40 protein-coding genes and 2 pseudogenes are annotated in these 45194 nt (G+C 69.3%); 39 read left to right on the top strand and 3 right to left on the bottom strand.

Annotated elements, in window-relative coordinates:
- The first annotated feature begins 1359 nt into the window (after positions 1-1359).
- Complete coding sequence (locus KYY02_RS29765) at positions 1360-2070, top strand: response regulator transcription factor (RefSeq protein WP_371243362.1); 711 nt, start codon at positions 1360-1362, stop codon at positions 2068-2070.
- Between the two features lie 107 nt (positions 2071-2177).
- Here KYY02_RS29765 and KYY02_RS29760 read toward each other — a convergent pair whose 3' ends face one another.
- Positions 2178-2798, bottom strand: a complete 621-nt coding sequence (locus KYY02_RS29760) for a hypothetical protein (protein ID WP_371243360.1) — start codon at positions 2796-2798, stop codon at positions 2178-2180.
- A 646-nt stretch (positions 2799-3444) separates the two neighbouring features.
- Between KYY02_RS29760 and KYY02_RS29755 the strand changes: the two genes are divergently transcribed.
- The 31 genes and pseudogenes from KYY02_RS29755 (at position 3445) to KYY02_RS29605 (ending at position 34784) form a co-directional block, all read left to right on the top strand.
- A complete protein-coding gene (locus KYY02_RS29755; RefSeq protein ID WP_371243358.1) occupies positions 3445-4932 on the top strand; it encodes an FAD-dependent monooxygenase in 1488 nt (495 codons plus the stop codon).
- A gap of 10 nt (positions 4933-4942) precedes the next feature.
- Positions 4943-5251, top strand: a pseudogene (locus tag KYY02_RS29750) (TcmI family type II polyketide cyclase); the annotation flags it as partial.
- Positions 5234-5566 carry a TcmI family type II polyketide cyclase gene (locus KYY02_RS29745; RefSeq protein WP_371243372.1) on the top strand — a complete coding sequence of 111 codons (333 nt, stop codon included), beginning with the start codon at positions 5234-5236 and terminating at the stop codon, positions 5564-5566. The pseudogene KYY02_RS29750 and the gene KYY02_RS29745, both read left to right, overlap by 18 nt.
- Entirely contained in the window at positions 5563-6834 is a 1272-nt protein-coding gene (locus tag KYY02_RS29740; protein ID WP_371243356.1) for a beta-ketoacyl-[acyl-carrier-protein] synthase family protein, read from the top strand. The genes KYY02_RS29745 and KYY02_RS29740 overlap by 4 nt, the downstream gene beginning before the upstream one ends.
- Positions 6831-8048, top strand: a complete 1218-nt coding sequence (locus KYY02_RS29735; protein ID WP_371243355.1) for a ketosynthase chain-length factor — start codon at positions 6831-6833, stop codon at positions 8046-8048. Before KYY02_RS29740 ends, KYY02_RS29735 begins: the two co-directional genes overlap by 4 nt.
- Before the next feature lie 51 nt (positions 8049-8099).
- Complete coding sequence (locus KYY02_RS29730) at positions 8100-8372, top strand: acyl carrier protein (RefSeq protein WP_371243353.1); 273 nt, start codon at positions 8100-8102, stop codon at positions 8370-8372.
- Positions 8373-8402: 30 nt separating this feature from the next.
- A complete protein-coding gene (gene fabG, locus KYY02_RS29725) occupies positions 8403-9188 on the top strand; it encodes a 3-oxoacyl-ACP reductase FabG (protein ID WP_371243351.1) in 786 nt (261 codons plus the stop codon).
- A gap of 37 nt (positions 9189-9225) precedes the next feature.
- A complete protein-coding gene (locus tag KYY02_RS29720; protein ID WP_371243349.1) occupies positions 9226-10173 on the top strand; it encodes an aromatase/cyclase in 948 nt (315 codons plus the stop codon).
- A gap of 3 nt (positions 10174-10176) precedes the next feature.
- Entirely contained in the window at positions 10177-12144 is a 1968-nt protein-coding gene (locus KYY02_RS29715; RefSeq protein WP_371243347.1) for an SDR family oxidoreductase, read from the top strand.
- Positions 12145-12220: 76 nt separating this feature from the next.
- A complete protein-coding gene (locus KYY02_RS29710) occupies positions 12221-13540 on the top strand; it encodes an MFS transporter (RefSeq protein WP_371243345.1) in 1320 nt (439 codons plus the stop codon).
- A complete protein-coding gene (locus KYY02_RS29705; RefSeq protein ID WP_371243343.1) occupies positions 13482-13709 on the top strand; it encodes an acyl-CoA carboxylase subunit epsilon in 228 nt (75 codons plus the stop codon). The genes KYY02_RS29710 and KYY02_RS29705 overlap by 59 nt, the downstream gene beginning before the upstream one ends.
- Positions 13710-13752: 43 nt before the next feature.
- Positions 13753-14361: an NADPH-dependent FMN reductase gene (locus KYY02_RS29700; RefSeq protein WP_371243341.1), complete on the top strand. Its 609-nt coding sequence runs from the start codon at positions 13753-13755 to the stop codon at positions 14359-14361.
- A 52-nt stretch (positions 14362-14413) separates the two neighbouring features.
- A complete protein-coding gene (locus KYY02_RS29695; protein ID WP_371243339.1) occupies positions 14414-15475 on the top strand; it encodes a glucose-1-phosphate thymidylyltransferase in 1062 nt (353 codons plus the stop codon).
- Positions 15472-16446 (top strand): dTDP-glucose 4,6-dehydratase, encoded by a 975-nt coding sequence (rfbB, locus tag KYY02_RS29690; RefSeq protein ID WP_371243337.1) that lies wholly within the window; start codon positions 15472-15474, stop codon positions 16444-16446. Before KYY02_RS29695 ends, rfbB begins: the two co-directional genes overlap by 4 nt.
- A 28-nt stretch (positions 16447-16474) precedes the next feature.
- A complete protein-coding gene (gene rfbH / locus KYY02_RS29685) occupies positions 16475-17776 on the top strand; it encodes a lipopolysaccharide biosynthesis protein RfbH (RefSeq protein ID WP_371243335.1) in 1302 nt (433 codons plus the stop codon).
- 30 nt (positions 17777-17806) lie between these two features.
- Complete coding sequence (locus KYY02_RS29680; RefSeq protein WP_371243333.1) at positions 17807-19222, top strand: NDP-hexose 2,3-dehydratase family protein; 1416 nt, start codon at positions 17807-17809, stop codon at positions 19220-19222.
- A complete protein-coding gene (locus KYY02_RS29675) occupies positions 19219-20226 on the top strand; it encodes a Gfo/Idh/MocA family protein (protein ID WP_371243331.1) in 1008 nt (335 codons plus the stop codon). The genes KYY02_RS29680 and KYY02_RS29675 overlap by 4 nt, the downstream gene beginning before the upstream one ends.
- Before the next feature lie 40 nt (positions 20227-20266).
- On the top strand, positions 20267-21472 hold the full coding sequence (locus KYY02_RS29670; RefSeq protein WP_371243329.1) for a dTDP-4-dehydro-6-deoxyglucose aminotransferase: 1206 nt from the start codon (positions 20267-20269) through the stop codon (positions 21470-21472).
- Complete coding sequence (desII, locus tag KYY02_RS29665; protein ID WP_371243327.1) at positions 21469-22926, top strand: dTDP-4-amino-4,6-dideoxy-D-glucose ammonia-lyase; 1458 nt, start codon at positions 21469-21471, stop codon at positions 22924-22926. The genes KYY02_RS29670 and desII overlap by 4 nt, the downstream gene beginning before the upstream one ends.
- 54 nt (positions 22927-22980) lie before the next feature.
- The gene (locus tag KYY02_RS29660) at positions 22981-24102 is read left to right on the top strand and encodes a DegT/DnrJ/EryC1/StrS family aminotransferase (protein ID WP_371243325.1); all 1122 of its coding nucleotides are present in this window, start codon (positions 22981-22983) and stop codon (positions 24100-24102) included.
- Entirely contained in the window at positions 24099-24869 is a 771-nt protein-coding gene (locus tag KYY02_RS29655; protein WP_371243323.1) for a methyltransferase domain-containing protein, read from the top strand. The genes KYY02_RS29660 and KYY02_RS29655 overlap by 4 nt, the downstream gene beginning before the upstream one ends.
- Positions 24870-25128: 259 nt before the next feature.
- The gene (locus tag KYY02_RS29650; RefSeq protein ID WP_371243321.1) at positions 25129-25743 is read left to right on the top strand and encodes a hypothetical protein; all 615 of its coding nucleotides are present in this window, start codon (positions 25129-25131) and stop codon (positions 25741-25743) included.
- 94 nt (positions 25744-25837) lie between these two features.
- Positions 25838-27172, top strand: a complete 1335-nt coding sequence (locus tag KYY02_RS29645) for a nucleotide disphospho-sugar-binding domain-containing protein (RefSeq protein WP_371243370.1) — start codon at positions 25838-25840, stop codon at positions 27170-27172.
- Positions 27157-28377 (top strand): nucleotide disphospho-sugar-binding domain-containing protein, encoded by a 1221-nt coding sequence (locus KYY02_RS29640; protein WP_371243319.1) that lies wholly within the window; start codon positions 27157-27159, stop codon positions 28375-28377. The genes KYY02_RS29645 and KYY02_RS29640 overlap by 16 nt, the downstream gene beginning before the upstream one ends.
- A complete protein-coding gene (locus tag KYY02_RS29635; protein WP_371243366.1) occupies positions 28377-28991 on the top strand; it encodes a dTDP-4-dehydrorhamnose 3,5-epimerase family protein in 615 nt (204 codons plus the stop codon). Before KYY02_RS29640 ends, KYY02_RS29635 begins: the two co-directional genes overlap by 1 nt.
- Positions 28988-30208: a nucleotide disphospho-sugar-binding domain-containing protein gene (locus KYY02_RS29630; protein WP_371243317.1), complete on the top strand. Its 1221-nt coding sequence runs from the start codon at positions 28988-28990 to the stop codon at positions 30206-30208. The genes KYY02_RS29635 and KYY02_RS29630 overlap by 4 nt, the downstream gene beginning before the upstream one ends.
- Entirely contained in the window at positions 30205-31494 is a 1290-nt protein-coding gene (locus KYY02_RS29625; protein WP_371243315.1) for a nucleotide disphospho-sugar-binding domain-containing protein, read from the top strand. Before KYY02_RS29630 ends, KYY02_RS29625 begins: the two co-directional genes overlap by 4 nt.
- Positions 31495-31504: 10 nt before the next feature.
- Entirely contained in the window at positions 31505-32104 is a 600-nt protein-coding gene (locus KYY02_RS29620) for a dTDP-4-dehydrorhamnose 3,5-epimerase family protein (RefSeq protein WP_371243313.1), read from the top strand.
- Positions 32095-33165, top strand: a complete 1071-nt coding sequence (locus KYY02_RS29615; protein ID WP_371243311.1) for an NAD-dependent epimerase/dehydratase family protein — start codon at positions 32095-32097, stop codon at positions 33163-33165. The genes KYY02_RS29620 and KYY02_RS29615 overlap by 10 nt, the downstream gene beginning before the upstream one ends.
- A 7-nt stretch (positions 33166-33172) precedes the next feature.
- On the top strand, positions 33173-33838 hold the full coding sequence (locus tag KYY02_RS29610) for a dTDP-4-dehydrorhamnose 3,5-epimerase family protein (protein WP_371243309.1): 666 nt from the start codon (positions 33173-33175) through the stop codon (positions 33836-33838).
- A gap of 40 nt (positions 33839-33878) precedes the next feature.
- The gene (locus KYY02_RS29605) at positions 33879-34784 is read left to right on the top strand and encodes an NAD-dependent epimerase/dehydratase family protein (RefSeq protein WP_371243307.1); all 906 of its coding nucleotides are present in this window, start codon (positions 33879-33881) and stop codon (positions 34782-34784) included.
- Between the two features lie 9 nt (positions 34785-34793).
- Here the strand turns inward: KYY02_RS29605 and KYY02_RS29600 are convergent, their stop codons facing one another.
- Complete coding sequence (locus tag KYY02_RS29600; protein ID WP_371243305.1) at positions 34794-35531, bottom strand: TetR/AcrR family transcriptional regulator; 738 nt, start codon at positions 35529-35531, stop codon at positions 34794-34796.
- Between the two features lie 139 nt (positions 35532-35670).
- On the opposite strand from KYY02_RS29600, the gene KYY02_RS29595 reads away from it, so the two are divergent.
- The 7 genes from KYY02_RS29595 to KYY02_RS29565 all read left to right on the top strand — a co-directional run bounded on the left by KYY02_RS29595 (position 35671) and on the right by KYY02_RS29565 (position 44938).
- Entirely contained in the window at positions 35671-36528 is an 858-nt protein-coding gene (locus tag KYY02_RS29595) for an NAD(P)H-binding protein (protein ID WP_371243303.1), read from the top strand.
- Entirely contained in the window at positions 36525-37739 is a 1215-nt protein-coding gene (locus KYY02_RS29590) for a nucleotide disphospho-sugar-binding domain-containing protein (RefSeq protein WP_371243301.1), read from the top strand. Before KYY02_RS29595 ends, KYY02_RS29590 begins: the two co-directional genes overlap by 4 nt.
- Before the next feature lie 59 nt (positions 37740-37798).
- A complete protein-coding gene (locus tag KYY02_RS29585) occupies positions 37799-38827 on the top strand; it encodes an NAD-dependent epimerase/dehydratase family protein (protein ID WP_371243299.1) in 1029 nt (342 codons plus the stop codon).
- Between the two features lie 87 nt (positions 38828-38914).
- Entirely contained in the window at positions 38915-40183 is a 1269-nt protein-coding gene (locus KYY02_RS29580) for a nucleotide disphospho-sugar-binding domain-containing protein (RefSeq protein ID WP_371243297.1), read from the top strand.
- 120 nt (positions 40184-40303) lie between these two features.
- Positions 40304-41326: an NAD-dependent epimerase/dehydratase family protein gene (locus KYY02_RS29575; RefSeq protein ID WP_371243295.1), complete on the top strand. Its 1023-nt coding sequence runs from the start codon at positions 40304-40306 to the stop codon at positions 41324-41326.
- A 22-nt stretch (positions 41327-41348) separates the two neighbouring features.
- Positions 41349-43082 carry an ABC transporter ATP-binding protein gene (locus KYY02_RS29570; protein WP_371243293.1) on the top strand — a complete coding sequence of 578 codons (1734 nt, stop codon included), beginning with the start codon at positions 41349-41351 and terminating at the stop codon, positions 43080-43082.
- 53 nt (positions 43083-43135) lie between these two features.
- Positions 43136-44938: an ABC transporter ATP-binding protein gene (locus KYY02_RS29565; protein WP_371243364.1), complete on the top strand. Its 1803-nt coding sequence runs from the start codon at positions 43136-43138 to the stop codon at positions 44936-44938.
- 67 nt (positions 44939-45005) lie between these two features.
- Here KYY02_RS29565 and KYY02_RS29560 read toward each other — a convergent pair.
- Positions 45006-45194: pseudogene (locus KYY02_RS29560) on the bottom strand (hypothetical protein); the annotation flags it as partial.

The raw sequence follows: 45194 nt of genomic DNA, 5'->3' as shown, positions 1-45194 counted from the left end.
CGCAAGGACCCCTAACTCGCACGGGCGCTGGGACCGCGGTGGTGAGCCGGTTGCAGTTGTTGCGGAGGGCGGTCCTCTCGAGGGGACGACCCCTCATGCGTAGTCCCCCACCCCGGCAGCGGTCGGCAGAGACCACCTACGCATGTGCGGGGGACCACTTCGGCCGGGAACCCGACCCGGCCGAGTGGCTGGGACCGCGCCCGCAGGCGCGGGGACCACATGGGCAAGGCCACCCGCCAAGGTCATCGCCGAGGGGCCACCCCGCAGGCGCGGGGGCCGCAGCCAGCGGCCCGCCCATCTGCTGCCCCGTCGGGGACCACCCCCGCAGACGCGGGGAGCGACGATCCCTGAACACCTGCAGACAGAGCTACCCGGGAATCACCCCCGCGTGCGTGCGCGGGGACCATCACGAGCGGTACACCTCACTCACCAGGAAGCGGTACACCACCGGCTGTACTATGACAACAGTACGACCACGCCGAGCAAGGTGCGCAACATCGCAGACTCCTTTTCGCGGGTACAGGGACGACGGCGGAGACGCCACCGCCACCCCGAAGGACAAGGCCGTCCCCGCGCCCGCTGAGGGATAGACCAGCGGTGACAAGGCGGTTGTCTACGGCGAACTGGTCGGGGAACTGAAGTCGTTCAAGGACACGGCGGCTGGGTCACACCGTCTTGCATGACCACCTGCCAACCTCGCGCCAGTTCGGCCGCTCGTGGTGGGATGCCGAGGAGCAGGAGACCCGGGTGGCCATTGCGATCCTTTCGTGCGGTTCCCCGCCGTTCTCGACGCCCAGTTGCAGCGCGACGCCATCATCTCCGAGGTCGAACGCCAGATCCGTGTCGGCATGCCATGCCTCTCCGGCGCCCCCGAGGACGAGTGACCAGGTGGAGAGCGCCGCGTGCACTCCTCTCTCGTACCGCCAAGCGGCTGTAGGCCAACGGTTTGCTCCGCCGCATGTGACAGCGTGTGGACCTGGACACTACTGTCACGTAAGGGTTGAGTGGAGTTGCCAGCGGAGTACTATTCGAATGTGTGTCCTATCGATCTGGTCGAATCCTTCCTGAGGTGCAATAAGCGGACATTCGAAGCGATTGGCATCGAGTTGCACACCGGGGGTGACCGGTGTGGGCCGTGTTGTGTGCGGTGTCGGGCGTCCAGTGTGCCCATGGCTTGCCTGGGATTGGCGTGGATGTCTTATTCATCCGTGACGTTGATCACTATGCAGTGGATTGAAAGAGGTGTGATTTTATGAATACCATGGATAACGCTTTGGTAAACTGATCCCAGTGGGCTGATTGCATCAATACTTTTCTAGTGACTGAAATGCCCCTTCTCTGACCCAGGAGGGGTGTTGCATGGGGGATGTTATGCAGGTGCTTATCGTGGATGGTGACTTAGACGCGGCCAGCTCTCTCGCGCAGACCCTGCAGCGCAACGGGTACAACACCACGGAGGCTGCGACTGGAAGTCGTGCACTGGAGATTTACGGCGAAGCTGATCTGATACTCCTCGATCTTGAGCTACCAGACATTGATGGCCTTGAGGTGTGCCGGATCATACGCTCTGCCTGCGACACGGCCGTCATTGCGTTCGCTCAAGGGCGATCGGAACTCGACAGGGTTCTGGGGCTTCAAGCAGGGGCGGATGACTGTCTAGATAAACCTTACGGGGCCCGCGAGTTGCTCGCTCGCATCGAGGCGGTCACGCGGCGCGTCGGTTTCGGTGACAGTGATACCAAGTCGCGCAAGGGAACAAGGAGGCGATCCGTCTCTCTCGGGCCCCTACGAATCGACGGTGTTGCTAGGGAGGTACGCCTCAACGGCGAGTTGATAGAAATGACTCGCAAAGAGTTCGATCTTCTTCATCATCTGGCGAGTCGGCCAGGAAAGATAGCGACGCGAGAGGAGTTGATGGCGGAGGTGTGGGGCGTACGAAGTTCGCACGGAATGGATGCACGGGCGAGCCGCACCATAGACACTCATGTCAGCGCGCTTCGGGGGAAGCTGGGTTCGACTGGCTGGATCGTGGCCATCCGCGGGGTGGGTTTCCGCTTCGGGCACGGATAGCGAACGGCGCGAATGGATCGCGCTCCGGGGCCTTTCACGGAGTGGGCGCGCCACGCTTCGTGGTGCGCCCACGCGTTCCTGTCGCACTGAGGCAGGAACGTGACCGCTCAGGCTGGCGGTGCATCACGTTGGCGCATCGTCCGCAGCACGTCCGTGCCGTCGTACTCCACGCGCCCGCCATGGTTCCGGCGGCGCCAACGTTGTTTGCTCGCCAGGCGGTACACGCTGCCCGGCGAGATCTGCCACGCGGAGGTGATGTCCGAGGGGGACAGCCAGGCCGTTGCCCGGGCCTTCCCGCCCGGGACGTCGTGGTTCCTCGTGGCGAGTCGTTGTTTCAGGTGGAGCCATTCCTCTTGGGTCCACTGATGCTCTGCGGCCGCGTCGCACTGGATCTCGCTGATGTGGTCCAGGGCTCGCGCATGCACACGTGCGTGCAGCGTGCCGCCGCACGCTGCCTCCGGGCACCGGCCGACCTTGAACCGGCGGACCCGGACGGGCTCGGCGATCCGGAGTGCCGAGTGCACCAGTTGTGAGATCTCGCATGAGAGGTCCGCGGCGGCGACATGCCGTCCGAGCCAGCCGGAATGCGACAGCAGGAAGTCGGCGGTGTCCTTCGGAGCCCGTGACGGTGGGTGCACGCCCCTCCTCTCCCGGACCAGCCCGGCCCAGGACCCGAGTACCTGCTGGATGGTCGTGCGGACCTCCGCGGCCGCGGTGTTGAACGGCATCCCGGGGCGTGGCCGACTCGATGTCCCGACCGACGTCCGGTCTGTTGCCCTGCCGCCGCCCAGGACGTCTCCGCAGGCGTCATAGAGAGCTGGCAGCCGCTGCAGGTCGTCGATCAGTCTGGTCAGGCATCGGGCGCATAGCCGGTTCTTGCCCGACAACGGCCGTCCGATGCGCCCAGCTCTCTCGGCGGGTGAACACTCGACTCCTTTGCAAACCGCAGCCTCAGTTCCGGAGAAAACCCCTAACCGCGTCACGTCACGTGCCCCCGTAGAGTCGTCCCTGGTGTGTGCCCTTTTACTGTCAGCGAATCTAAGAGGCCGCAACCGAGGACCGCAAGCTATTAATGCTTCAACTTCACTTTGAGAGTCTCTGATGTATCTCTGTAAGAGCCCTTGAAAACTTTGCTTGACGTGCGAGGGTCCGGCGAAGAAGCTTGTTACTAGCTTCGATAAACCTGTCTGGACCGGGCGTTGATCTCCGTATCGGGCCGTGTCGTGTTCCGTTGTCCGGTAAGCCCTCAAAAATTGCGGCTACACAGGTTGCTGGTTCACTCTCGCCTCCTTGCCCCGCGTACGTGGGCTGTTCTCTGCGCGCATGTCTCTGTGCTCAATTGCAAGGTTTTCAGCTACCGCCCAGGAGAATCAGGTGGATTTTCCAGTACTTATTGTTGGGGCCGGTCCGGCCGGGCTTACGCTTGCGGGAGAACTGAGGCTCGCAGGTGTCGACGTCACGGTGATCGAGCGTCTTCCGGGAGCTACCGGAGAGTCGCGTGGGCTGGGATTCACGGCCCGGACGATGGAGGTCTTCGACCAGCGTGGCCTGTTGGCTCGCTTCGGTGAATTACAGACCAGTGACCAAGGGCATTTCGGGGGATTGCCGCTCGACTTCGGCGTTCTCCATGCAGGCGCACCCAAAATGATTCCACAGTCCACCACGGAAGCCGTTCTGGAGGGATGGGCCCGAGACCTCGGCGCCGACATACGGCGTGGTCACGAACTGGTATCCCTGGTGGACGGAGGAGACGCCGTCACGGTGGAGGTCCGGGGCCCTCGCGGTTCGGAAAGGCTACGAGTCGGCTATCTGGTGGGCTGCGACGGAGGCAGGAGTACGGTCCGGAAGGCCGCCGGATTCGACTTCCCCGGCACGGCCGCGACCATGGAGATGTACCTGGCGGACGTGCGCGGGGTCGACCTCGAGCCACGCATGATCGGTGAGACGGTCAGCGACGGCATGGTGATGGTGGGTCCGCTGGGGGACGGGGTGACCCGCATCATCGTCTGCGAGCGCGGGCAACCGCCTCGGCGCCGTACGGAACCGCCGCCGTTCACCGAGGTCGCGGACGCGTGGAAGCGATTGACCGGCATCGACATCTCGCATGCCGAGCCGGTATGGGTCAGCGCCTTCGGTGACGCCACACGTCAGGTCACCGAGTACCGTCGCGGCCGGGTCCTGCTGGCCGGCGACGCCGCCCACATTCATCTGCCGGCCGGTGGGCAGGGCATGAACACCAGTATCCAGGACTCCGTGAACCTGGGATGGAAGCTGGGCGCCGTGATCCGCGGTACGGCTCCCGAGGCCCTGCTCGACACCTATCACAGTGAGCGGCATCCCGTGGGGCAGCGACTGCTCACCAACACCCGGGCCCAGGGCATGCTCTTCCTCAGCGGCAACGAGGTTCAGCCCTTGCGGGACGTTCTGAGCGAACTGGTCGGCTACCCCGAGGTGGCACGCCACCTGGTCGGCATGGTGTCGGGACTGGAGATCCGCTACGACGTGGGAGCGGGCAGCCACCCGCTGCTCGGTCTGCGCATGCCGAGGCTGGAGTTGGTGCGCGACAGCGGGACGACGACCAACAGTACGGAGCTGCTGCGCAGCGGACGAGGCATCCTGCTCGACCTGGAGAACCGCGCTCAACTGCGCCGTAGGGCCGAGGCGTGGAACGACCGGGTGGACATCGTCACCGCGGCTCCAGCCAGCCTCGGAGAGACAAGTCCTCTGCGGGGCACCGCGGCTGTCCTGGTGCGCCCGGACGGGCACGTCGCCTGGGCGGCACCCGGCAGTCACCACGACCTGCCGATGGCCCTCGACCGCTGGTTCGGCGCAGCGCGGCGCGTCAGCACGGCCGGACGATGAAAGGGGAAGGGTGTACAGCACACTGATCATCGCGCGGATGAAACCCGGCGCGGAGCGGGACGTCGCACGTGTCTTCGCCGCCTTCGACGACACGGACATGCCCCACCGCATGGGAACCCGGCGTCGCGAGCTGTTCGTGCTCCAGGACCTCTACTTCCACCTGCAGGACTTCACCACCGACGACGGCGGACAGCGCATCGACGAGGTGAGGCTGGACCCCCGCTTCACGGCCATCAGCGAAGACCTCAAGCCGTACATCACCCCCTACGACCCGGCGACATGGCGAACTCCGGCCGACGCGATGGGGCGTAGCTTCTACCGCGGGCCCGTCCGACCCGCAACGGACGCCCACAGCGGTGTCACGGTTCACCGCATGCCGGACGGTGCGCGCGACGAAGTGGCGCGAGCCTGCGGCACGGCCGACTCCACGGGCGATGCCCGCAGCTGCCGACGGGAACTCTTCCAGTTCCACGAACTCTGCGTCGAGGTCGAAGAGTACGACTCCCCGGCCGCCGAGGCGCGATATGCCTCCAGGACCGGCACGTCCCTGAGCCCTCTGACCACGCCGTACGTGGCCGATCGCCCGATCCGGGAGTCCCGCGCCCACCGCTTCTACCGTTGGGCGGCCGCATGAGCACGCGACGTGTGGTGATCACCGGTATCGGGGTGACAGCCCCGGGCGGCGTGGGGACGAAGGAGTTCTGGACGCTGCTCATGGACGGGCGTACCGCCACACGGCGTATCACCTTCTTCGACCCGTCCCCGTACCGCTCCCAGATCGCGGCCGAGGCGGACTTCGACCCCGAGCTTCTGGGCCTCGGCCCTCAGGAGATCAGACGGATGGACAGGGCGGCTCAGTTCGCCGTCGTCACCGCACGTGAGGCGGTGGCGGACAGCGGTCTGGCCCTCGACGCGGTCGAGCCCCACCGCACCGGTGTCACGGTGGGCACGGCGGTCGGCGCCTCGACCTCCTTGGACCAGGAGTACCGCACCGTCAGCGACGGGGGCCGACTCGACCTGGTCGACCACACCTACGCGGTGCCGCATCTGTACGACGCCTTCGTTCCCAGCTCCTTCGCCGCCGAGGTCGCCTGGGCCGTGGGCGCGGAAGGACCGGTCTCCGCGATCTCCACGGGCTGTACGTCAGGGCTCGACGCCATCGGCCACGGCGCTGACCTGGTGCGCGACGGTATGGCCGACGTGGTCCTGGCGGGGGCCACGGACGCGCCCATCACACCGATCACCGTGGCCTGCTTCGACGCGATCAAGGCAACCTCGCCGCGCAACGACGATCCGGAGCACGCCTCGCGGCCGTTCGACGCCACCCGCAACGGGTTCGTGCTCGGCGAGGGCTGCGCGATGCTGGTGCTGGAGGAGCTGAACAGCGCCCTGCGGCGGGGAGCCCATATCTACGCCGAGATCGCCAGCCACGCCTCCCGATGCAACGCCTACCACATGACCGGACTGCGGCCCGACGGCAGGGAGATGGCAGAGGCCATCCGGGCGGCGCTCGACGAGGCGAGGGTCGCTCCCGCCGAGGTCGACTACGTCAACGCGCACGGATCGGGGACCCAGCAGAACGACCGCCACGAGACGGCGGCGATCAAGAGGGCTCTGGGCGAGCACGCCCACGGGACACCCGTCAGCTCCATCAAGTCCATGGTCGGCCACTCCCTCGGCGCCATCGGGTCCATCGAGATCGCCGCCTGCGCACTGGCGATGCGGCACAACGTCGTCCCACCGACCGCCAACCTGCACGAACCCGACCCCGAGTGCGACCTCGACTACGTGCCGTTGACGGCCCGTGAGTGGACCACGGACACCGTGCTCTCCGTTGGCAGCGGCTTCGGCGGATTCCAGAGCGCCCTCGTCCTGGTCCGGCCGGAGAGGAGAACGACATGACCGCGGCCGAGCAGCGGGTCCTCGTGACGGGACTGGGCATCGCGGCTCCCAACGGCTTCGGGCTGGGGGAGTACTGGGCAGCGGTGTGCGGCGGCTCCCACGGCATCGGGAGGATCTCGCGCTTCGATCCCGGGCAGTACCCGTCCACGTTGGCGGGCGAGATCAAGGACTTCACGGCCGCGGACCACCTGCCCGGCCGTCTGCTGGCGCAGACGGACCGCATGACCCAGCTCTCCCTGGTGGCGGCCGAGTTGGCCTTCGAGGACGCCGGGATCCGCCCCGAGGACATACCCGCGTTCGACATGGGGGTGGTCACCGCCGGCGCCTCGGGCGGGTTCGAGTTCGGCCAGCGTGAACTCCAGGCGCTGTGGAGCAGGGGAAGCCAGTACGTCAGCGCCTACCAGTCCTTCGCCTGGTTCTACGCGGTCAACACGGGGCAGATCTCCATCCGCAACGGAATGCGCGGTCCCGGCGGCGTGGTGGTCGCCGATCAGGCCGGCGGACTCGACGCTGTGGCTCGTGCCAGACGCCAGGTGCGCAGGGGCACACCGGTGATGATGACCGGAGCCGTCGACGCCTCACTCTGCCCCTGGGGATGGGTCGCCTGGATGGCGGGCGGCACCCTGAGCACCAGCGACGACCCGCAGCATGCCTACCTTCCCTTCGACGCCCGGGCGAACGGAGGAGTCCCGGGTGAGGGCGGGGCACTGCTCGTACTGGAGGACGCCGCGACGGCGTACGAGCGGGGCGCTCCCACGGTCTACGGCGAGATCCTCGGCTACGGTGCCACGTTCGACCCCCGGCCCGGCAGCGGGCGCGAACCGGGGCTGCGCCGCGCCGTGGAACTGGCTCTCCAGGACGCCGGAACAGAAGCCGACCAGATCGACGTCGTCTACGCCGACGCGGCCGCCGTCCCTGAACTCGACCGCGTCGAGGCCGAGGTGATCAGCAAGATCTTCGGGCCCAACGGCGTTCCTGTGACCGCGCCGAAGACGATGACCGGGCGGCTGAACTCCGGTGCCGGTCCTCTCGACGTGGCCACGGCTCTGCTGTCCCTGCGGTACGGAGTCATCCCGCCGACCGTCCACACCGTCCTGTCGTCCGCCTATGACATCGACCTCGTCGGGGAGCCCCGGGCCGCGACGCTGCGCACGGCCGTGATCCTCGCCCGGGGACGGGGCGGATTCAACTCCGCCATGGTCATCCGGTCCTGAGCCATAGCACGACCCGACAGCCACCTGACCGACGCCCAGGGAGAGGCTCCCATGCCCGAGCAGCAGTTCACCATCGACGACCTCAGGCGCATCCTGCGCGAAGGAGCCGGTGCGGACGACCAGGTCGACCTCGTTGGCGACCTTCTGGACAACGACTTTGAGACCCTCGGTTACGACTCGCTCAGCCGACTGGAGAGCGGCAATCGGATCGAGCGGGAGTACGGCATCGTCCTCGACGAATCCCAGCTCCCGGGCAGCCTGACGCCGCGCGAGTTGATCGGCATGGTCAACGAGAGGCTGCAGGCCGCCAGGAGCCGTGCCTGACCGCCGTCGACCGTTCACCAGGAGAGCCACATGAGCCAACAGGAAACGAAGGTCGCGCTCGTCACCGGAGCCACGAGCGGCATCGGGCTGGCCGTCACCCGACTGCTGGCGGGCCAGGGGCAGCGCGTGTTCATCTGCGCCCGGTCCGCGGACGCGGTCACCATGACCGTGAAAGAACTCCGTGACGAGGGACTCGATGTTGACGGCGCACCGTGCGACGTACGGAACCTCGACGACATCAGACGGTACGTGGGCGCGACGGTCGAACGGTACGGCACCGTCGACGTACTCGTGAACAACGCCGGCCGAAGCGGTGGCGGCGTGACGGCGAGCATCTCCGACGACCTCTGGTACGACGTCGTCAACACCAACCTCAACAGCGTCTTCCTCATGACCCGTGAGGTGCTGAACGCCGGCGGCATGCAGGCGAAGGGCCGCGGCAGGATCATCAACATCGCCTCTACGGCGGGCAAGCAGGGCGTCGTCTTGGGAGCGCCGTACTCCGCCTCCAAACACGGCGTGGTCGGTTTCACCAAAGCGCTGGGCAACGAACTCGCGCCCACCGGCATCACCGTCAACGCCGTGTGCCCCGGATACGTCGAGACCCCGATGGCCCAGCGGGTGCGACAGGGATACGCGGACGCCTACGGGACCACGGAGGCGGCGGTACTCGAGAAGTTCCAGGCCAAGATCCCGCTCGGGCGCTACTCGACGCCCGAGGAGGTGGCTGGCCTCGTCGGCTACCTGGTGTCCGACGCCGCGGGCTCGATCACCTCGCAGGCGCTCAACGTCTGCGGCGGCCTGGGCAACTTCTGACCTCGTCCGACCAGTCGCCGACGCCAAGGAGACCCCTATGTCCCAACCGGAGCCCCGTCACACCGAACACCGGATCACCGTGCGCGCCGCAGCCGCCGACGTGTACCGACTGATCGCCGAAGTCCAGAACTGGCCCGCCCTCTTCCCGCCCACCGTGCACGCGGAAGTCGTGGAACGCGGCGGCCGGGAGGAGCGCATTCGTATCTGGGCGACGGCGAACGGACAGATCAAGAACTGGACATCTCGCCGCTACCTCGACCAGGCGGCGCTGCGCATCGACTTCCGTCAGGAGGTGTCGTCGCCGCCGGTGGCCGCCATGGGCGGGAGCTGGATCATCGAACCGCTCACCGGCTCCGAGTGCGCGGTACGGCTGTTGCACGACTACCGGGCCGTCGACGACGATCCGGCGGGCCTCGACTGGATAGACCAGGCGGTGGACCGCAACAGCGGTTCCGAACTGAGCGCGCTGAAGGCCGGCGCGGAGCTGGCCGCGAACGCTGCCGACCGATCGCTGACCTTCGAGGACAGCGTGCGGGTGCGGGGCGGAGCGAAGGACCTCTACGACTTCGTCAACGAGGCCCAGCTGTGGGACGAGAGACTGCCCCATGTGGCCGCCGTCCGGCTGACGGAGGACACCCCGGGGATCCAGACCCTGCGCATGGACACCCAGGCCGTCGACGGCTCTGTGCACACCACCGAGTCGGTCCGGGTCTGCTTTCCCTACGACAGGATCGTCTACAAGCAGACCACGCTGCCAGCCCTGCTCGCCCTGCACACCGGAAGCTGGCACTTCCAGGACGACGGCACCGGCGGTGCCACCGCCGTCTCCCGGCACACCGTCGTGATCGAGACCGAGAACATCTCCCGCGTGCTGGGACCGGACGCAGGTCTGACCGAAGCCCGTGCGTTCGTCCGTGACGCCCTCGGGACCAACAGCCGCACCACGCTCGGCCACGCGCTGTCCTATGCCGAGAAGCGTCGCTGAGCGATGACTGGCGGACTCGACGCCGACGTCATCGTCGTCGGGGCGGGGCCCGTTGGCCTGCTCCTCGCCGGGGAACTGAGCAGATGGGGAGTGCAAGTCCTCGTGCTGGAGCGTCTGCCCTCTCCGGCGACCGCGTCGCGGGCCTCCACCCTGCATGCGCGCACCATGGAGATCCTCGACGACCTCGGGCTCCTGGCGGCGCTCGGCCCGCCACCGCGGGGAGCCGGCGGACACTTCGCGGGCATGCCGCTCGACCTGGCCGCTGCCGGCACGACCGTCCATCCGGGCACGTGGAAGGCGCCTCAAACCCGGCTCGAAGCCGTGCTCCAGGAGTGGGCGACCGGTCTGGGCGCGACCGTGCGTCGCGATCACGAGGCCGTCGGTCTGACCGAGCACCCCGATCGCGTGACGGTGACCGTGCTCCGCGGTGGGACCGACCGCCATCGGCTGAGCGCCGGCTATCTCGTCGGATGCGACGGCCAGGACAGCGTCGTACGGCGGTTGCACGGGTTCGAACTCTCCGGGACCGAGGCGCGCAGAGAACTGCTCCGGACGGATGTCGCGGGCATCGAGGTGCCCGTCCGGCGCTTCGAGCGGCACCCGCACGGGCTGGCCGTCTCCGCACGGGCCCCCGACGGCTCCACACGGATCATGGTCCACGAGTACGGACGCCGCCCCGTGCCCCGTGCCGGGGAACCGTCCTTCGACGAGGTCGTGCGCAGTTGGCAGCGGGTCACGGGCGAGGACATCTCCCACGGCATTCCCTTGTGGGTGAATGCCTTCGACGATGCCTGCGTGCAGGCCACCCGGTACCGTAAGGGCAGGGTCCTGCTGGCCGGCGACGCGGCTCACGTGCAGCTTCCCGTCGGCGGACAGGCGATCAATCTAGGGCTGCAGGACGCGGCCGACCTCGGCCCGAAACTGGCCGCCCACGTCAACGGCCTGGGGCCGCCCGACTGGCTGGACACCTACGACACCGAGCGCCGCCGGATCGGAGCGCGCACGCTCACCGGCATCCGGGCGCAGGCAGAGCTCCTGCTGGGCGGCTCCGAAGTGGAGACGCTGCGCACGGTCTTCGGTGAGCTGCTCCAGCTGAACCCCGTTCAACGGCATCTGGCCGCCGCGGTCAGCGGCCTCGACGCCCGACCCCCACACGATCCGCGGCCCGCTCCCGGCAGGCGCCGCGACTTTCCGGACAGGAGGACCAGCATGGGCCGACTCACCGACAAGACCGCCCTCGTCACCGGATCCAGCCGCGGTATCGGACGGGCGACCGCGGTGCGGCTGGCACGTGAAGGAGCGCTCGTCGCCGTGCACTACGCCACGGGCGCAGAGCAGGCCGAGGAGACCGTCGAGACGATCGAGAAGGAGGGCGGCCGGGCGTTCGCCGTACAGGCGGAACTGGGCATGCCCGGCGATGCGCACCAGCTCTTCCTGGGGCTTGAGCGAGGTCTCAAGGAACGCACCGGGGAAACCAGGCTGGACATCCTCGTCAACAACGCCGGAGTGATGGGTGGCATCGCACCGGAAGAGGTCACTCCCGAGCAGTTCGACCGCCTGATGGCGGTGAACGCCAGGGCTCCCTTCTTCGTCCTGCAACGAGCGCTGAAGAACATCCCCGACGGCGGCCGTGTCATCAACGTCTCCTCCGGCCTGACGAGGTTCGCCAACCCGCAGGAGGTGGCGTACGCCATGACCAAGGGGGCCGTCGAGCAGCTGGCGCTGCACTACGCCAAGCACCTCGGTCCGCGTCGCATCACCGTCAACAGCGTGGCGCCCGGGATCACCGACAACGGAAGCGCGGTCTTCGACATCCCGGAAGCCGTGCGGCAGATGGCGGGGCTGTCGGCGTTCAACCGGGTCGGCGAGACGGGTGACGTCGCGGACGTCATCACCTTCCTCGCCACCGATGAGGCCCGCTGGATCACGGGCGCCTTCATCGACGCCACAGGAGGCACGCTGCTCGGCTGACCCCGCCCGGGCCGACGCGTGCGCGCATCACCCGTGCCTCCGACCAGTTGAACGCGGACCCCGGAGGTAATCCGACATGACCACCCGCTCCAACGCCCTTCCTCCGGCGCCGGCCGACCGGCTGAGGCCCGGGTCGTGGGCCCTGCCGCTGGTTCTGGCCGGCAACATGCTCCTGGACGCCCTTGAGGTGTCGACCGTACTCGTCGCGCTTCCGACGATGGTCGATGCGCTGGGTATCTCGCTGTGGACGGCTCAGTGGCTGATGACCGGATTCGCACTGGGCTTCGCCCTTCTCCTGCTGTCAGGACGCAAGGTCACCGCGCGCTGGGGACGGCGCAGGGCGTATCTGACGGCTCTGGGCGTCTTCGCTCTGGCCTCGGTCATAGGCGGGCTGACCGACAGCGCCCTGCTCCTGATCGCCACGAGAGTGGTCAAGGGAGCGTGCGCGGCACTGACCGTGCCCATCGGCCTGGCCATCATCACCACCTCGTTGCGCGATGAGCACGAGCAGCGCCGCGCGGTTTCCCTGTACGCGTTCCTCGGCGCCGCCGGGTTCTCCACCGGAGTGCTGCTGGCGGGAGCACTGACGCCGGCGAGCTGGAGGTGGACCTTCCTGCTGCCCGCGCTGGCCGCCAGTGCCCTGCTGGTCCCCGCACACCGCCTCGTGCCGCGTGACATGCCCGAAGGCCCGGTCGGCGGCGCCGGGGGCACAATGCGCCCGCCGCTCCTGCGCAACGGCCCGTTCATCAGGTCGGCGCTGGCTGCCGCGACACTCAACGGCACGTATCTGAGCATGCTCCTCGTCGTGGTCCCGCACGGGCAGACACAGCTGGGCTGGAGCCCTTGGGAGTGCGCCCTGGCGTTGTTGCCGGCCTGTCTCCCACCGGTTGCGGCGACACCGTTCGCCGCCCGCATGGTGGCCGCCTGCGGCACCCGGCGCCTCGTCGCGCTGGGGGCCATGGCGGCGCTGGCCGGATACGGACTCCTGCTCCGCCACGACGCGCCCCGGTCCTACCTCACGGACGTCCTGCCGACGCTGGCCCTGCTGGGACTCGCCTTCGTGCTGTCCTTCGCCGCGCTCAACATGCAGGCGGTGTCGGAGGTCCCGGCGCGGGCGCGGCCCGTGGCCGTCCCGCTGTACCAGACGGCGGTCCAGGGCGGGGCCGCGTTGATGCTGCCCGCCGTGGCACTGCTCCTGAGCGGCGACGGCGGTACCCGGCCCGCCGTCGTACTCGTCGTGGCGGTCGGCGCTCTCGGTGCCGCGGTGGCCCTGCTGGGGCGCGGAGGCGGGGCACGGCCCGGGGAAGGTCCACGGTCCATGAGTGCGGGGGAGGCAGATGGCACACCCGAGCGAACCGCTGGAGACGCTGATCCAAGTGCACCGGGGACAGCCTGAATCTCACGAGCTGGCCGCGCTGGTCGCCGTCCTCATGAGCCGCGCCGACCCACGGCAGAGCGCGTCGGAGGAAGGCCATGACGGAGTACGGACCGCGGCACGCTGGCAACGGCCGGAACGGAACATCCGGTACGTGTCCCTGCACTCCTGGCGGACCGAACGAGGCTGAGCTGATCCGGCCGAAGACACCTGTAGGAAACGGGAGCTGTTGCATGGACACCCCACTGAGAGACGCCGTCCGGCTGGCGGCGGTCGTGGCAAGCGTGCGCGACGGCCGCTTCGCACCGCGGATCGTCGACTGGTTCACCCGGCAGATCGACGCGCACGGAGGCTTCGCACTGGACCTGGTGGACCTGCGTGACGAAGAACTGTCCCTGGTGATGCCGGCGGTCGGCAGCCAGCCGGATGCCGGGACGCGGCGGGTGCTGAAGACGCTCTCGCCGCGGCTGGCGGATGCCGAGGCGTTCATCGTCATCACGCCCGAGTACAACCGCAGTTTTCCCGCGGCGCTGAAGAACGTCATCGACTGGCACAGCGCCGAGTGGCGGGCGAAACCGGTCGCCTTCGTGAGCTACGGAGGTGTCTCCGGGGGACTGCGCGCGGTCGAGCAGCTGCGCCTGGTCTTCGCCGAGCTGCACGCGGTGACGATCAGGGACTCCGTCAGCTTCTCCCACCCCTGGGACCTGATACCCGACGACGGTGGTCTGGAAGAGACCGAGGCATCGGCACTCGCTGCCAAGACACTGCTCGACCACCTGGCGTGGTGGGCGGAGGCACTCAACGGAGCGCGCACCGCGCGCCCGTACCCCACTGCGGGGTGACAGCACACGCTCCGACCAGAACGTGCGGCACGACTGTGAGGAGAGCACTCAGATGAAGGCCCTGGTGCTGTCGGGGGGAGCGGGAACCCGCTTGCGTCCCTTCAGCTATTCGATGTCCAAACAGCTCATACCCATCGCCAACAAGCCGGTCCTCGAGCACGTCCTGGAGAACATCCGCGAGCTGGGTGTGAAGGACGTGGGCATCATCGTGGGGGATCGAGCGGCGGAGATATCTGCCGTGGTCGGGGACGGTGGCAGGTTCGGCATCCGCCTCACCTACATCCGTCAGGACCGTCCCAGAGGTCTCGCCCACTGCGTGGCGATCGCCCGCGACTACCTCGCTGACGACGACTTCGTCATGTACTTGGGCGACAACATGCTGCCCGACGGGGTGCGCGGGGTCGCCGAGGAGTTCACGGCGCGCCGTCCCGCCGCGCATCTCGTGGTGCAGCGGGTGCCGGATGCCCGCTCCTTCGGCGTCGTCGAGACCGATACCAACGGAGGTGTGCTGCGTCTGGTCGAGAAGCCCTCCGTACCGCGCAGCGATCTGGCCCTCGTCGGCGTCTACTTCTTCACCAGCGCCATCCACCAGGCCGTTACCGCCATCCGGCCCAGCTCCCGTGGGGAACTGGAGATCACGGATGCCGTCGAGTGGCTGGTCCGGCAGGGAGCGGAGGTGCGGGCGACCGAGTACTCCGGTTACTGGAAGGACACCGGGCGCGTCGAGGACGTCCTCGAGTGCAATCAGCAGCTCCTGGACAAGTTGAAGAGTTCCACGGCAGGCGACGTGGACGTCGGCAGCGAACTCACGGGGCAGGTCGTGGTGGGCCCCGGCGCCCGGGTGGTGCGCAGCCGTATCCGGGGTCCGGTCGTCATCGGCGCGGGCACCGTTGTCGAGGACAGCCAGATCGGACCGTACGTGTCGGTGGGCCGGGACTGCGTGCTGCGTGACTCCGGGCTCAGCCACTCGATCGTGCTGGACGGGGCCTCGGTCTCACAGGTGAGCGGGCTGCACCTGTCGGTGATCGGACGGTCGGCCATCGTGCGGGCGACGGGCTCCGGTCAGCACCGACTGGTCGTCGGGGACCACACCAGGGTGGAGGTGGTCGCATGAGGCTGCTGGTCACCGGCGCTGCCGGCTTCATCGGCGCGCACTACGTCCGCACCATGCTGGACGGTGGATATCCGGGCTACGAAGGAGCCCGGGTCACGGTCCTGGACAAGCTGACCTACGCCGGGAACCGGGCGAACCTGCCACCGGCGCACCCACGGATGGATTTCGTCCAGGGCGATGTGTGCGACCGTGCCCTGGTGCGGGAGTTGCTTCCCGGACATGACGCCGTGGTCCACTTCGCCGCGGAGTCGCATGTCGATCGCTCGGTCTCCTCGGGAGCCGCGTTCGTCACCACGAACGTCGGTGGTACCCAGTCCCTGCTGGAAAGTTGTCTGGACGCGGGCGTCGAGCGGTTCGTGCACGTCTCCACCGACGAGGTCTACGGGTCCATCGACGAGGGCAGCTGGGACGAAAACTGCCCCTTGTTGCCTAACTCGCCCTACGCGGCATCCAAAGCGGCATCCGACCTCGTCGCACGGTCCTATCGCGAGACCCACGGCCTGGACGTCTCGATCACCCGCTGTTCCAACAACTACGGGCCCCACCAGCACCCGGAGAAACTGATTCCGCGCTTCATCACCCACCTGCTGGAAGGCGAACAGGTCCCGCTGTACGGCGACGGCCTGAACCGCAGGGAGTGGCTGCACGTCGACGATCACTGCCGTGCGGTTCAGCTGGTGCTGACCAAAGGACGCGCGGGCGAGATCTACAACGTGGGCGGCGGAGAGGAGCGGACCAACCTCGCCATCACCGAGCTGCTGGTGGAGCTGCTCGGGTCGGACATGTCAAGGGTGCGTTGGGTCGAGGACCGCAAGGGCCACGACCGCCGCTACGCCCTGGACGACTCGAAGGCGCGCGAAGAACTGGGCTATGCCCCGCGGGTGCCGTTCGCCCGCGGCCTCGCGGACACGGTGGCGTGGTACCGCGACAACCCCGAGTGGTGGAAAGCCGCCAAGCACCGGGCCCTCTAGGCCCGGGCCCCGAGACGAAAGGCAGGACATGAGCGACCAGCGGGAGCTCATTCTCGACGCGGTACGGGCCTATCACCGTGAGGCGGAAGCGCAGCGCGGGTTCGTACCCGGCGTCACGGAGATCTGGCCGTCCGGCGCGGCGCTGGACGAGGACGACCGTGCCGCCTTGGTGGAGGCGGCCCTCGATCTGCGGATCGCGGCGGGGAAAGGCGCGAGGCGGTTCGAGTCCGAGTTCGCCCGTCGGCTGCGCCGTCGCAAGGCGCACCTCACCAACTCCGGCAGCTCGGCCAATCTGCTCGCTCTTTCCGCCCTCACCTCACATCTCCTGGAGGACCAGAGGCTGAAACCGGGAGACGAGGTGATCACGGTCGCGGCCGCGTTCCCCACGACGGTGAATCCGATCCTTCAGAACGGGCTGGTGCCGGTATTCGTCGACGTCGAGCTGAAGACCTACAACACCACCGTCGACCGGGTCGCGCAGGCCATCGGGCCCCGAACCCGGGCCATCATGGTCGCCCACGCACTCGGCAACCCGTTCCAGGCCACCGAGATCGCGCAACTCGCCAAAGAACATGACCTCTTCCTCATCGAGGACAACTGCGACGCGGTGGGGGCGACGTACGACGGGCGGGCCACCGGCTCCTTCGGCGACCTGTCGACCGTCAGCTTCTATCCCGCGCACCACCTCACCATGGGCGAAGGCGGATGTGTGCTCACATCGGACCTGGCCCTGGCACGGATCGTCGAGTCGATGCGTGACTGGGGCCGCGACTGCTGGTGCGAGCCCGGGGAGAGCGACACCTGCCTCAAACGGTTCAAATACCAGATGGGGACGCTCCCGGCCGGATACGACCACAAGTACATCTTCTCGCACGTCGGTTACAACCTGAAGGCGACCGACCTGCAGGCGGCCCTCGGCCTCAGCCAGTTGACCAAGCTCGACGAGTTCTGCGCCACCCGGCGTCGGAACTGGCGCAGGCTGCGCGAAGGACTGGACGGAGTGCCGTGGCTGATCCTCCCGGAGGCCACTGAGCGCAGCGACCCCAGTTGGTTCGGATTCGTCATCACCGTCGACCCGCAGGCGCCCTTCAGCCGGGCCGAACTCACCGATCACCTGGAGAGCCGCAGGATCGGCACGCGCAGGTTGTTCGCCGGGAACCTCACCCGGCATCCTGCATACCTCGGCAAGCCGCAGCGGGTGGTGGGCGAACTGCAGAACAGTGACCTCGTTACCGAGCAGACCTTCTGGGTCGGGGTCTACCCCGGGATCACCGAGGAGATGGCCGACTACGTCGTCACCTCGGTGCGGGACTTTGTCAAGGGCCGCTGAGCCGCCCGCTATCCGACACGGAGTTGGTTGATGCTGTCGAAAGTCGCCATGAGCCGGCCGCTCGTCGGCCGGGAGATGCTCCGACCACGCGACGAGAACGAAACCCAGGCTCGCCTGGCCGTCTCCGTCGCGGCCCGCGAGGGAGCGGGGCTGCGCACCGAGGACGTGACCGGCTGGCTCGACGCATGTGCGGCCACCCACCGTTTCCGCGTCGACCGGATCCCGTTCGCGGGCCTGGGAGACTGGTCGTTCGACGCGGACACCGGAAACCTGCGCCACCGCAGTGGGCGCTTCTTCTCGGTCGAGGGCCTGCGTGTGAGCGTGGACGAAGTCGTCCAGACGTGGAGCCAACCCATCATCAGACAGCCGGAGATCGGCGTCCTTGGCATCCTCGTCAAGGAGATCGACGGTGTGCTGCACTGCCTGATGCAGGCCAAGATGGAGCCGGGCAACCCGAACCTGCTACAGCTGTCGCCAACCGTCCAGGCCACGCGCAGCAACTACACCGGTGTACACGGTGGTTCGCAGGTCAGATATCTCGAGTACTTCACGGAACCCGGCCGTGGACGCGTGCTCGCGGACGTGCTCCAGTCTGAGCACGGCTCGTGGTTCCACTGCAAGAGCAACCGCAACATGGTGGTCGAGGCGACGGACGACGTCACACCCGCGGACGGCTTCTGCTGGCTGACGCTCGGCCAGATCGCGGAGCTGCTGCGCCGGGACCACGTGGTCAACATGGACGCCCGTACCGTACTGGCCTGTCTGCCGCTCACCACCCAGCAGCAGGAGGGGCGAGCACTGCTCACCGACGCGGAACTGTTGTCCTGGATCACCGGGGAACGGTCGCGGCGCGCGCTCAGCGTCGAGCGTATCCCCCTGAGCGACGTGGACGGGTGGGTGCGTGGCCCCGACTCCATCCGCCATGAGCAGGGACGTTACTTCAGTGTCGTGGCCGTTTCGGTCGTCGCGGGCAACCGGGAAGTGGCGACATGGAGACAGCCCCTCTTCGAGCCGCACGGCACCGGTGTCACCGCCTTCCTGAGACGGGAGATCTCAGGTGTGCCCCATGTACTGGTGAACGCCAAGGTGGAGGGCGGTCTGCTCGACACCCTGGAGCTGGCTCCCACAGTCCAGTGCACTCCGGAGAACTACGCCCACCTCCCGGCCGCGCAGCGACCCGGCTTCCTCGACCTGGTCCTCACAGCCGAACCGCACCGCCGCCGGTACGAGGCTCTCCACTCGGAGGAGGGCGGACGGTTCCTGAACGCCACGAGCCGGTACCTCATCATCGACGTGACCGACGACGACGTACCTCACCCCTGTCCGCCGGGATTCCAGTGGGTGACGCCCGCCCAGCTCGGGACCCTGGTCCGGCACGGCCACTATGTGAACGTGCAGGCCCGCACGCTCCTCGCCTGCCTGACGACCGGGGCGGTGGAGCCGTGAGTGAGGCGCCGGTGAGAGTGGGCGTCCTCGGGTGCGCGGAGATCGCCCGACGCCGTATCCTCCCCGCTCTGCACCGCCTGGACGGGGCGGAGATCACGGCCATCGCCAGTCGCAGCCCGGCCAAGGCCGAGGAACTGGCGGCACAGTACGACTGCCGCCCGGTCTCCGGCTACGCGGCTCTCCTCGACCGGGACGACATCGACGCCGTCTACGTACCCCTGCCGGCGTCGCTCCACGCTCAGTGGACGGAGGCCGCGCTGAAGTCCGGCAAGCACGTGCTCGCGGAGAAGCCGCTGACCACCCGGCTCGAGGCCACCAGGGGACTGCTGTCCCTCGCCCGCGATCTGGGCCTGGTGCTGATGGAGAACATGATGTTCGTCCACCACTCCCAGCACGAGGCGGTGCGCCGGATGGTGGCCGACGGAGCCATCGGCGAACTGCAGGACTTCCAGGCGTCCTTCGCCATTCCCGCGTTGCCGCCCGACGACATCCGCTACAACGGGGCCTTGGGCGGGGGCGCTCTGCGCGAGCTGGGGATCTATCCCATCCGGGCGGCGCTGCACCTGCTGGGTGACCGCCTGGACGTGGTCGGCGCGGTGCTGCGGACCGGTGCCGGACGAGAGGTCGAGACATCGGGGGCGGCCCTGCTCAGGGCCGAGGGCGGGGTGACGGCGCAGCTGACGTTCGGCCTGGACCACGCGTACCGCTGTCACTACCAGCTCTGGGGGAGCGAGGCCCGCATCACGCTGGACCGGGCCTTCACCCCGCCCGCGGACTACCGGCCGACCGTACTCGTCGAGCACCGCTCGGGAGGTTCCCACGAAGTGCTGCTCGCCGCGGACGACCAGGTGGCCAAGGCCCTCTCCGCCTTCGTCACGGCGGTCCGTTCCCGGACGCCCCCCTCGGACGACTGCCTGCGCCACGCCGAGCTTCTGGACGAGGTGTACCGAGCAGCCCGTGCCGACCAGTCCCCGGACGAACAGAACAGGACCCTGTGCCCATGAACGTCCCGACCATGACCACGCTCACCGACTGGGCGGCAGCGTGAAGCGTGACGTGAGCGACCTCGCGCTGTTCGGGGGCCGCTCGGCGTTTCTGCACCCTGTCCACGTGGGCTGTCCGAGCCGCGTCGACCGGGCCCGGCTCTTCGACCGGCTCAACTGGGTACTGGACAACCAGTGGTTGACGAACGGCGGTCCGCTCGCCCTGGAGCTCGAGGACCGGGTGGCCGAGATCGCCGGTGTCCGCAACTGCGTGGCGACCTGCAACGCCACCACGGCCCTGCAACTGCTGTTCCAGGCCGCGGAACTCACCGGCGAGGTCATCATGCCCTCGCTGTCCTTCGCCGCCACCGCTCACGCCGCACGCTGGATCGGCCTCGATCCGGTGTTCGTCGACGTCGACCCGCTGACGGGGAGCATGGAACCCGCCGCGGTGGCGAAGGCGATCGGGCCGCGCAGCGCGGCGATCCTCGGTGTCCACCTCTGGGGGCGCCCCTGCCAGGTCGACGACCTGGAGAAGGTCGCCGCCGACCACGGGCTCCCGCTCTTCTTCGACGCGGCCCACGCCACCGGCTGTACCTGGCGGGGCAGAGCCGTCGGAGGCTTCGGCACGGCTGAGGTGTTCAGCTTCCACGCCACCAAGGTCGTCAACGCGTTCGAGGGAGGAGCCGTCGTCACCGACGACGACGAGCTGGCGCAACGAGTCAGAGCACTGCACAACTTCGGCATCGGCCTCTCGGACAGCAGCCCGGCGGGCGGGACGAACGGGAAGATGAGCGAGGCGTCCGCGGCCATGGCACTGACGTCGCTGGACGCGTTCGAGGACACGGTCCGGCACAACCGGGCCAACTTCCACCTCTACAGCGAGGAACTCGCGGATGTGCCCGGACTCTCCGTCATACCGCACGACCGCGACGAGAGGCACAACTACCAGTACGTGATCGTCGCCGTGGAGGAGAGCGCGACGGGCATCGGCCGTGACCTGCTGATCGAGGTGCTCCGTGCGGAGAACGCCATGGCCAAGCCCTACTTCTCGCCTCCTTGTCACCAGTTGGAGCCGTACCGCTCGCGCGCCCCGGTCGAACTGCCGCACACGGAGCGGCTCGCCGCACGGGTCCTGGCCCTGCCCACCGGCACGAGCGTCTCCCGCGAGGACATCCGCCGGGTGTGCAACGTCCTTCGGCTGGCCGTCTCGTACGGCGCCGACGTCACAACCCGCTGGAACCGCATGAAGGGAGGGCGAGAATGAACCTGACGCGCGAGAGCATGGCCGCGGCACTGACCGGCTGCGCGGCACCCCATTCGGACCGGATGCTCGCTGAGGGCGCCGTCCGGCAGGTCCTCGTGGCGGACGGCCACTGCTCACCCGACGAGGCGTCGCGGGTCGGACCGCACCTGGTCTCCCTCTGCCGCCATTACGGACAGCACCCCTTTACTCCGTTGGAGGACGTGCGGCGTGAACTGCGACTGGACAGCGCCGCCTTCGGCCGCCTGCTGGACCTCTTCCGGCGGCTTCCCGCACTCCGCGAAGCCGTCGTGACCGGCCCGTCGGGGAAGTACTGGGCGAACACACTGCTGCCCCTGGAGCGTGCCGGCGCTCTTGACGCGGTCCTCGACGGCAAGCCCCGCTACCCGCACATCCTCGGCCTCTACCCGGGACCGACCTGCATGTTCCGGTGCCACTTCTGCGTGCGGGTGACCGGCGCGCGTTACGAGGCGTCGGCGCTCGAGGAGGGCAACGCCCGGCTGGCCTCCGTCATCGACGAGATGCCGACCGGGAATCCCTACGCCCTCTACGTCTCCGGCGGGCTGGAACCGCTGACGAACCCCGGGCTCGGGGAACTGGTCGCCCGTGCCGCGCGCCGCGGCTTCCGGATGACGCTGTACACCAACTCCTACGCCCTGACGGACGCGACCCTGCGACGCCAGCCCGGGTTGTGGGAGTTCCACGCCATTCGGACATCGCTGTACGGGCTCGACGACGCGGAGTACGAGACGACCACCGGCAAGAAACAGGCATTCCAACGGGTGCGCGCGAACCTGCTCCACTTCCAGCGGCGGCGCGCGGCCGAGCGGATGCCGGTACGGCTCGGACTGAACTACATCGTGCTGCCCGGCCGGGCCCATCGACTGCTCGACCTGCTGGACTTCGTCGCGGAACTGGACGCCGCCGCCCCGGGGCGACCACTGGACTTCCTCAACCTGAGGGAGGACTACAGCGGACGGCCGGACGGCCGGATCGCGCCCGCCGAGCGCGCCGAGCTGCGGGACGCCCTGGCCGCCTTCGAGGCCAAGGCCGCCGAGGTGACCCCCGCCCTGGAAGTGGACTACGGGTACGCGCTGCACGCACTGAAGTCAGGGCTCGACGCCGAGTTGCCGCGCATCCGCCCGGAGACCATGCGCCTGGGAGCGCACCCCCAGGTGGCGGCACAGATCGACCTGCTGGGAGACGTGTACCTCTACCGCGAGGCCGGGTTCCCCGGGCTGGCCGGGGCGGAGCGCTACGTTGCCGGGCGCGTCGGGCCGGACACGTCCCTGAGACAGGTGGTGGAGGGCTTCGTGACCCGCGGCGAGCAGGTCGTCCCCGTGGCTGGCGACGAGTACTTCATGGACGGATTCGATCAAGTGATAGCGGCGCGGCTGAACCAGATGGAGGCCGACATCGCCGCAGGCTGGGGGGACGAACGTGGCTTTCTTCGCTGACGGCGCCCGGGGCTCGCGCGGCGGCTCCGGCGTCCTGGACCGGGAGGCCGGCCGATGAGCACACGCGTATGGGACTACCTGCCCGAGTACGAACGTGAGCGGCAGGATCTGTTGGACGCCGTCGAGTCGGTGTTCGCGTCGGGACAGCTGATCCTCGGCGAGAGCGTCCGGTCCTTCGAGAACGAGTACGCCTCTTACCACGGGGTCGCGCACTGCACCGGCGTCGACAACGGCACCAACGCGGTGTCGCTCGCGCTGGAGGCGCTCGGGGTCGGCCGGGGCGACGAGGTGATCACCGTATCCAACACCGCGGCGCCCACCGTCGTCGCCATCGACTCGGTGGGCGCCGTGCCCGTCTTCGTCGACGTGCACCCCGACACCTACCTCATGGACACCTCCCAGGTGGCCGCCGCGATCACACCGCGCACCAAGGCGCTGCTGCCGGTGCACCTGTACGGCCAGTGCGTGGAGATGGAGCCGCTGCGCCGCCTCGCCCGCACACACGGTCTGCGGCTGCTGGAGGACTGCGCCCAGGCACACGGGGCCCGCCATCACGGGCGGCTGGCGGGGACCATGGGCGACGCGGGAGCGTTCTCCTTCTACCCGACCAAGGTGCTCGGAGCCTACGGCGACGGCGGAGCTGTCATCACGTCCGACGACGACGTCGACAAAGCACTGCGCAGGCTGCGCTACTACGGCATGGAAGACGTCTACTACGTCGTCCGCACGCCCGGCCACAACAGCCGACTGGACGAGGTGCAGGCGGAGATCCTGCGCCGGAAGCTGCGCCGCTTCTCCTCGTACCTCGAGTGCCGCAGAGCCGTCGCGGACCGCTACGCCGAAGGGCTGCGGGACCTCACCGGGCCCGACGGCCTGACCCTCCCCACCATCGCCCCGGGCAACGACCACGTCTACTACGTCTACGTGGTGCGCCACCCGCGGCGCGACGAGATCCTCGAGAAGCTCAAGCGCTACGGCATCGAGCTGAACATCAGCTACCCGTGGCCCGTGCACACCATGAGCGGCTTCGCCCACCTCGGATACGGCGAAGGCTCCTTGCCCGTCACAGAGGCTCTGGCCCGGGAGATCTTCTCCCTGCCCATGTATCCGTCACTGCCCAAGGACACCCAGGACAAGGTGATCAGCGCCCTGCACGAGGTGCTGGCCACCTCATGACCCCCACACTGGAAAGGCACAGCATGAACAGCGGCGCGGACCGGAACCTCTTCGACACCGCCGACGTGTACGAGGCCATCTACCGCGGGCGGGGGAAGGACTACACGGCGGAGGCCGCACGAGTCGTCTCCCTGGTACGTGCGTCCGTCCCGGACGCCACCTCGCTGCTCGACGTGGCATGCGGGCCGGCATCGCACCTGGTGCACTTCGCGGACCACTTCGACCACGTCGAGGGCCTGGACCTGTCCGAGGACATGCTCCGGGTGGCTAAGCAACGGCTGCCGGGCACGGCGACCCTGCACCACGGCGACATGCGGGACTTCCGGATCGACGCGCGCTTCTCGGCCGTCACCTGCATGTTCAGCTCCATCAGTTATGCCCGCACGCGGGCGGAACTCGACTCCGCACTGCGCTGCATGGCCGACCACCTCCTGCCCACCGGGACCGTCGTCGTCGAACCCTGGTGGTTCCCCGAGGACTTCACACCCGACCACGTGGCCGGTGACGTCGTCACCGTGGACGGCCGGACGATATCCCGGGTCTCCCACTCCGTACGCGAGGCGGATGCCACCCGCATGGACGTGCACTACCTCGTCGCGACCCCGGGCAAGGGAATCGAGCACTTCGCGGACACCCACCGGATGACGCTCTTCGCACGCGCCGACTACGAGGCCGCGTTCACCGGCGCCGGTCTGTCGGTGTGCTACGAGCCCGATCCCGCGGGCGGGCCGGGACTGTTCATCGGCACCCGCACGGTCGCGGCCTGATCTGCCGCTGCCCCGACGATGGGAAGAAACCATGTTCACGAGAAGAGGGGCGTCGCGCGCCCTGGCGGTGACAGCCGGATCCATACTGCTCGGTGCCGTCCTCACCGTCCCTCCGGCAGTGGCGGCCCCTGTACCCGACTCCGCCGCGTCGGCCGCCACCGCCGGCCATCGGCATCCGCGTGTGCTGGACATCATCTCCACCGAGACCGACATGCACGCACCGGCCACCGCGTCACCCGGGCCGACGACATTCCGTTCCATGACGACCCACGAGGGCTCGGGCTGGGTGGGACTGGCCAGGGAGAACCCCGACGGCTCCGCCACCTTCCTGGGAGGTGTGGTCATCCACCCCGGCAAGCCGGGGCTCTTCAGCCAGACGCTCCAGCAGGGTGAGTACGTGTTGTTCGACTACCTGTACACCCAGGGGGGCGCTGAACCCCGGCAGCAGCGTCTGACCGTGCGCGGACCGGCGTCGGGCACGAGCCTGAAGCCGACCGCGACCGTCACCTCCACCGAAGTGGCGGGGGCAGGGCCGCGCTTCCTGGTCACGGGCACCCTGCGGGCTGGCCAGCCCTTCCGGTTCACCAACGAGTTGCCCGGCCAGTACAACGAGGCGGTGCTCTTCCCACTGAACGAGGGAACCAGCCGTGCGGAGCTGCGGGCGTTCTTCGAGGCGACCGACGAGGGCGAGTCGCCGGAACCCCCGTTCGACACATCGGCTGGTCTCGGCTGTCTGCCCCTTTCCTCCGGCCAGACCTCCGTGGTCCAGGTACCGCTCCAGCGGGGTCCGCACGTCGTGGTGACATGGGTCCGGGACGGCGAGGGACGTCTCCTCGCGGCACGCGGCCAGTTCGAGATCGTCGACGTTCAGTAGCCCAGCCCGCGCACGGCCCGGGGCCCGCTCTCCCGCCGGGAGGCGGGCCCCGTTGCCGCTGCCGCAAGAAAGGAGGGGACCTTCCGTGAGAATCATGTTCGCCACCTGGCCCGCGACCTCACATCTGTACCCCGTGGCGCCCTTGGCGTGGGCTCTGCAGAACGCGGGGCACGAGGTTTGTGTGGCCAGTTACCCGAGTCTGGCCGATACCACCGTCGCCGCCGGCCTGATGGCGGTCTCGCTCGGTGGCGGTGCCGACACCACGCCCGCCGCCCCCATCCCGGAGGACGAGCTGGACCGCCTCGCGGCCCTCCTCGACCCTGGTCCGCGGGAGGGCCACCTGTGGGAGTTCTTCCGGCACCGGATCCTGCCGGTGCTCTCCTTCCACTACCCCGGTCACCCACCCACGGGGGACCAGCGCGCCATGGTGGACGACCTGGTCGACTTCGCCGGGGCGTGGCAGCCGGAACTCGTGCTGTGGGACCCGGCCTTCCTGGCCGCCCCCGTGGCGGCACGCTCCTGCGGGGCCGCCCACGCGCGCCTGCTCTGGGGCCTCGACTACTTCGGCTGGATCCGGCGACGCTGCGCGGAGACGGCTGGCGCCGAGGGCACCGGCCCGGTCGACGATCCACTGGTCCGGCTTACGGCTCCCATGCACCGAAGGTTCGGCCAGCAGTCCGACGAGGAGATGTTCCTCGGGCAGTGGACGGTGGACCTCATGCCGCCGCGCATGCGACTGCCCCTGGACACGCGTTCGCTCTCCGTTCGGGCGGTTCCCCACCAGCAGCCCGCGGTCATGCCTTCGTGGGCGCACCGGCGTCCTGACCGACCGCGGGTCTGCCTGACGCTCGGGGTCACGGGACGCGAGCGGTTCATCAACAGCGGAGTGCCCCTGCCGGACGTCCTCGACATGATGGCGGGACTGGACGCCGAGGTCGTCGCGACGCTCAACGAGGAACAACTCGGCGATGTCACCACGGTGCCGTCCAACGTGCGCGTCGTCGACTACGTTCCGCTCAACCAGGTCCTGCCCACCTGCTCGGCCATCGTGCACCACGGGGGGTTCGGCACGTTCGCCGCCGCGGTCGCCCATCGGGTGCCGCAGCTCATCACCGGTGCGCTGAGCGCCTGGGACCGGGGCGTCGCGCTGGCCACCGCCCGGTACGTCGACGAGCGGGGCGCGGGGCTCGCACTCGACACGGACGGCTTCACCGTCGACGCGATGTGCGACCACCTGCTGCGCCTGCTGCGGGAACCGTCGTTCACCGAGGGCGCCGCCGCGCTCCACCAGGACCTGCTCGCCACGCCAGGGCCCGCGGAGACCGTACGTGTCCTGGAGGAGCTGACCGCTCGCAACCGCGGCCCCGCCGGAGCCGGGCTAGCACGCGGGCCCGCGGCTGAGAAGGGGGAAGCATGCGCGTCCTCGTGACCACCACCCCCCTCTCCACGCACTTCATCCCGCTGGTTCCGCTGGCCTGCGCACTGCGTGCGGCGGGGCACGAGGTGCTGGTCATCACCCAGCCGGACGTCGAGGAAGCGGTGCGCTCCACCGGACTCAACCAGGTCGTCATCGGTGAACGCTTCGGCACCGAGGACCGGATGCTGGACTGGCTCCAGGACGGGGAACGCCCCATCCACACCTACGGACGCCCCAGCACGGAGGACATGGCCGGCTATCCGGAGACGTGGGTGGAGCACACGGCCCGACTGGTGCCTGAGTACCTGCGTTTCGCGCGTACGTTCCGCCCGGACCTCCTCGTCGCCGACCCCTTGGAGTTCAAGTCGCTGATCGTCGGCGGGGCGCTGGGTGTGCCGGTGGTCCATCACCGGTGGGGAGTGGATCCCCTGTCCGGGCCCATGCGGCGGGCCGCACGAAGCGAGCTGAAGGACGTGTGCGCACACGTGGGGGTGGACGAAGTGCCCGATCCCACGCTGCTGTTGGACCCCGCGCCACCCTCCCTGCAACTCCCCGACGTGGAACCGGCCGCCCCGGTACGGCACTTCCCCTACAACGGCAACGGGTCCCTGCCGGACTGGCTCAGGGCGGAGTGGTGCGACTGGGGGGACCGCCGCCCGCCGGCGCCGCGCCGCCGTGTCGTGGTGTCCATGGGGGCGCGCACCCCGGAACTCAACGGAGTGCCGCTCATACGACGCGTCCTGTGGGCGTTCGCGGGCCTCTCCGACGTCGAGGCCGTGGCGACAGTGGCAGCGGGCCACTGGGAGCAGATCGGCCGGGTACCGGCCAATGTACGGTTGATCGAGCCCACGCCCCTGCACTTCTTCCTCGACGGCTGCGCCGCGGTGGTTCACCACGGCGGAACCGGCACGGTGACCACTGCCAGCGTCTTCGGCCTTCCCCAACTGGCGCTTCCCCAGCTGGCGGACCAGTTCGCCAACGGAGACAGGCTGGCCGCGGTGGGAGCAGGGATCACCCTGGACACCGCTCAGGCCCAGGACGACCTCGCCCAAGTCCGTACCGCCCTCGAACGAGTGCTGTCCGAGCCGGATTTCCGCGCGTCGGCACGGGAACTGCGCAGACAGGCCGAACACATGCCCGTGACCTCGCAGGTGGTCACGGACCTGGAGCGCCTGGTGCGCGAGGGCGGCCGGACGCGGCGGGAGGCCACCGGATGATGCGTGTCGTGGAGACCGCCGTCCCGGGCGCGTTCCTGATCACCTCGGAGAAGATCCGCGACGAGCGCGGGGAGTTCTACGAGGCAATGCGCGGCGACGCGCTCCAGAGCGCCCTTGGCCACGCGTTCGAACCGCGTCAGATCAACTACTCGGTGTCTCGCCGGAACACCCTCCGGGGCATTCACAGCGTCGCGGTGCCCCCGGGGCAGGCCAAGTACGTGACGTGCGTGCGCGGCGCCGTCCGGGACATACTCGTCGACCTCCGGGTGGGGTCGCCCACCTTCCGGCACTACGTCGTCAACGAACTGGACGCCGACGCGGGCCGGTCCGTCTACGTTCCCGAAGGCGTCGGTCACGGTTTCCTGACCCTGCTGGACGACACCTGTATCTGCTACGTGGTGTCCAGCGTGTACGTGCCCGGCACCCAGATCGACATCGATCCTCTCGACCCCGACCTCGCGCTGCCCTGGGACTTCTCCGAGCCGCCGCTGATGTCGCCCAAGGACGCCTCGGCCCCCACGCTCGCCGAGGCGATGGAGGCCGGACTCCTGGCCGCGTGGCACGACGTCGTCCCCGCCCGACCGCGCAAAGCCCAAGCTGTGGAGGCTCCATGAAGTACCTCTTCCTCACCGGTGGCAGCCCTGCCACCGTCTTCGCCTTCGCGCCGCTGGCGACCGCCCTGCGCAACGCGGGTCACACGGTGTTCGTGGCGACGATCAAGGAGAACGTCCCGGTCGTCGAGGGCGTTGGCCTCTCCCCGGTTGACGTCGCCACCATGAGCGAACTGGAGATCCTCTCCAAGGACGGGTCGGAGGATCCTGAGCGCATGCTCGACGACCCGGTCCAGCAGATGCGGCTCGTGGGCCGCTGGTACGGGCGCATGGCCCGCGGGTGCATGACGGCCCTGACCGACCTGGTCGGGCAGTGGTCCCCCGACGTGATCGTGGGAGGCAGGCTGACCTACGCGGGACAGCTGCTCGCCGTTCGTCTGGGCACCCCCTATGTCCGTCACCCGTGGGGGCTGGCGGACTGGAGCGCGTATGACGTGGGCGGCGGTGAAGAGCTGGCGCCGGAACTGAGGGAACTCGGCCTGGACCGTCTGCCGCTCCCGGACATGACGCTGGACATCTGCCCGCCCGTACTGCTGGCCGGCCGGACCGGTCCCGCCGAGCCGGGCACCCCCATGCGCTGGACCCCGGCCAACCTCCAGCGCCACCTCGAACCGTGGATGTACGTCCGGGGCAAGCGCCCCCGCATCTGTGTCACCACGGGTACTCGGGTGACCGACGAGAAGACCTTCGCGGCGCTGGGCCGCGGCTCGGACTTCCTGCGCACCCTGGTGACCACCGCGACGAAACTCGACGCCGAGATCCTCGTCGCCGCCCCCGAGGAGGTCGTCGCCGACCTGCGCGCGGAGATGCCCGAGGTGCGGGCCGGCTGGATACCGCTGGACGTCGTGGCGCCGACCTGCGACGTGATCGTGAGCCACGGAGGCACGAACACCAGCATGGTCGCGCTCAACGCGGGGGTGCCTCAGCTGAACATCGCCAAGATGTACATCTCGGAGGCCCAGTCCCGGCTGATCTCCGACTTCGGCGCCGGAGTGACCGTTCCCGTCGGCGAGGCGAGCGAGGAGTCCGTGACCGAGGCGTGTGGCGACCTGCTGAACGACCCCCGCTACCGGCGGAAGGCCCAAGAGGCCGCGGCGGACATGGCCGCTCTGCCGCTCGCGGCCGAGTTGGTCGGCCGGCTGGAGGCGCTGGTCGCGGACCGGGCGCACCCGGCGAGCCGCCCCGGGCTGGCCGGGCAGCGGAACGGAGAGGGCCGATGAGGGTTCTGTTCAGCGTCTTTCCCGCCACCGCGCACCTGTATCCCGTGGTGCCGCTCGCCTACGCGCTGCAAAGCGCGGGCCACGACGTGTGCGTGGCCACGTCCCCCGACCTGGCCACCGAGATCACCGCGGTGGGTCTGAAAGCCGTGCCGGTCGGAGAGTCCGCCGACCTCGGATCTCTCCTGCCCTCGGTCGCCGGCCCCGACCACCTGGTCCGGCTCGCCAGCCGGTTGGGCGTCGACACGGAGAGCCTCGGGGACGCGGACATCGCGAAGTCCGTCCGGTACCACCTGATCTCCATGATCGCCCTGGGCCACCCCGGCGCGTCGTCCGCACGCCCGGCGCTGGCCGACCTGGTCGACTTCGCGGCGGCCTGGCGGCCGGACCTGGTGCTGTGGGACCCGATGGTCTTCGGTGCCTCGGTGGCCGCACGGGCCTGCGGAGCGGCCCACGCACGCGTCCTGTGGGGCTTGGACCTCTTCGCCCGCCACGGCGACCGGTACGCCGATGTGCTGAACGCCCCGGGGGATTTGGGCGACGCCCTGCCGATCGGCGCGATGGCACCCGTCATGCGGCGGCTGGGCCTGCGCTACGACCGTGAGCTGCTGTTCGGGCAGTGGAGCATCGATCTGATGCCGCCCCGCATGCGCCTGCCCGGCGACCTCCGGTACGTGCCGCTGCGCCGGGTGCCCTACAACGGCCCCGGAGTCTTCCCCGACTGGCTGCGGCAGCCGTCGCAGCGGCCGCGGGTCTGTCTCACCATGGGCATGAGCATGCGCAAGTACTTCCATGACGACGAGGCGCTCATCACCCAGCTGCTCACCGCGGTCGCCGATCTGGACGTCGAGGTCATAGCCACCGTCACCGCGGACCAGTTCGGCCCCGGCTTCCAGGTGCCGGACAACGTCCGCACGGTGGACTACGTGCCCCTTGACCTGGTGATGCGGGACTGCTCCGCCCTCATCCACCACGGTGGCACGGGCACCTACGCCGCGGCCGTCCCCTACGAGGTGCCGCAGCTCATCCTGCCCACCCCCATGGGCGACCACCTCGCCCTGTCGCGGTACGTCGCCGACCTGGGCGCCGGTCTCTACACGGCCCGCGCCGACTTCTCCGTGGACGTCGTCACCAAGCAGCTCACGACCATCCTGGCGGAGCCCTCATTCCGGGCGGGCGCCGCCGAGCTGCACCGGGACACGATGGCGTCCCCGAGCCCGATCGAACTGGTCCCGGTCCTGGAAAGGCTCACCGCCGAGTTCGGCGGCCGGACCGTCGCACACCGTTGAGGAGGGTGCCGTGCGGGCACGAGAACTGAATGTGGCGGGCGCCTTCGAATTCACCTCGCGGACGTTCCCCGACGAGCGAGGTCTGTTCGCATCGCCGTACGAGGAGAAGGGGTTCGCCGAGGCGGTGGGACATCCGCTGTTTCCCGTGGCACAGGCCAGCCACAGCGTGTCCCGGCGAGGCGTGGTTCGCGGTGTCCACGTCACCGCGGTCCCGCCCGGGCAGGCGCAGTACGTGTACTGCGTCGGTGGCAGGGCGGTCGACATCATCGTGGATACGAGGGTCGGATCACCGACGTACGGTCGTACCGATTCGGTGGTACTCGGCGGTGACGACTGCCGTGCCGTCTACTACCCAGTAGGAGTGGGACACGCGTTCGTGGCCCTGGAGGACGACACGGTGATCTTCTATCTGCTGTCCACCGGCCACGACCCCGAGAACGAGTTCGCCCTGTCACCGATGGACACGGCGCTCGCTCTCCCTCTCCCCAAGGACATGGACCTGCTCCTCTCGGAACGGGACACCAAGGCGATGACCTTGGCCGAGGCCGAGCGGTGCCGGGCACTGCCCGAGTACGCCGCGTGCCGCGCGGCCGAGGCGGCATGGCGGTGACAGGCGGCGGCAGGGGTGTCGGCTCCCGTCGGCCGCTGGTCACCGTATTGGGCGCCTCCGGTCTGATCGGCTGCGCCTTGACGCGCGAACTCGCTCGCCGTCCGATCCGGCTACGGGTCGTCTCCCGCCGTGATTTCGCGCTGCCCTCGAAGCCCGTCGCGGAACTGGAGGCGCGTACGGCGGATCTCCTGGAGGAGGGCGCCCTCGCCGAGGCCGTGGCGGGCTCGGACGCCGTGGTGCACTTGGTGGCCCACATGGTCGGCGTGACCCGTTGGCGGCTCGACGAGCACGACACCGTCGCGGAACGGGTGAATCTGGGCCTGGTCCGAGATCTGGTGGAGGCGCTCAGGGACACGCGCCGACCTGGTGCCCGTCCGGTGGTCCTCTTCGCCGGGACGATCTCCCAGGTGGGGCTGGCCTCGCGGCCACGGCTCGACGGCACGGAGCCGGACCTGCCGCAGGGGGCATACGACCGGCAGAAGCTGGCGGCGGAACGGCTGTTGAAACACGCCACGCGCGAGGGCGTGCTGCGCGCCGTCTCGCTGCGCATGCCCACGGTGTTCGGTCACGAGCCGCACTCCGCCGCGCCGGACCGGGGTGTGGTCTCGACGATGATTCGCCGGGCCCTGGCGGACCTGCCGCTGACCCTGTGGCACGACGGGACGGTCCTGCGAGATCTGATCCATGTCGAGGACGTCGCCCGGGCCTTCGCGGCGGCGCTCGACCACGCGGAGGAGCTGTCGGGCGGCCACTGGCTCCTCGGCAGCGGCCGCGGCGAGCACTTGGGCGAGGTCTTCACGCGGATCGCCGCGGCGGTGTCCGACCGGACGGGGCGCCCGCCGGTGCCGGTGGTGTCCGTCAGCCCGCCCGACCAGGCGGAGGTCACCGATTTCCACAGCTATGAGATCGACTGCTCAAGATTCCGCGGCGTCACCGGATGGTGGCCCAGGGTCCCGCTCCAAGAAGGGCTGGAGCGGACCGTGCAGACGCTCGCGGAACAGTGCCGGGTGCCCGACGGGCCCGCGCGTGGCGGTCCGGTGCCGGGAACGAGGGGAGCGTAGACGTCCGTTGCGTTCACGTGAGCTGGCCGTGCGGGGGGCCTTCGTCTTCACCCCGCAGCCCTCGGAGGACGACGGGTACGGTTCCTCCCTGTCCACGCTTCAGGAGGAAGCGTTCCGCGCTGCCCTGGGGCGACGGATCTTCTCCGTGGCCCAGGCGAGCTACAGCAGGTCCCGTCGTGGTGTCGCGCGTGGCCTGCACTTCACCGAGGTGCCGCCGGGCAGACCCAAGTACGTGTGCTGTCCGCGCGGAAGAGCGCTCGACATCGTCGTCGACGTCAGGGTCGGTTCACCCACGTTCGGCCGCCACGAGGTCGTGCTCCTGGACCAGGAGCAGCCGTGTGCCCTCTACTTCCCCACCGGGATGGGGCACGTCTTCGTGGCCTTGGAGGACGACACGGTGATCTCGTACCTGATCCGCGGCGGTTACGTCCCCGAGCGGGAGCGGTCCCTGTCGATGTTCGACCCCGACCTCGCCCTGCCCCTGCCGGACGGCATCGACCTGGCGCTGTCCGAACGGGACCGGGCGGCTCCCACCCTCGCCGAGGCCCAGGCTTCGGGGGCGCTTCCCGGGTATGCCGAGTGTCTGGCCGCGGAGGAGCGGTTCTGGTCCGCGCACGGTGTCTCCCGTGCCCAGCCGTCCTGGAGGAACGGTGCCACATCGATCACGGACTGAGGACGGCGGCGGTGTGGGCCCCGGCTCGGAGTGTTGCGTGGTGCTGGGGGGCACCGGCTGGGTGGGGCGTCACGTGTGCGAGGCGTTCGCCCGCCATGGCTACCGGGTCCTGGCGGTGGCGAGGAAGAACCCCGAGCATCCGGTGGGGCACGACTTCCTGTCCCTCGACCTGGCCGGCGCGTCGGTTCGCACGGTTCACGGGGTTCTCGCCGACGCCCGCGCGGACGTCGTGGTCAACGCGACGGACGCGGCCAACGCGACGGACGGCTGGGACCGGTCCGAGGCCGAACTGCGTGTGGCCAACGTGCGGATGGTGGCACGCCTGGTGGAAGCCGCGGCGTCCGTTCCCCGGCGGCCGCGACTGGTCCACATTGGCACGATCCATGAGTACGGCCCGATCCGGGACCACACCTCGGTGACCGAAAGCGCCGTGCCCCGGCCGGTGAACGCCTATGCCCGGACGAAGCTGGAGGGCTCGCGGACGGTTCTGGCGGCGGCTCGCTCCGGCGAAGTGGATGCCGTGGTGCTGCGGCTGGTCAACGTGTGCGGTCCGCACCCGTCGCCAGCGAGCTTCCCCGGCAAGCTGCTGGCCCTGCTCCGCGAGGCGGCCGCCGGAGGCCGGCCGGAGCTGAGGGTCGCCGACTCCATGCGCGACTGGCTGGACGTACGGGACGCCGCGGCGGCGACGCTGTCGGCGGCCCGCCACCCGGTCTCGGGCCACACGTTCAACGTCGGCAGCGGGGTCGCCGTGCACACCAGGGAACTGGTGGCGCTCGGGCTGAGGGCGGCCGGGCTGGCCGCCTCCGCTGTCGTCGAGCGCGGCGGCCCGGTGTCGAGCCTGGGGGCGGACTGGATACAGGCCGACGTCCGCAAGGCCGCCGCACTGCTCGGCTGGAGCCCGCGGATCGGCCTCGCCCGATCCCTGCGCGACATGTGGGAAGGGTAGGGGAGGCCGTCACTCCGGCAGCGCGGTCGCCAGGCCGTCCAGTACGCGCTGAAGCTGCCACTCGAACGCCTCGTCAGGGTCCGGGTAGGACTCGGCCTCGTTCACCATGCGGCTGAACAGCGGGTACCTTCCGCTGTCGACGAGGTGCTCCAGATAGGGGCCCGTCCGGTGCTGCCAGGTGTCCCGTGCCGCGTCCGAGTCGTCACCGGAGACGGGCCGACGCCACTTGCGCTCCTCCAGCTCGGTCTGCACGAACCCGTTGACGAACGCGTTGAGCGTGTTGAAGCAACGCACCATTTCGTCGACCGACAGGCCCAGTCCGTCAACCGCGGACAAGGACCGTTCGATCGACTCGACGACATGCGGACCGAGAACGGGGCGCCCGGCCATCAGGGGCGCGAGCCAGGGATGGCGCAGCATGACGGCGCGCTTGGCCCGGGCCAGGGCACGAAGGTCCTCCTGCCAGCCGCCGGGCGACCCGGTGCGGGGCTCCTCCTCGCCCACGGCGGCGTCGACCATCAGCTCCAGCAACTCGTCCTTGTTCCGCACGTGCCGGTAGAGCGACATGGTGCCGCATCCCAGGTGCTGGGCGATGCGGCGCATGGTCACGGCCCCGACCCCCTCCGCGTCGGCGACGGCGAGGGCCGCGGCGGTGATCTGGTCACGGGACAGAGGTGGCTGAACGGTGCGTCGGGCGGGCTGCGGCCGCATCCAGATCACATCGGACAACCCGTCGGTGTCGGCCACGGAGGTTCCTTCCTGCACTCCGCGAGTGCGGCGCACTCCGCGATTCTCCTCGGGAAAACCCGCTGGTGCGTACAGCGTACGTGTGAGTACGATGTACGCAAGCGTACGAGGTACGCATACTCGCGGAGGGAACCTTCACATGGCAACGCAGGACCTGACTCTGGTCATCGGGGCGACCGGCAACGTCGGGCGACGGGTCGTCAGGCACTTGGTGGACGAGGGGCACCGGACCCGGGCCTTCGTACGCGAACCGGAGTCCGCCGCCCTCCCGGAGACCGTAGAGGTCGCGCAGGGGGATCTGACGGTGGTGAGCACCCTCGACCGTGCTCTGTCCGGCGTGGACTCGGTGTTCCTGCTCTGGCCGTATCTCACCCTTGATGACGCCCCCGCGGTCGTCGACGCGATCGCCGCCCACGCCCGCCGGGTCGTGTACCTCTCCTCCGCGGGCATCCTGGACGACCAGGACGAACAGATCGACCCGATCAACCGCTTCCACGCCGGAATCGAGCGGCTGATTGAGAAGTCCGGTCTCGAATGGACGTTTCTGCGGTGCGGCAGCTTCGCGGCCACCGTGTTCGACTGGGCCGACCAGATCCGCGAGGGCGTCGTACGCGAGGCGTTCGGGAACGCCGCCAGGGTGATGATCCACGAGGCCGACATCGCCGCCGTGGCGGTCCGCGCCCTGACCGGTGAGGGGCACAACGGCCGCAAGTACGTCCTGACCGGGCCGGAGGCGGTCACCCAGGTCGAGCAGGTGCGTCTCGTCTCCGAGGCGATCGGTCGTCCGGTCCGCTTCGAGGAGATCACCGCGGACGAGTTGCGGAGGAACATGCTGGCCGAGGGGTGGCAGCCCGCCGACATCGAGGGGCTCATCGAGGCGTACATCCAGATGTCCACCGTTGAGCAGCCCACCACCACGACGGTCAAGGACATCACGGGCAGGCCCGCGCGTACCTTCCGTGAGTGGGCGGCCGATCACGCGCAGGACTTCCGATGAGCGGCCTCCTGCGCGTCCTGGTGACGAGCACGCCCGCCCCCACCCACTTCACCCCGCTCGTACCCCTGGCGTGGGCGTTACGCGCCGCCGGTCACGAGGTACTGGTCGCCGCACAGCCCGATGTGATGGACGCGGTACGGTCCGCCGGGCTCAACGGCGTCAGCATCGGACCCTGGTTTCACGGCGACGACATGATGCTGGCCCTCGTCGGAGACAAACGTCCCGTCGAGGCGATACCGCGCACCCCGCCCGAGGCCCTCGGTCAACTGGGCTACACCTGGATGGTCCACACCCGCTACATGCTGCCGGAACAACTTGCCTTCGCCCGGGAGTACCGGCCAGACCTCATCGTGGCCGATCCCATGGACTACGGCTCCCTCATCGTGGGCGGCGCCCTGGGCGTCCCGGTGGTTCACCACCGCTGGTGCGCCGACCCGATATCCGGTCCGGCACGCCGGGCGATGGCTCCCCATCTGCGGCGATGGTGCACGGACGCCGGGGTGCCCGGACTCCCCGATCCGGACCTGGTCCTCGACCCGTGCCCACCCACACTCCAGCACCCGGACGCCGAACCGGGCACGCCGATCCGCTACGTCCCTTACAACGGCAACGGAGTGTTCCCCTCCTGGCTCGCCGAACTCAGGGACGGGTCAACCGAGAGAACACCCCGAGGGCGCCGGGTCGTCGTCTCCCTGGGGACCTACACGCTCCTGCTCAACGGGACGTCCTTGCTGGGGCGCGTCCTCGGCGCCTTCGACGGCCTGCCCGACACCGAAGTGATCGCCACCGTCCCGGTGCGGCACCGCGACGAGGTCGGAGCCGTCCCCGCCAACGTGCGCGTGGTCGACCCCACCCCGTTGCACCTCCTGGTGCCGGGCAGCGATCTGGTGGTCCATCACGGGGGAGCGGGCACCGTGCTCAGCGCGCTCGTCTCCGGGGTGCCCCAACTCGCGCTGCCGCAGCTCGGCGACACCTTCGCCAACAGTGACCGACTCGCCGCCACAGGGGCGGGAATCACGCTGGACACCGCCCAGGCGCAGGACGACCCGGCGCGCCTGCGTGAGGCGGTGGAGCAGCTGCTGACCGATCCCGGTTACGCCAAGACCGCCGGAGAACTGCGTCAGGAGATGGCGGACATGCCCACGCCAGCGGAGGTCGTCGCCGTTCTGGAGCGCCTGGCACGGGGCACCGGTCTACGGGCGCCCGGCTGAGGACGCCGATGTCCCGCCCTGCCGCCAGAACCCGTCGCGAGACATCGGAGGAGGAGGCCGTGGCAAGCGCGAGGCAACACAACCCGCGGGGTGCGGCGCAGCCGCCGGGCCTGGCCAGTCCCGCAAGTCTCCGCGGCCGTTCCGTGGTGGTGCTCGGCGGCACCGGGTTCCTCGGTCGGCACATCCACGACGCCTTCGGCGCGGTCGGCGCCCGGGCACTCAGCGTCTCCCGGAGGGCTGCGGGCGGCTCGTCCGACGTCGGGGGTGCGGTGCGGCTGGACCTCGTGGACGCGGAACCGAGCCGACTGGCGGGGGTGCTGGCACAGGCGGAGGCGGACGTGGTCGTCAACGCGGCCGGAAGAGCCTGGCAGGCGGGCGAGCGGCAGATGACACGGGACAACGCTGACCTGGTGGACCGGCTGATCGCCGCGGTGTCCGAACTGCCGCGCCCGCCCCGACTGATCCAACTGGGCACCGTGCACGAGTACGGACCAGTGGACTTCGGGGCCACGATTACCGAAGACCAGCCCGCCGCCCCCATCACGGCGTACGGACAGTCCAAGCTCCGGGGTGCGCAGGCGGTGCTGCGGGCGGCTCGCACCTCGGGCCTGGACGCGGTGGTGCTGCGGATCGCCAATGTCTCCGGCCCCGGATCGCCCCCCGGGAGCCTTCTGCGCACGGTGGCCGACCACCTGGCCGACCTCCATCGGAACGCTGGGCGCGGTGCGGGCCCCGGCACAGGAACGCGCTCTCCCGCGCTGCGGCTCGCCCCGCTGCGTGCTCACCGGGACTTCGTCGACGTACGGGACGTCGCCGAGGCCGTACTGGCCGCGGCTCGCGTCCCGACGTCGGTGGTCGGCGGCCACGTGGTCAACATCGGCAGGGGCGAGGCGGTCTCCGTCCGCTGGATGGTGGACCGGCTCATCGCACTGAGCGGTCTGTCCGTTCCTGTCGTGGAGCGCCCACAGATGGACGGCGTCGGCGTCGAGTGGCAGCAGCTGGACATTTCGCGCGCCCGGCTCCTGCTGGGCTGGCAGCCCCGCCGGAGCCTGGAGGAGTCACTGACGGACCTGTTGAGCGCGCTGTGACGCCGGCGCACCCACACCAACGAAGCCGACCCGGAGGACTGCGTCTTCACGATCGGCGGCCGCCATCCAGGAGAGGAGATCGGCGCCATGCGCGTGCTGTTCACTGTGTCGGACTGGACCACCAACTGGTTCTCCCTGGTGCCGCTCGGCTGGGGATTCCAGTCGTCCGGACACGAGGTCAGGGTGCTGTGCGCCCCGAGTCAGGCCGAGGCCGTCGCCAGAGCGGGACTCGTACCCGTGCCGATCCTGGTCGGTGCGGAACTGGAGGTGACCGCGAGGGTCCACAACTGCAGGCAGGCGCGGGCCGGACGGTGGCCCTTCCAGGACTTGCCGCCCCACCCGGTCACCGGGCTGCCCCTCGCGGCCGCGGACGAGTTCGACTCCTCCGCCTGGTTCCAGGACAACATGGAAAGGCTCGTCGACAACGCGACCCGGAGCACGGACGCCGCCGTCGCCTACGCCCACAGGTGGCGATCCCACCTCGTGGTGCACGATCCGATGAGCGTGGAAGGGCCGCTCCTCGGACGGGTCGCCGAGGTCCCGGCACTCCTGCATCTCTGGGGACCGGTGAGCCCACACGACCCGGTACCCGGCGTGCCTCAGGACGAGGAGAACAAGGCCACGTTCGTGCCCGTCGACCTCAGCGACGCGTTCGGCCGCCACGGTGTGGGGACGATGGGGCCCGAGGTGTACGAACACGTCGTGGACCCCTGCCCCGCCGCGGTGGCCCCGCCGGTCACGGGGCGGCGCATCGAAGTGCGTTATGTGCCCTACAACGGGCCGGGCCACCTGCCCGACGAGTTGATGGGACCGCCCGGGAAGCCCCGGGTCTGCGTGGTCTGGGGGACGTCGGTCAGCGCCATCTTCGGTCCGGGCTCCTTTCCCGTCCCGCGTGTCGTCGAAGCGCTCGCCGGGCTCGACGTCGAGGTGGTGTTCGCCCTCACCGCGCAGGACCGGGAGCGCACCGGTCCGCTCCCCGAAGGGATGCACGTGCTGCGGGATTACGTACCACTCCACCTGCTCCTGCCCGAGTGTGATCTGGTCGTTCACCACGGCGGTGGCGGGTGCACCATGACAGCACTCGCCGCCGCCGTACCGCAGCTGATGCTGCCTCCCGGCCATGACCAGGAGGTGATCGGGCCCCGGCTCGCCCGGGCGGGTGTGGCGCAGTCCGTGCACAACGCCGCCGCGGAGCCGTCGGCGATCCGCTCGGCCGCTGCTCGGCTGCTCACCGACCGTGGCTTCCGGGACACGGCCCAACGGCTGGCCGCGGAGATGGCGCATCGCCCGCATCCCGCCGCACTGGCCGCTTCCTTGGCCGAGCTCGCGCAGGCCCGTGTGCGCGTACCGAGCTGAGCCGACGCGTCGGAGCACACCCGACAGCCGAGTTCCGCGCGCGTCGCCGCGTGCCCGTGACGCCGGCCTTCACTCCCCAGCCATGTGCCCCTGTCCGAGACGCTCTATGGAAGTGATCACATGACACAGCGCGCGTCCTCGCGCCGACCCCTGGTCGCCGTGCTCGGCGCTTCGGGTTTCGTCGGATCCGCCGTGATCCGGGAGTTGGCCCGCCGACCGATCCGGCTGCGGGCCGTGGCACGGCGGCCCACCCCGATACCCGACGACGCGAGGGCCGAGACGGAAGTGCTGTCCGTCGACCTCACGGACCCCGGTGCCCTCGCGGCCGCGGTGGAAAACGCTGATGCCGTGCTGCACCTGGTCGCCTGCATCGGCGGTGAGGCGACCTGGCGCATCAGCGACGGCGACACGTTGGCCGAGCGCGTCAACGTGGGCCTGATGGAGGACCTCATCGATGTGCTCCGTACCCGTACAGGGCAGGGGCCGCCACCCGCGGTGGTGTTCGCGGGTACCACGCTGGAGGTCGGCCTGCCCGATCGCACTCGTATCGACGGGTCGGAACGGGACGCTCCGCAAGGGGTCTACGGCCGTCAGAAACTCGCTGCGGAGCGGGCGTTGAAACGCGCCACGGCGGAGGGGGTGGTGCGCGGCGTGACGCTCCGGTTGCCGACGGTTTTCGGACAGGGCCCGGAGTCGACGGTGATGGACAAGGGCGTGGTCGTCACCATGGTGCGGCGCGCTCTCGCGGGGGAGCCGTTGTCGATGTGGCACGACGGCACGGTGCGGCGCGATCTGGTGTACGTCGACGACGCTGCGGGGGCCTTCGCCGCCGCCCTGGACCACGTCGACGCGCTCGCCGGACGGCACTGGCTGATCGGAACCGGCCGCGGCGAAGGACTGGGAGAGGTGTTCACCGCCATCGCGCGGACCGTCGCACGCCACACGGGCCGACCCGCCGTACCCGTGGTCTCCGTCGAACCGCCCGTGGAAGCCGAGGCCGTCGACTTCCACAGTGTCGAGGTCGATTCCACCGCGTTCCGTTCGGTCACCGGCTGGAGGCCCCTCGTCCCCTTGCAGGAGGCGCTGGAACGGACCGTCACCTCATTGTCCCCGGCCGACGCTCGGGCCGTCGGCCCGCAGTAGCCGACCCTCACCAGGAGCACGCTTGATCATCCGACTTCTGCGCACCTATCTGCGCCCGCACCCCGTGTGGCTGGGCATGCTGGTGCTCTTCCAGACAGTTCAGACCCTGGCGACCCTTTATCTCCCCACATTGAACGCGGGTCTCATCGACGAGGGGGTCGTCCCGGGCGACGTGGCCCACATCCTGGCCACCGGAGCCGTCATGCTCGGCGTCATCCTGGTGCAGGTCCTCAGTGCCGTGGCCGCCGTGTACTACGCCGCCCGTGTCGCGGCGGCGCTCGGCCGGGACATGCGGACGGCGGTCTTCGAACGTGTGCAGGGTTTCTCGGTGCGCGAGGTCGGCCGCTTCGGCGCCCCTTCACTGATCACCCGCACCACCAACGACGTACAGCAGGTGCAAACGCTGGTGCTGATGACGCTGTCCCTGGTGGTTCCGGCCCCCATCATGGCGGCGGTCGGTGTCCTCATGGCCCTCTCGCTCGACCCGAGCCTGTCCTGGCTGCTGGCGGTCGTGATTCCCGTCCTCGTGCTGGTCGTCGCGGTGATCCTGGTGCGCATGGCGCCCTTGGCGCGGCGGACCCAGGAGTGCATCGACCAGGTCAACCGGGTGGTGCGCGAACAGATCACCGGCATGCGCGTGGTCCGCGCCTTCGTCCGCGAGCGGTACGAACAGGACCGCTTCGACGGCGCCAACCGCGAACTGATGAGGGTGTCCCTCGCCGCTGCCCGGATCAACGCACTCATGCTGCCGAGCCTTATGCTCATCCTCAACGGCGCCAACGTGGCCGTCCTCTGGCTCGGAGGCCACCGTATCGACGACGGTTCCATGGAAATCGGTTCGCTCATCGCGTTCCTGCAGTACCTGCTGCTGATTCTGCAGGCCGCGATCATGGCCACGTACATGCTCATGGTGGTCCCGCGAGCCGAGACCAGCGCCCGACGCATCCAGGAGGTCCTCGACACCCCGTCGAGCGTCGTCCCGCCGACGGCACCGGTGCTCCGCCTTCCGACGCCGGGGACCGTGGAGATCCAGGACGTCGACTTCCGTTACGCCGGTGCGGAGGAACCCGTTCTGCGCGGTGTCCGCCTCGCCACCGGGCCGGGAGAGATCACGGCTGTCATCGGATCGACGGGAAGCGGCAAGACCACGCTCCTCCACCTGATCCCGCGGCTCTTCGACGCGGTCGAGGGCAGCGTGCTGGTGGGAGGCGTCGACGTGCGGGAGCTGGACCCGGTCACGCTGTCGTCGACCGTGGCCCTGGTGCCCCAGAACCCCCTGCTGTTCTCCGGGACGGTGGCCACGAACCTCAGGTACGGCGATCCTGGAGCGGACGAGTCAGAGCTGTGGCGAGCCCTCGACATCGCGCAGGCACGCGACTTCGTCGAGGCCCTGCCCGGTGGACTCCACGCGCCGATCAGCCAGGGCGGCGCGAATGTCTCCGGAGGGCAGCGGCAGCGGCTCGCCATCGCCCGGGCGCTGGTCGCCCGTCCGAGCATCTACCTGTTCGACGATTCCTTCTCGGCGCTGGACTACGCCACCGACGCCGCGCTCAGGTCCGCCCTGGCCGAGCACACTGCGGAGGCCACCGTTCTGCTCGTCGCCCAGCGCGTCAGCACCATCCGGCACGCTGACCGCATCGTGGTACTGGACGAGGGGCGCGTGGTGGGCACGGGAACCCACGACGAACTCATGGACACCAGCCGGACGTACCGGGAGATCGTGCTCTCCCAGCCCGACCGCCAGGAGGCAGCGTGATCAGACGTGTGCGGGACCGTCTGACCCGGCGCCGCAAAGACCGCGTACCTGACGTGTCCGCCCGGAACGGGAGCGAGGCGGACGGCGAGAAGGCCATCGACTTCACCGGTTCGGGCCTTCGGCTGCTGCGGGGCATGCGGCCGGACCGCTGGCTCGTCGGAGCGACGGTGGCATGGGGACTCGCCTCCGTGGCCCTGTCCGTCCTGGTCCCCCGTCTGCTCGGCGACGCCACGGACATCATCCTGGTCGGAATGCGCGGAGACGGTGTCGACTTCTCCGCGGTCGGCCGGGTCCTGGCGGAGGCACTGGCCGCCACGGCCGGGGCATCGGTGTTCACGCTCGCCCAGGAGCGGCTGACCGCGTCCATCGCGGAGCGGTTGGCCCGTCGTCTGCGCGAACAGGCCACCACGAAACTGTTCGGTCTTCCCCTGCGCTACTTCGACCGGCAGTCGCGCGGCGAGGTGCTGTCCCGCGTCACCAACGACATCGACAACGTCACGCAGACCGTGCAGCAGGCGCTCACCGAGATCATCACGTCGGTGCTGTCCGTGCTCGGTGTTCTGGTCATGATGCTGTGGATCTCGCCGTTGCTGGCGCTCGTCGCCCTGCTGTCGGTGCCCTTTTCGGCGTACATCACCCGACTGATCGCCAAGCGGTCACAGCCCCAGTTCGTGCGGCAGTGGGCCGCGACCGGCAGGCTCAACGGCCACATCGAGGAGATGTTCACCGGTCACGCGGTCGTGAAGGCGTTCGGCAGGCAACCGGAGGCGATGCGGACCTTCGTCGAGCACAACGACGAGTTGTTCACCGCTGGCTTCAGGGCCCAGGTCGTTTCCGGCCTCATCCGTCCCGCCATGACCTTCGTGGGGCACCTGGGCTATGTGCTGGTCGCGGTCATCGGTGGTCTGCGGGTGGCCGCGGGCGGCATGACGATCGGCGGGGTACAGGCGTTCATCCAGTACACGCAGCAGTTCAACCAGCCCATCACCCAGGTGGCGTCCCTCGCCAACCTCCTGCAGTCGGCGGTGGCCTCGGCCGAGCGAGTCTTCCAGCTCCTGGACGAGGAGGAGGAGCGGCCGGATCCGGTCGACTCGGGGCACCCGGCCGTGGGGGGCGTCGCGGGCAAGGTGGAGTTCGAGCATGTGTCGTTCAGCTACGAGCCCGACACCCCGCTGATCGAGGACCTGTGTCTGACGGTCGAGCCCGGACAGACGGTGGCCATCGTGGGTCCCACCGGTGCGGGGAAGACGACGCTGATCAACCTGCTCATGCGTTTCTACGAACCGACCGGCGGGCGGATCACCGTCGACGGCCGCGACATCGCCGCGATGCCGCGGAGCACGCTGCGCGCGGACATCGGGATGGTGCTTCAGGAGAGTTGGCTGTTCGGCGGGACGATCGCCGAGAACATCGGGTACGGCATGGGCCAGGTCCCCAGGGAGCGCATTGTCGAGGCGGCGCGGGCCACCCATGCCGACCACTTCATACGGACCCTGCCGCACGGCTACGACACGGCACTGGACGGCGAGGGGGCGAACGTCAGCGCGGGGGAGAGGCAACTCATCACTATTGCCCGGGCGTTCCTCACCGAACCCGCCGTTCTCGTGCTGGACGAGGCGACCAGCTCGGTGGACACCCGTACGGAGATGCTCGTGCAGAGAGGCATGGCGTCGCTTCGCCGGGGACGCACCAGCTTTGTCATCGCGCACCGGCTCTCCACCATCCGGGACGCGGACGCCATCGTGGTCATGGACAAGGGACGCATCGTTGAACAAGGCACCCACAAGGAGCTGCTGGCCACTGGGGGCGCGTATGCGCGCTTGTACGCGGCCCAGTTCTCCTCGGTACGACAGTGAGTCCCAACCCCGGCTCGCGCCGCTTCTGACAGCGGTTCCGCCGGTCCGCGGCAAAGGGGGGCAGCCGTCAGCCAACGGTCAGCCCGATCGCATCAGGGACGGCGTCGAACGCCTCGCTCACACGGGCGGCCAGTGTCACGCGTCCGCCTTTGCCGCGGCTTCCGGCGTCCTTGCCGCGTCCGGCGGTCCAGTTCTTGACGCCGACGCGGTAGGCGCCGAACGCGATTTCGCCGAGGAGGGGGTCTGTACGGTGAGC

The organism is Streptomyces pimonensis, from assembly GCF_041380215.1.
Lineage (GTDB): Bacteria > Actinomycetota > Actinomycetes > Streptomycetales > Streptomycetaceae > Streptomyces > Streptomyces pimonensis.
Note: the sequence above shows the minus strand (reverse complement) of the source record. Positions and strands in the feature narration are given on the sequence as shown.

Coding starts and splice junctions, on each gene's coding strand:
- KYY02_RS29765 (WP_371243362.1), top strand. CDS start 1,360: ATGGGGGATGTTATGCAGGTGCTTATCGTGGATGGTGACTTAGACGCG.
- KYY02_RS29760 (WP_371243360.1), bottom strand. CDS start 2,798: ATGCCGTTCAACACCGCGGCCGCGGAGGTCCGCACGACCATCCAGCAG.
- KYY02_RS29745 (WP_371243372.1), top strand. CDS start 5,234: ATGGGGCGTAGCTTCTACCGCGGGCCCGTCCGACCCGCAACGGACGCC.
- KYY02_RS29740 (WP_371243356.1), top strand. CDS start 5,563: ATGAGCACGCGACGTGTGGTGATCACCGGTATCGGGGTGACAGCCCCG.
- KYY02_RS29735 (WP_371243355.1), top strand. CDS start 6,831: ATGACCGCGGCCGAGCAGCGGGTCCTCGTGACGGGACTGGGCATCGCG.
- KYY02_RS29730 (WP_371243353.1), top strand. CDS start 8,100: ATGCCCGAGCAGCAGTTCACCATCGACGACCTCAGGCGCATCCTGCGC.
- fabG (WP_371243351.1), top strand. CDS start 8,403: ATGAGCCAACAGGAAACGAAGGTCGCGCTCGTCACCGGAGCCACGAGC.
- KYY02_RS29720 (WP_371243349.1), top strand. CDS start 9,226: ATGTCCCAACCGGAGCCCCGTCACACCGAACACCGGATCACCGTGCGC.
- KYY02_RS29715 (WP_371243347.1), top strand. CDS start 10,177: ATGACTGGCGGACTCGACGCCGACGTCATCGTCGTCGGGGCGGGGCCC.
- KYY02_RS29710 (WP_371243345.1), top strand. CDS start 12,221: ATGACCACCCGCTCCAACGCCCTTCCTCCGGCGCCGGCCGACCGGCTG.
- KYY02_RS29705 (WP_371243343.1), top strand. CDS start 13,482: ATGGCACACCCGAGCGAACCGCTGGAGACGCTGATCCAAGTGCACCGG.
- KYY02_RS29700 (WP_371243341.1), top strand. CDS start 13,753: ATGGACACCCCACTGAGAGACGCCGTCCGGCTGGCGGCGGTCGTGGCA.
- KYY02_RS29695 (WP_371243339.1), top strand. CDS start 14,414: ATGAAGGCCCTGGTGCTGTCGGGGGGAGCGGGAACCCGCTTGCGTCCC.
- rfbB (WP_371243337.1), top strand. CDS start 15,472: ATGAGGCTGCTGGTCACCGGCGCTGCCGGCTTCATCGGCGCGCACTAC.
- rfbH (WP_371243335.1), top strand. CDS start 16,475: ATGAGCGACCAGCGGGAGCTCATTCTCGACGCGGTACGGGCCTATCAC.
- KYY02_RS29680 (WP_371243333.1), top strand. CDS start 17,807: ATGCTGTCGAAAGTCGCCATGAGCCGGCCGCTCGTCGGCCGGGAGATG.
- desII (WP_371243327.1), top strand. CDS start 21,469: ATGAACCTGACGCGCGAGAGCATGGCCGCGGCACTGACCGGCTGCGCG.
- KYY02_RS29660 (WP_371243325.1), top strand. CDS start 22,981: ATGAGCACACGCGTATGGGACTACCTGCCCGAGTACGAACGTGAGCGG.
- KYY02_RS29655 (WP_371243323.1), top strand. CDS start 24,099: ATGACCCCCACACTGGAAAGGCACAGCATGAACAGCGGCGCGGACCGG.
- KYY02_RS29650 (WP_371243321.1), top strand. CDS start 25,129: ATGACGACCCACGAGGGCTCGGGCTGGGTGGGACTGGCCAGGGAGAAC.
- KYY02_RS29645 (WP_371243370.1), top strand. CDS start 25,838: ATGTTCGCCACCTGGCCCGCGACCTCACATCTGTACCCCGTGGCGCCC.
- KYY02_RS29640 (WP_371243319.1), top strand. CDS start 27,157: ATGCGCGTCCTCGTGACCACCACCCCCCTCTCCACGCACTTCATCCCG.
- KYY02_RS29635 (WP_371243366.1), top strand. CDS start 28,377: ATGCGTGTCGTGGAGACCGCCGTCCCGGGCGCGTTCCTGATCACCTCG.
- KYY02_RS29630 (WP_371243317.1), top strand. CDS start 28,988: ATGAAGTACCTCTTCCTCACCGGTGGCAGCCCTGCCACCGTCTTCGCC.
- KYY02_RS29625 (WP_371243315.1), top strand. CDS start 30,205: ATGAGGGTTCTGTTCAGCGTCTTTCCCGCCACCGCGCACCTGTATCCC.
- KYY02_RS29615 (WP_371243311.1), top strand. CDS start 32,095: ATGGCGGTGACAGGCGGCGGCAGGGGTGTCGGCTCCCGTCGGCCGCTG.
- KYY02_RS29595 (WP_371243303.1), top strand. CDS start 35,671: ATGGCAACGCAGGACCTGACTCTGGTCATCGGGGCGACCGGCAACGTC.
- KYY02_RS29590 (WP_371243301.1), top strand. CDS start 36,525: ATGAGCGGCCTCCTGCGCGTCCTGGTGACGAGCACGCCCGCCCCCACC.
- KYY02_RS29580 (WP_371243297.1), top strand. CDS start 38,915: ATGCGCGTGCTGTTCACTGTGTCGGACTGGACCACCAACTGGTTCTCC.
- KYY02_RS29575 (WP_371243295.1), top strand. CDS start 40,304: ATGACACAGCGCGCGTCCTCGCGCCGACCCCTGGTCGCCGTGCTCGGC.